Here is a 57671-nt window from a genome sequence, read left to right as displayed (position 1 = left end):
ACTCCACGGCACCATGCCCTCGGGCACCTTGCGGCGCACCAGCTTTCGGCGCTTCTTGGGGTCGTCGGCCACCTTGGCGAACTGCTTGAGGTTCTCCACCTCATGGTCGGGTGCCTGCACGACGACGGTGCCGGCGGTGTCGTAGCCGGCCCGCCCGGCCCGGCCTGCGATCTGATGGAACTCGCGCGCGTTGAGCAACCTGGTGCGCACACCGTCGTACTTCGAGAGCGCGGAGAACACCACCGTGCGGATCGGCACGTTGATGCCGACGCCCAATGTGTCGGTGCCGCAGATCACCTTGAGAAGACCGGCCTGCGCCAACTGTTCGACCAGGCGCCGGTACTTCGGCAGCATCCCGGCGTGGTGCGCGCCGATGCCGTGGCGCACCAACCGCGACAGCGTCGTGCCGAAAGCCGTCGAGAACTGGAACGCGCCGATCATGTCCCGGATCTCGGCCTTCTCCTCCTTGGTGCTGACGTTGACGCTCATCAGCGCCTGCGCGCGCTCCAGCGCCGAGGCCTGGGTGAAGTGCACGACGTAGATCGGGGCCTGTCCGGTCTCGAGCAGATCGCCGATCGTCTCGTGCATCGGGGTGGTCGCATACGAAAAGTACAGCGGCACCGGGCGTTCGGCGTTGGTGACCAACGCTGTCGGCCGGCCGGTGCGTCGGGTGAGGTCCTCGCGCAGGAACGAGACGTCGCCCAGCGTCGCTGACATCAGCAGGAACTGTGCCTTCGGCAGCTCGAGCAGCGGAACCTGCCACGCCCAGCCGCGGTCCGGGTCGCCGTAGAAATGGAACTCGTCCATCACCACCAGCTCGATGTCCGCGTCCGAGCCCTCCGCGCAGCGCGATGTTGGCCAGCACCTCGGCCGTGCAGGTGATGATCGGCGCTTCGCCGTTGACCGCGGCGTCGCCGGTCAGCATGCCGACGTTGGCCGCGCCGAAAACCTCGCAGAGGGCGAAGAACTTTTCGCTGACCAGTGCCTTGATCGGGGCGGTGTAAAAGCTGCGGCCAGGTTTCGGGGAGGATCGAGCCAGCGCTGCGAACAGCGCGCCCGTGGCCACCAGCGACTTGCCCGAACCGGTCGGCGTCGCCAGGATGACGTTGGCGCCGCTGACCAACTCGATCAGCGCCTCCTCCTGCGCCGGATACAGCACGGTGCCGTTCTCCTCGGCCCAGGCGGCGAACGACGCGAACAGCTCGTCGGGGTCGGCGCCGAGCCGTTTGGCGATGTCGGTGAGCGAACCCTCAGGCACCTCGATGCACCGGGCCCAGCCGGTCGGCGATCTGCTCGGCGGCCAGCTCGACTTCGGCGAGCCTGCTCCGCAAGCGTTCGGGCGCCCAAGCGAGCGCGATACGCGCTGGGGGCCAATTGGTTTCGTCGATCGGGACCAGCTTGAACTCCGGCGGGGAGAACATCTTGCCGATGAACGAGTCGGGTGCGTAGCTCACCAGCGCGACGAGATGCCGGTTGAACACCTGAGTGGCCATCTCGAGTTCACCACCGCGCTGGTTCGTCGTGCGCACGATGCGGTGGATGCCGCGGCTGTTGAGTTGTCGGGTCAACCCGGCCAGCACCACGGGATTGGGCCGGGCGAAGTCGATCACGACCTCCCGGTCACGCAACTCGTCGATCGTCACAAGGTCTTTGGCGGCCAGGGGGTCGTCGAACCGCACCGCGACCGCACCCTGGTAGCTGGCCACCACCTTGTGGCGCAGGCGCTTGTCACCGGCCGGCAGGTGGATCAAACCCAGCTCGGCCTGTCCGGCGATCAGCTTGGCCGCGACCTCGGTGCCCGAACCCGGAACGCGGAACTCCGTCGGCCCGGGCAGGCCGGCCAACACCGTCTCCAGTTGGGCCAGCAGGTCGGACGGCGCATAGGCGGTGGCGCTCAGCCGAAGCGGCGCCGAACCCTGCACACTCTGCTTGGCAGTGGCTTTGAACTCCTCGATCTGTCGCAGGATTTCGCGGGCGGGGCCGATCAGCCGTTCACCGAGCGGGCTCAGCCGCACGTCGTGGTAGCCGCGTTCGAACAACGCTCCGCCGAGCTCCTTCTCGAGGAGTTTGATCTGCTTGCTCAGCGGGGGCGGCGTGATCATCAACTTGTCGGCGGCCCGCTTGAAGTGCAGTTCGTCGGCGACGGCGACGAAATACCTGAGCCTGGTGAAGTCGATGTCCATTCCTGCGGTGTCTCGAACGGGTGGCCGTGCACCCCGCATGCTACGAGATCACCGGTGCGCCCCGGTCAGATGTGCACGTCGCCGGTGGTGGTCTCGAGCACTCCGCGCCGGTGCAGCGCCTCGATCTCCGTGGGGCTCAGACCGAGAAGTTCCGTGGCGATCTCGACGGTCTGCTCCCCGATGAGGGGGGCTTGGCGCAGCGGGGGATCGGCGACGTGGTCGCAGTGGATCTGCACGTTCTCCATCGTGAATGGGACGTCTGCGTGCGGATGAAGCTCCTCGCGGAACGACCGCCGTTGCTCGTAGTACCCCCAGGACGGGAGCTCGTCGGCGTGCATGACGGCGCCCGCGGGCACACCCGCGGCCTGCAGCCGTTCCATCGCCTCGGTGCGCGAATGACGGGAGGTCCAGGCGCGCACCGCGTCGAGGTCGAGCGCACCGTCGCCGGGCACGCCGATGACCCAGCGCAGTGCCTGCAACTCGGCGGCGTCCCGCACGGTGATCGCGATCCACTTGTGCTCACCCGCGGCCGGGAACAGTCCCCACGGCGCCCCGCGTTCCGCGTCGGAGCGGGGGTGTCCGGCACGCTCGAGCGCATCGGCGGCGATGTCGGCGGCGACGTGGCTCAGCATCACCTCGGCCTGCGCGATGCTCGCCGACCCGCCCTCGCCGGTGCGTTCCCGGCGCAGCAGCAATGCGATCGCGGATAGCGTCCCAATCCTGGCCGCCACGTGGTCGGGGTAGACGGTCACGGTGTCGCAGAAGGTCTCGGGTTCGCCCGGGTACACCCACTGGCTCGTGAACCCGACCGCGGCGCGCACCAGCGGCCCGTAGCCCAGGCGTTTGGCCCACGGGCCGTCGGGACCGAAGGCGGAACTGTCCACCACCACGATGCCCGGGTTGATGCGTCGCAGCGCCGCGTAGTCCATGCCCAGCGCTTCTGCGACGCCGGGCTTGAAGTTCGTCAGCACCACATCGGCGTCCCGCACCAGGCGGTGGGCGAGCCCGAGGCCCTCCTGCGTGCGCAGGTCGAGCCCGATCGAGCGCTTGTTGCGGTGTCCCGCGGCGAACGGCTGGGTCATCGTGGTGAGCTTGCCGACGCGCAGCCCGTCGGGATGGGCGGAGTGTTCGATCTTGACGACGTCGGCGCCCAGATCGCCGAAGAGCCGGCCGGTGTCGGCGCCGACGACGATGACCCCGAGATCGAGGACGCGTATCCCTTCCAGCGGCCGCCCCTCGCCTCTGCGTTGCCGGCCTGCCAACAGTGGAGCGGCGGTGAGGCGTTCGGACTCCGCGGAGTTCGAGTCGAGTGCGCTGGCGCGGTGTCCGTCGATCTGACTGACGCCGACCGGGATCGGGGCCACCACGCCGGGCGCAAGCTCCACGTCGCGGAAAAAGCCACGCGCGCTGAAGTGTTCGGCGGTCAACGCCTCCGACAGGGTCAGCACCGCCGCGGTGGGGACGCCGTGGGCCTGGCCCTGGGACTCCAGCTCGGCACGGGTCTTGTCGGCGCAGAAGCGGACGATGGCGTCGAGCAGATGCGGTGAGCGGAAACGCTTTCCGAGTTTGTCGTAGGACGGGTCGGCGAACTCCTCGGGGCTGCCCATCCACGTGAACATTCCGCGCCACTGCCGTTTGGCCAGGATACAGATGCGGACATGGCCGTCCTTGCACGGGATGATCGGATAGCGCTGGCGTTCGGCATCCCAGTCGCGTTGCTGCATCTTGACCGCGACGCCCGCCGACGCGCTGCCCGCCGAGCCGAACGGCGGGTCGAGCGTCTGCATGGCCCCGTCGAGGATCGAGAAGTCGATCAGGTCGCCCTCGCCGGTGCGCAGGCGGTCCAGGTATACGGCAATGGTCATCACCGCGGCCTGCGCGGCGGCCACGTGATAGGGCAGTTCGGCAGGCGGTACCAACGGCTCGCGGCCCGGTATGCCGGAGCGCGACAGCTCGCTGGACAATGCGTGGAACACCGGGCCGGTGCCCTGCCAGGTGCGGTAGTCGTTGTCGCGGCCGAAGTCGCTGAGCGACAGGATCACCAGCTGCGGGTGCTGCCTACGGATCTCACGCACCGCCAGCGTCGCCTCGGCGAGCGACCCGGGCCGGGTGTTCTCGATCAGAATGTCGGTCCCGGCAAGCACTCTCGCGAACTCGTCGCGGCCCGCTGCGGTTGAAGGATCCAGCTCGACCGTCTCCATGCCGTGCCGGTCGATGGCGGTCTGCACCGGCACCCCTGCGACGCGCGGACCCACCACGTCGCCGTCGGTCACACCCAGCAGACGCAGCACGGTCACGCGCGCCCCGAGGTCGGCGAGCAGTCGGCCGACGGCGCTCATCGGGCCCGAGCTCAGGTCGAGGATCCGCGTCCCGGACAACGGCGGATCGTATGCGGCGGCGCGGGACACAGATCAGCTCCTGCGGGCCTGACGGAAGGGGATGTCGCGATCGGCCTCGGGCTCCTTGGGCAGCCCGAGCACGCGCTCGCCGATGATGTTGCGCTGAATCTGGTCGGTCCCGCCGCCGATCGAGGTGAAGAACGCGTTGAGCGTCAGGAAGTTGACGTCGTCGGCCACCGGGTTCTCGGGACCCGCCAACAGTGCCTGCGCGCCGATGATCTGCGTCTTCATCGCCGCCTCGGTGTGCAGGATCTTCGACATCGCGAGCTTGCCCAGCGACATGATCGAACTCGACGTGCCCTGTGTCGTCGCGGCTTTCGCGCGTGCGTTGTTGAGCCGGTTCAGCTCCCGCATCGCCAGCACCTTCGCCAGCGGGTAGCGCACCGCGGGGTCGTCGAGCACGCCGTGCTCGCGGGCGAGTTCGACCAGGCTGTCCGCCTCGCGGTTACGCGAGCCGCGACCACTGTCGCCCATGATGGAGCGTTCGTAGGCCAGCGCGGTTTGCAGCGCCCGCCATCCGTTGCCCTCGCCGCCAAGTAGATAGTTGTCGGAGACGGTCGCATCGTTGATGAACACCTCGTTGAAGTGCGATTCGCCGGTTATCTGCACCAGCGGGCGCACCTCGACGCCCGGCTGCTTCATCGGCATGATGAACAGGCTCAGACCCTTGTGCTTGGGCACATCCCAGTCGGTGCGGGCCAGAAGCAGGGCGTAATCCGCGGTGAGCGCCCCCGACGTCCACACCTTCTGACCGTTGACCACCCACTGGTCACCGTCGCGGACCGCGGTGGTGCGCACGCTGGCCAGGTCGGAACCGGCGCCCGGTTCGCTGTAGAGCAGGCAGGTGCGGGACCGCTCGACCAGGAAGTCGCGCAGCAGGTCCTGTTTGATTCTTTCGGTGCCGAGCTTGAGCGTGGTGTTGGCCGGGATGTTGTACTTGTCCTGCCGCGACCCCGGCGCCTTGATAGCCGAGAACTCCTGGCCGATGACGGCCGCGAGGTCACTCGGATATGCGCGGCCGAACCACTCGGTGGGATAGGTGGGCACGGCGTAACCGGCGTCGAGCACCTTCTCCAGCCAGGCGATCCGCTCGGGTGACGACGCCCACGGGTCGTCGGATTTGGGAAGTGGAGTCCAGTTGTCGCGCAACCACCCCCGGACCTCGGCGCGCAGCTCGTCGGCGGTGGGCAGGGGGCTGGTCATGTCAGGCACCTTTCGAGACGAGGTAGCGCTCGCGATGCAGGCGCGGGCCGCCGAACAACTGCAGGCCGGTGCGCGCCCTGCGCAGGAACAGGTGGGCGGGGTGCTCCCAGGTGAAACCGATGCCTCCGTGCATCTGGATCGCGTTCATGGCGACGGTCTCGTAGGCCTCGGCGCAGGCGAAACCGGCCAATGCGACTGCACCGTCGGAGGTTTCACTTAGCGCGGCCTTCTCGGCGGCGGCGTGCTGGGCGGCCGACGTCGCGTTCTCGACCTCGATGAGGAGGTCGGCGGCCATGTGCTTGAGCGCCTGGAAGCTGCCGATCTGGCGGCCGAACTGGACGCGCGTCTTGAGGTAGTCGACGGTGATGTCGAAGAGTCGGCGGGAGCCGCCCACCTGCTCACCGGCCGACGCGATCACGGCGTAATCCAGGGCCTCCTGTACGGCGTCCCATCCCGCGGTACCGAGCCGCCGCGCGGGTGTAGCCGCGAAGGTGAACGTCGACAGCCGCACGGTTGGGTCGAAAACCGTCACCGCGGTGCGGGTGAAACCGGTGGCGTCAGGGGCCACCTCGAAGATGCCGACGCCGTCGCTGGTGCGCGCGACCACGAGCAGGACATCGGCCGCCTGACCCCAGGTGACGTAGTGCGCGGCGCCGGTGAGGGTGCCGTCGGCGCCGGCTTCGACGTCGACGCCCTCGGCCGTCCAAGTGCCGGACTGCCCGGTGACCGCGACCGTGCCGATCGCCGCGCCGGCGGCGAGTCCGGGCAGGAGTCGGCGCTTGTCCTCGTCAGAGCCTGCGGCCGAGATGAGCGCGACCGTCAACACCGCGCTGGAGATGAACGGTGCGGGCAGAAGTGCGGCGCCCGTCTCCTCGGCGACGGCCTCGAGCTCGAGTGCGCCGAAGCCCAGACCGCCGAGTTCGTCATCGACGAGCATGCCGAGCAAGCCCTGCTCGGCGAGCTGGCGCCACAGGTCGCGGTCGAAGCCGTCGTCAGAGGCCATCACCCCGCGCACGTGGTCCTCGGTGCACCTGTCACCCAGCAGCTCGCGGACCGCCGAACGCAGTTCCGCGCGCTCGGCCACACTGATCGTCATCCCAACCGCCTCTCGTGGCTAGCTGGGTCCATGGTTGGGCCCGAAAGGCCCGGTGTAAATCACGAATCGCGACACCGGCGGGTTTCCCGTTGGGACATGCGAGGGCGGTCGCCACACTCCCGGTCAGCTACTGCATACGAGCCTGGCCCCGACCGTCGATCAGGCTGTCGAGGCCGCGCTGCCACCTGGCGGAGCGGGCGCGGTTGCACACCGCGCGGGTGATCAGGAGAACGGCTGCGGACGTTCCGAGGACCGCGAGCAGGACGAGTGCGCCGGCCGTGACCGCTTCCATCGCGGCATGGGGAGCCGCGCGCTTGGAGTCGAACAGCGCGGTTCCGACGGCGCCGGCGATCGGCACGGCGAGAACGGACAGGGCGACGACCAAGGTCATGATCAGCGCCTCGATCCGATCCACGGAGCGGACCAGCGGATTGTCGCCCCTCAACCGCGCCAGCGTCGACCACCGGGGCATGCGGAGGGTGAAGGTGGCCCACTCTTGGTCGTCACCCAACCGGACAGCCGGCCGGGGGTGATCGTCGCCATGCGGGCTGCGCACCGTCACCTCCTCTCACTATGGGGGGCTGCGTCCTACCCCCATCGTGCACCCCATCTGACCTGCGAGCTTTGCCGAGAAACGACAATACTGGCGTGCTCCGTTGTGGCCGGCCGACAACGATGCGCCGAGGCCCGGGTAATCCGCGGAGGCTTCGGGGCGGCGGGGGACGGGTACCCCTGACCGTCATCGAATCGGGAAGGACCCGCACATGGGTGAGAGTGAGACGCAGCGACGGCAGGTGGGCGATTCGGACAGTCCGATCGAGGACGAGTTGGAGGGCGCCTTTCAGCGGATGGTCGACGAGGGCACCCAGCGCCTGCACCGGGCATGGCGCGAAGTGCTGGTCACCGGCTTCTTCGGCGGCACCGAGGTTGCGGTCGGCGTCCTCGCATACCTGTCGGTGTTGGCCGCCACCCGCAACCACCTGCTCGCCGGCATCGCGTTCTCGATCGGATTCCTCGCCCTGCTGCTCGGCCGCAGCGAGCTGTTCACCGAGGGGTTCCTGGTGCCCGTTACCACGGTCGTGGCCAAACGCGCCAGCGTCGGGCAGCTGCTGAAATTGTGGATCGGAACGCTGATCGCCAATCTCGTTGGCGGCTGGGCGATCATGTGGCTGATCATGACGGGCTTCCCGAAACTTCATGCGCAGACGATCGAGTCGGGCACCCACTTCGCCACCGCCCCGATCTCAGCGGAGACGGTCGCACTGTCACTGCTGGGCGGCATGGTCATCACGCTGATGACGCGCATGCAGCACGGCACCGAGTCGACGTTCGGCAAGATCGCCGCGGCGGTCGCGGGCGGCTTCCTGTTGGCCGGGCTGCAGATGTTCCATTCGATCCTGGACTCGTTGCTGATCTTCGGTGCGCTCATCGCCGGCGCCCCGTTCGGCTACGGCGACTGGGCGACGTGGTTCGCCTACACGGTCGTCGGCAACGTGGTGGGCGGTCTGCTGCTCGTGACGCTGCTTCGTCTGCTGCGCAGCAAGGATCGTCTGCAGGATGAGCGACAGGAGGCGGAGTCAGAACCCACGACGGCGTGACCGGAAAGCCCGTCAGCGACCGCGCCAACGCGGTGGGCGCTTCTCCCGCCACGCCTTGATGCCCTCGTGCACATCCTCGGTTGCCGCGGCCACCTTGCGCATCGTCTCGCCGAACCGGACCGACTCGATCCAGCCCATGTTGGCCGTGCGCCAGGCCACCTCCTTGGTGGCGCGCTGCGCCAGCGGCGCCGCCTCGGTGAGCGTGCGCGCCCACGACCGCGCCTCGGCCCGCAGGTCGCCGGGTTCGACCAGTCGCCACACCAGGCCGGTCTCCTTGGCACGCTCGGCGTCGATCGGCTTACCGGTCAACAACAACTCCATGGCGTCGGCCCACCGGACGCGTTCGGGCAGCCGGATCGCGCCGACGATCGTCGGCACCCCGAGGGACACCTCAGGGAACGCGAAAGTCGCTGTGGTGGAGGCGATCACGAAGTCACAGAACAGGACGCCGGTCAGACCGTAGCCGATGCACGGGCCGTTGACCGCCGCGATCGTCGGCTTGAACAGTTCCATGCCGCTCTCGAACGAGTTGATCGTCGGCTTCTCCCAGAACGTGCCCCCGAAGGTGCCGACCGAACCCTCGCCGTCCTTGAGGTCACCGCCGGCACAGAACACGTCGCCGTTCGCGGTGAGGATCCCGACCCACGCGTCCTCGTCGTCGCGGAACCGCTCCCAGGCCGCGTTCAGGTCGCGCCGCATCTCGCCGTTGATCGCGTTGCGCGCTTCGGGACGGTTGAAGGTGATGGTGGCGATGTGATCGTCCAACTCGTAGGTCACGAGGCTCATGGCTGCACGATAGCCAGGTGACGTAGTGCGGATGGATGACGATGTCGAGAAATGCCCGACGGATCCGTCCCACAGGTGAGCGACCAACTAGGGTCGCGACCCGAAGAACGGAGGACGAAGTCATGGCCAAGTATCTGCTGCTCAAGCACTACCGGGGCGCGCCGGCCAGCGTCAACGACCTGCCTATGGACCGGTGGACGCCCGAGGAGATCGAGGCGCACATTCGGTATATGAACGACTTCGCGGCACGCCTGGAGGACACCGGCGAGTTCGTCACCCATGCGGCCCTGGCCCCGGAGGGGGCATGGGTGCGCTCCGACGGTGAGGGCAAACCGCCCGTGGTCGACGGCCCGTTCGCCGAAACCAAGGATCTGGTCGCCGGATGGATGGTCATCGACGTCGACTCCTACGAACGCGCCGTCGAACTGGCCGGAGAACTGTCGGCGGCGCCGGGCGCGGGCGGTCGCCCGATCCACGAATGGCTGGAGGTCCGGCCTTTTCTGACCGCACCGCCGACGGTCACCGAGTGATGCCCGACGCGGTGGACGAGGCCCAGCTGCGGGACCTGATCCCCGCGGTGCTGGCAACACTCGTCCGCCGTGGGGCGGATTTCGCGACCGCCGAGGACGCCGTTCAGGAGGCGCTTCTGCGCGCGCTCGACACCTGGCCGGGCCGGCGCCCGGACGACCCGAAGGGGTGGCTGATCACCACCGCTTGGCGCCGGTTCGTCGACCTCACCCGATCCGACGTCGCCAGGCACCGCCGCGAGCGGCAGGTCGCCGGCGAACCGGCGCCGGGTCCGGCCGCGCCGGTCGACGACACGCTGCAGCTGTATTTCCTGTGCGCGCATCCCAGCCTCACCACCGCGTCGGCCGTCGCGCTGACTCTGAGGGCTGTGGGTGGCCTCACGACCCGCCAGATCGCCAGGGCCTACCTCGTGCCGGAATCGACCATGGCACAACGGATCAGCAGGGCCAAACGCGCCGTCAGCGACGTCCGCCTCGACCGCCCCGGCGACCTCCACACCGTTCTGCGCGTGCTGTACCTGGTGTTCAACGAGGGCTACACCGGTGAAGTCGACCTCGCCGCCGAGTCGATCCGCCTCGCCCGCCAACTCGCTTCCGCCACCGACGATCCCGAGGTCGCGGGCCTGCTCGCGCTGTTCCTGCTGCACCATGCGCGGCGCCCGGCCCGCACGCGCGCCGACGGCGGCCTCGTGCCGCTCGCCGAACAGGACCGGCGGCTGTGGCGGCGCGACCTGATCACCGAGGGCGTGGGCCTGCTGCAGGCCGCGTTGGTCAGGGACCGCCTGGGGGAGTACCAGGCGCAGGCCGCGATCGCCGCACTGCACGCCGACGCGCAGACCGCCGAGGAAACCGACTGGGTGCAGATCGTCGAGTGGTACGACGAGTTGGTAGGCCTCACGGACAGCCCGGTGGTGCGACTCAATCGTGCCGTCGCGGTCGGCGAGGCCGGCGGAGCACAAGCGGGGCTTGCGGCGCTGTCCGAGCTCGATCCGGCGCTTCCGCGCTACACCGCCTCGGCCGCATACCTCCACGAGCGGGCCGGGGAATTTGCCACGGCTGCAGAGCTTTACGCGGAGGCCGCGGCAAAAGCACAGAATCTCGCGGAGCGCAACCACCTCATCATGCAAGCGGCGAAGCTGCGCCAACCGCGCTCGGGCCGCTAGATCGGGGCCGCACGATCGGACCAGGGCATCGCCTGCTCCAGCTGGGCGGCCAACCGGATCAGCAGCGACTCACCCGCCAGCGGTGCGACGAACTGGACCCCCAGCGGCAGCCCGTTCGCCGTCCAGTGCAGCGGTAGCGAAATCGCCGGGCGCCCCGTCAGATTCGCGAGCTGGGTGTAGGGCACCCAGCCGAGATTCTTGTCCACCATGTCATCGACGATCTTGGTGAAGCGCAACACCTTTGCCGTGCGCGTCCTGATCAGCACGTCGGCGGCGCGCTGCAGCACGACCGGCAGGTCGAACTCGCCGATGGTCGGCGGCGGGGTCGCCAGCCCGGGCGTCAACAACAGGTCGTACGACTCGAAGAACGTGGTGAGCCTGCGCGTGTGTTCGTGACGCCGCTGCACGGCGTCCACGTAGTCGACGCCGCTCGTGGTCCTGCCGAGCGCGGCGAGGATGAGGGTGTCGCGTTCGAACGAATCGTCGCCGGCACCCGAAATGCGTTTGGCCTCATCGAGTTCCCACGCCGTGTAGACGAACCACGTGAGCAGGAAGTCGCGCGCCAAGGCTGCGTCGTCGAAGGGGGCGCTCGGAAGTTCCTCGACGTGATGGCCGAGCTCGGTCAGCGCCCGTATGGTCGCCTCGACGGCGGCGGCGGCTTCCGGATGCGGGGACGGGTTGATTGCCGACGGGACCCGCACGCCGATACGAAGGGTGCCGGGATCAGCTCCCACACAGGACGCGAATGTCGAGGACGGAACACCGGGCACGTACGGGCCCCACGGTTCGCCCCCCCGAATGACGTCGAGCATCGCCGCCGTGTCCCGCACGGTCCGCGACACCACGCCCTGTACGGCCGCGCCGTGCATGGACTCACCCGTCGCGGGTCCCGACGGCGTCAGCCCGCGGCCCGGTTTGAGGCCGACCAGTCCACAGCACGCCGCGGGTATCCGAATGGAACCGCCGCCGTCGTTCGCCCCGGCGCACGGCACGATCCCTGCCGCGACCGCGGCAGCCGAGCCGCCCGACGAGCCGCCCGGTGTCCGGGTCAGGTCCCACGGATTGCGCGCAGGGCCCCACGCGTCCGGTTCGGTGATCCCCTTCGCCCCGAACTCGGGGGTGTTGGTCTTACCGAAGATGACCAATCCGGCGTCCTGCCACCGCCGCACGATCTCTGAGTGCTCGGCCACCGGTTTCGACATCAGGGCGCGCGATCCCCGCGACGTCGGCAGCCCGGCGTAGTCCTGGGCGAGGTCCTTGATCAGGAACGGAACTCCCGAGAACGGGCCTGACGACGCATCCGCAGGCGAGGCCGGGACGTCACGCACGATCGCGTTGATCCGCGGGTTCACCGCGGCCGCACGGTTCCTGGCCAGGTCCAGCAACTCCGCGGCGGTCACCTCTTTGTCGGCGACGAGCCTGGCCAACCCGGTGGCGTCGTGACGGCGGTATTCCTCGAAGTTCACGGTCTGACCGTATGTCGCACGGCGCCGATACGGTGAACCACCCCGTGTCAGAGCCAGGGCGGGGGGTCGGGTGCGTCACCGTCGAGTCCGACCGCGCCACGTCCGGCCGCCCACCGGACCACCGACGCCAGCGGGCCGCTGATCGTGTGCCGAGGCAGACCATCGCCGATGACGACGGGCACACTGCCGGTCACCTCGAGCACCAGACCGCCGCCGAGATTCTTCTTCCGCCACATCGCCACGATGTCGGACAACAACGATTCCAGCACGACATCGGGCAGGTCGCCGAAACGCCCACCGTTGTCCATGTCGACGGCGTGGATCCAGACCTCGCGCGTGCGCATCCAGGCGGTTTCGGACACCGGGACGGTGCGGCCCTGTGCGGTTCGGACCTGGGCCAACCACGCGGCGGACGGCAGCGTCCGCCATTGCTTGTCGAGCCGGGCGACGGTGTGATCGAACAGGTTTCGCAGTGCCGCGGCGCTGAGTGTGGCGCCTTCCTTGATTTCCCGGCTGCGCTGCTCGCTGGATTCGTACATCGGAGTCTCGATGCCCGTGACCGCCCAATCCAGCAGACGACACAGTGCGGCGGCGTTGTAGCCGACGTGTGCCACCAGGTGACGGCGGGTCCAGCCGTCCAACAGGGTGTCGCCGTCGAGCGCTGCGTCGCTCAGATCAGCGAGATGCCGAGCGAAGTACGATGTCCCACGCCGCGCGATCAGCAGTCGATCCGGCAACGCGAGGTCGTGAAAGCTCATGTGTCACTTCACGATCGTCTTGTTCTTGACCGAACCGATGCCCTCGATGTTGATCTCGACGGTTTGCCCGTCGCCGACGTAGCGGGCCGGCTTGCGTGCGTGCCCGACACCGCCGGTGGTTCCGGTGATCACGACGTCACCGGGCTGCAGGGTGACGATGTGGCTGATGTAGTCGACGAGTGCCTCGGGTGTGAACACCAGGTCGTCGGTGCTGGCGTGCTGCACGACTTCGCCGTCGAGGCGGGCCTCGATGGTGGTGCCGAGCGTGTAGTCGGTCACCAGGTGCGGTCCGAATCCACTGGTCTTCTCGAAGTTCTTGCCTTGGTCCCACTGCAGTGTGCGGTACTGGAAGTCGCGCATGGTGTAGTCGTTGATCACCGAGTAACCGGCGATGTAGTCGGCTGCCTGCGCTTCGGGCACCTGGTAGGCCGGCTTGCCGATGACGAATGCGAGCTCGGCTTCCCAATCCAACTGTCTTGCGGCATATTCGGGAACGATCACGTCGTCGTAGGGTCCGGTGAGCGCGTCGGCGAACTTTGCGAACAGCGTCGGATGCTGCGGCAGTTCGCGGCCCATCTCCTTGATGTGAGTGGCGTAGTTCAGTCCGACACAGACGATTTTGCCGGGCCGCGGAACCACCGGTGCATAGTCGGCGCCCGCCAGGTCGACCTCGTCACCGGCTGCGCGCTCGGCGATGAGCCGCCAGTCGGTGTCGGCGAGTAGTGCGGAAAGGTCGGTGTAGCCGGGGATCACGGTGGCGGTGTCGACGCTGTCGACGCGGACGGCGGCGGTGCCGCCGGCCATGCGCAGGGTGGCGAGTCTCATGTCAGGCTCCTTGGTGAGTGAGGGTGCGGTTGAATCCGAGCCGCTCCATGATCGGAGCGTCGGAGAAGCTGAACAGGTCGAGTTGGGTCTCGGCGCACACCGACCAGTCGACCCATGAGGGCACGACGATCAGATCGCCCTTGGCGACGGGGTGAACGGAGTCGCCGAGCCGGAACTTCCCTTCCCCGTCGAACACCTGGTACACCGTCGACCTGACCTCACGTCGCGTCCGGGTCAGCGCGTCGGCACGTAGTCGGTGGAACTCGGCGCGGATCGTGGGCAGCACATCGCCGCCGGTGGTGGGGTTCGTGTAGCGCACCGCGGCGTGGCCGGGTTCGACTGTGGCGGCGAAACCTTCGTCTTCGAGCGCCAGCTGCTCGCACAACGCGGCGTCGGTGTGCTCCCACCGATACGCGGCGATTGGCGAGCTGGTCCGCGCGTCGAGCCCGACCAGCGGTCGCAGCCCCGGGTGGGCCCACAGCCGTTCGGAACGGGAGATATCGGGGGTGGATTCGTCGGTGACCCCGTCGGCGCCGAATTCGAAGAACCCGGTGTCGGTGTAGTGCACGAATGGGATGTCCAAGCCGTCGATCCACGCCATCGGCTCGTCGGTTTCGTTGTGGTGGCCGTGGAACGCCCAGCCCGGGGTGAGCAGGAAGTCACCGCGCCGCATCGCCACGGGGTCGCCGTTGACGACGGTCCACACGCCTTCGCCCTCGATCACGAACCGGAATGCATTCTGGCTGTGCCTGTGCTCGGGAGCGGTTTCTCTCGCGCCGAGATACTGGATCGCCGCCCACAGCGTCGGGGTCGCGTAGGGCACGCCGCCCAGGCCGGGGTTGGCCAGTGCGATGGCGCGCCGCTCGCCGCCGCGGCCCACCGGGATCAGCTGACCGGCGCGCTGGGCCAGGGGATACAGCGTCGACCATCTCCAGACGAACGGAACGGCGCGCGAGGTGGGCGCAACCGGCATCAGCGAGTCCAGTTGGGTCCACAGCGGGTTGAGGTTGGCTCGATCGAATTCCGTGTACAGCCGGGCCAACTCATCGACTTCACGGAGGGGTGTGATGGTGGTCATGCTGCGACGCTAAGGCGGTCCACGACACAACCGACACCTAATTCTGTTGTGCAGAATCCCGGGCCGGCTTGCGCGTCAGGCGTCGACCCCGTCGAAACGGTCGCCGAGGTCCACTTCGATCTCATGAACGGCTCGGCGCAACTGCTTCACCAGGCCTCCGTGGGTGTGCCGCTTGTAGCGGATGATGGGCACCGCGACGCTGATCGCGCCGATGGCCCGGCCCGACCGGTTGTGCACCGCGGCGCCGAAGGCGGCGACGCCCTCTTCGGTCTGCTCGACGTTGAGTGCGAAGCCCGCCGCGCGGATACCTGCCAGCTCGGTCGCGAACTTCGCGAGTTCGTCGGGCGCGAGGCCGGTGTAGAGGCGGGCGATGAGCGCATCGTCGAGTTCGGCGAGCAGCGCCCGTCCACCCGCCGTGCGTTCGGCCGGCAGCACCTGGCCCTTGCGGTCGCCGACACGCAGCATCGCCGTGGATTCCGCCGACGTCAGGAACCGGACCTGCGTGCCAACCCGGATCACCAGGTTGACCGTCTCGCCGCAGACCAGCGACAGCGTCTCCAGGTGCGGCGTGCAGACATCGGTGAACTCGCGGGTCCAGCCGCGCTGCGCAGGCCCGGCGCCCATGGCCGGCCCCGGGTGGTACAACCGACGTTCGTCCTGAACCGCGAAGCCGCGGTAGACCAGCATCGCCAGCAGTCGATGGGCGGTTGACGGCGCGATCGCCAATTCCTGTGCGGCCTCCTTCAGCCGGATCGCCCCCACGTCGCGCAACATCTGCACTAGGCGCAGAGCGTTGTCCACCGACTCGAGTAGGTAGCTCGGCGGTTCGAGCGCCGGACGCGGCTTTTTCTGCACAGAAGAACTATATTGCTGGGCGGCTGTGGCCGCCATCACTGTTGACGCATGGCTGTTATCGGCACCGCACCGACACCGGTGGTTCGGCTGAACCGCACCTCGGTCATCGCAGTCGCGGTGTGCTGGCTGTTCGTCGTGTTCGACGGCTACGACCTGATCGTCTACGGCAACGTGATCCCCAGCCTGCAGGCCGACTGGGGTATCAGCGCCGCGGCGGCGGGCACGCTCGGCAGCTTGGCGTTCCTCGGCATGATGATCGGCGCTGTGCTGGCCGGTCGGGTCTCCGACGCAATCGGCCACAAGCGCGCCGTAATCGGTTGCGCGGTGGTGCTTTCAGTCTTCACCGCGCTGTGCGCGCTGGCTCCCGGGCCGGTGACCTTCGGGGTCCTGCGCCTGATCGCGGGCCTCGGCCTCGGAGGTCTGGTCCCCACGGCCAACGCCCTCGCAGCCGACCTGACGGCGCCGAAATGGCGCGCCGCGATCGCCACGATGATGATGTCGGGCGTTCCGATCGGCGGGTCGGTCGCCGCGGTGGTCGGGATACCCGTGATTCCCAACTGGGGCTGGGAGCCGATGTTCGCCTTCGCGCTGCTGCCCCTTGTCGTGCTGGTGCCGGTCGCGGCCAAGACGCTGCCCGACCGCCCGCTCGGGCATCCGGCACACAACCGAGGGCAGGGTTTCGGCGCGGTGCTCGGCCCACAGTTCCGCACGATCAGCGTGCTGTTCGCCTTGGCCACCGTCGCCACACTGTTGGCGTGGTACGGGTTGGGCACCTGGCTGCCGAAGCTGATGGCCAGCGGAGGCACGCAACTGGGCGGCGCGCTGACGTTCGCGCTCGCCCTTAATCTCGGCGCGGTCGCGGGATCGTTCATCACCGCCTGGGGCGGTGTGCGGTTCGGCACGATGCCCACGAGTATCGCGGCGGCCCTCTTGGCGGGTGTGGCGTTGCTGGGGCTTCTCGCCGGGCCGCCCCTGCCCGCGATGTATGCGATCTTCGTGCTGGCCGGGGTCGGAACTCACGGCACACAGTGCCTGATCATCGCCGCCGTCGCCTCCCACTACCCGGATCAACTACGCGGCACCGCGCTCGGTTGGACGTTGGGCGTCGGTCGGGTCGGCGCCGTCGCCGCGCCGCAGCTCGGGGGTTGGCTGCTGGCCGCCGGGCTGGGTGCGGGTTCGAACTTCATCCTGTTCGGCGCGAGCGCGCTGGTCGCGGCGCTGCTGTTGATCGCCACTCGAAACCACACGAGGAGTTGAGGAGAACCCATGTCCAAGCTCGACGGAACCCATGTCGTCATCGCCGGCGGTGGAATCGGCGGTGCCGCAACCGCGCTCGCGCTCGCGCGGCAAGGCGCGCAGGTCACGCTGTTCGAGCGGGCCCGCGAATTCGGCGAGGTGGGCGCCGGCCTGCAGGTCGGGCCGCACGGTGCGAGGATCCTGGCATCGTGGGGTCTTCTCGACGAGGTGCTGGCCGACGGTGTGTTGCCGCGCAACATCGTGTTCCGCGATGCGGTCACCGCCGAGGAGCTCACGCGGCTCGAGCTCGGCGACGAATTCCGGGCCCGGTATGGCGGCCCGTATTTCGTCACCCATCGAAGCGATCTGCACGCCAGCCTGATTCGCGCGGCGACGGCCGCCGGTGCCGACCTGCACACCGGGATCACAGTGACCGACGTGGTGACCGAGGTCGACCGGGCGTACGTCATGACCGACGACGGTCGCACGCATGAGGCCGATGTCGCGCTGGCGCTCGACGGCATCAAGTCCCGGCTGCGCCGCAAGATCGTCGACGACGAGCCGGTGTCGTCCGGATACGCGGCATACCGGGGCGCGATCCCGTACGAGGATGCCGGACTCGACGAGGACATCGAGGACGTCATCGGATACATCGGACCGGACTGCCACTTCATCCAATACCCACTTCGTCGAGGCACGATGCTCAACCAAGTGGCCGTCTTCAAGTCGCCGGGCTTTTTCAAAGGCGTCGAGAACTGGGGTGGCCCAGTCGAACTCGTCCCCGCCTATGCGCACTGCCACGAGAAGGTGCGCAGCCGACTCGAATACATGTGGACCGACCGGTGGTGGCCGATGTACGACCGCGATCCGATCGAGAACTGGGTAAACGGCCGGATGATGTTGCTCGGCGATGCCGCGCATCCACCGCTGCAGTACCTCGCGTCTGGTGCGGTGATGGCGATCGAGGACGCCAAGTGCATCGCGGACTTCGCCGCCGCCGACTTCGCATCGGGCGGGGGAAATGCGGCTTGGCCACAGATCCTCAAAAGCGTCAACACCGAACGGGTACCGCGCTGCAACAGGATCGTCGAGACGTGCCGGATGTGGGGTGAGCTGTGGCATCTCGACGGGGTCGGCCGCATCGTCCGCAACGAGTTGTTTCGGACCCGCGACGCATCGGATCACAAGTACACCGACTGGTTGTGGGGGTACGCGTCTCCGCAGCGGAGCGGCTGAGCCCGACGGGTCAGTGCACGGCCGAGCGCGGCCTGGCGCAACCGACGGAGACGGGCGCCAGGTTGGGGACTTTCGGTTGCTGCTTGCGCTCCTCGCGCGCGATCCGCCTGAGCAGCGCTCGCTCGTCGCGCTTCGTCAGCGCGCGCCTGCGGTGAACCAGGAGGTCGAGTTGCTGCCAGCTGAGCCCGTCGAGCTCGCCGTCCTCGTCATGGGTGGCCACGACGACGCCCCCCCGCAGCAGGGGAACGGTCTTTGCGGTGAACGTGCTGGTCGCCAGCAGCAGCTCGGTCGCTTTCCGGTTGGGGCGCCGCTGGCAGCGCTGCGTCGAAGGGCTGAACCAGAAGTCGAACTGCCGGTCGGCGCTGGTCAGGGATTGCAGCCCCTGATCCTCTACGAGCTGGTCGATATCCGCGGTGGTGTACGCGCGGGTCTCATAAACGGTGCCGCTGGTGCTGAAGTACAGGACGGTGTTCATGGTGGATTCCCATTCGTCTCTTTCTTCGGTGTGATCGCCGGCCATGTGACCGGTCTGTTATCAAAGTTACCCGAGTGACGAAAGTGACAAACCTCGGTAACAATCAAATCACATCGAAAATGCGCTGAACCACACGTCAGAGGCCGTTTTCGACGTCAAGAGATTGTTCGGCAGCGCGAGATCGCGGTCAGCCGAACTCGAGCAAGGTGTACGCGCCACGGAAGTTACGGGTCGGCTTGAACCGCCAGAAGGCCGGAAACGCCTTCTCGAAGAACCAGCCCCGCCCCGACGGCATCGGCAGATCGTGCACGGCGCGGATCCCCGGGATGGTGTCCGGGAGCGCGGCCAACTGCGCCGCCGACAGGCTGAAGGGCATCGGCGGAACGCGGTACCGGCGCGATGACCGCATCCCCTTCGGGGCGAGCTTCTTCACCAGGACCGGCGGAAGGTCGAAGACCATCTGGCCGCCCGGGAAGCGGGCCGCACACGCGGCGATCAGCCCCATGGCCTCGTCGGGTTGCAGGTACATCAGCAACCCCTCCGCGGTGATGAAGACGCCGTTGCTGTCGTCGACCTTGTCCATCCACGAGTAGTCGAGCGCCGACTGCGCCAGCGTGGTGATCCGCGGCGATGCGGGTAGCAGGTGCTCGCGCAAGTCGATGACCGGTGGTAAATCGACTGTCAGCCAACGAAATTCGGCGTGCGGCAGGAGGGTGTTCAGACGCCAGAAGCTGGTCTGCAGGCCCTCGGCCAGCGCGACGACGGTGGCGCGCGGATGCTCCGAGAGGTAGTGGCTCGCCGCCCGGTCGAACGCCAGCGAGCGCAGGCCCATCTCCTGGCCTTTGCGGCCGAACTTGTCGAAGTCGAAGTCGATCGCGTCGACGAGGCGGATCGCCATCGGATCGTCGATGATCGCGTTCGGATGACGGGCCTGGTGCGCCCTTCCGTTCAGCGTCAGCAGCGCGGTCTCCGAGACCCCGGTGAGGGCGATGTCGTCGGCTTTCTGGTCCTCTGCGTCATCCACCACAACGAACGTACCCGGTGCGCAAAGGCTCCAAGTCAGATGAGGTAGATCACGAACACCGTCACCAGAAGCAGGCCCAGCCAGGCGTCGGTGGACCGTTTGAGCCAGCGCGGTCCGGTCTTGACCTCCATGAAGTTGCGAATGATCAACCGTGCCTTGACGAAGGTGAGTGCCAGGACCAGCGCGGTGATCGAGGTGCTGGCGTACACGGTGTCGGTGAAGTGGGCCGGCGCCAGCCACCATGCGCCGACCGTGATCGCGGTGAGGACCACCCAGGTCCACGCCATGGTGCTGGTGGCGGTGTGGTGGCGTCGAGTCTTCGATGTGCTGGTCACCGTCACCTCATCACGTAGAGCAGTCCGAAGATGATCACCCAGAGCAGGTCGACCATGTGCCAGTAGACGGCGCCCGACTCGACCATCGACGTCCTGCGCCTGCCGGGGTTGTTCAGTTCGCGCACGATGACCCCGAGCACGATCAGGCCGATCAGCACATGCACCAGGTGCACACCGGTCAGCACGTAGTAAAAGGAATAGAACATCTCGGAGTTGGTGTGGCCCGCCGCGATCTTGCTGGCCCATTCGTAGCCCTTGAAACCGATGAACAGCAGACCGCAGAAGCCGCCCGCGTAGACCAACCTGATCGCCCGGCGGTGGGAACCGCCTCGGGCGGCCAGCACGCTTCGGGCGATGAACCACGAACTGGTCAACAGGATCACGGTGTTGAGCACCCCGATGTTGATGTCGAGGTGCTGCTGGGCGGCGAGAAACTCGTCGGGGTTCATGGCTCGGTAGACCATGAAGATGACGAAGTATCCCGCGAAGATGACCAGGTCGCCGAGCACCATCACCCACATGTGAATGTCTCCGGACAGATGGCCGGCTGACGGGGGCGCGGTGGTCGTCGGCGCGTCGCCGGCCGGAGTTGTCAGCTCCCTCGAATCAGACTGTGTCACAGTGCAATCCTCAATCCAGGGCAGGAGCGTCGACCGGCTCGCGGTTGGTGGCCCGCTTGAGCAGGACGATCAGCGCCCCCAGCCAGAGACTGAAGACGACGACCGACCACCAGAACGCTAGTGAACCGTTCCAGGCGAACGGACCCGAGTAGGCCACGAACATCTGGGTGGCGATGACCTCGGTGACGATCTGCCAGATGGTCACGTAGGCAAACCATTTCGGGAAGATGTCGTGCTTGTCGTAGAGGATCGCCAGCGCGAACACCAGGTAGGCCGCAGAGAAACACCCCAGCGAGCCGTTGTAGGACAACATGCCCAGGTCGTAGAGCATGCTGACGAGCTCCGGGTCGCGGTCGACTCGGAAGGTGGCGGTGAGAAAGCACACCGCGACGAGAAGAAACCCCGGTAGTGCCCCGACACCCATGCCGCCGATGTAGCCGTACGCGAACACGGAGCCGACGGACATGCGCAGGATGAAGTACGCCACCAGGCCGTTGGTGACGGCCGCCCCGCCGAGCAGGATCAGCAGTACGCAGAAGCCGACCCGGATTGTCAGACCGTTCTCGGCGAAGAACGCGACCTTGTCGGCGGCGGTGACGTCGGGACGCGGCGGCGGCGTCACCCTGGCCAGTACGCAGATGATGACGCCGAAGACCGCATACCAGGCCGGGAAGAACCAACAGACCAGCCGCACATCGGGTTTCCCGCCGGGAGGTCCATCGGATTCCTGGGTGAACCGGCGCGTGAGCAGCGTGCTCACCGCGCGACACCTTCGTCGTGCGCTTGTCTGAGCACTGCACGACGCAGTACGAAGAACATCACGACGACGAACAACGCGAAGGCCCCGTTGCGAACCCAGAAGGACAGCAGCCCGTCCCAGGCCAGTGGGCCGGTGTGGAACACGGCCGCACCGGCCGCGGGCACCATCGCTACGCCGGTCGCCAATGAGTAATGCCCGACCCAGCGTGGAAAGACGGGGTCGGGCCCGTCGTCGAAGTAGACGGCTACGGCCAGCAGCACGAACTGCGTGACGACCATGCCGACCGGGGCGATGAACACAATCCATGCGAGATCGTTGAGCACCAGTACGACATCGGGGTTGCGGTCGGGGCGGAACGCCGCGACCAGGAAGAAAATGTTCGACAAGGCGAAAATCGTTGCGCCGCTGACGACCGCGGTGAGATAGCAGTAGGCGAAGACGTGGCTCTGCGTCTTCATCCGTTTCATCTGCACGACGATCACCATGAAGAACGGCAGGATCATGATCCCGCACAGGTTGAACGTGACCTGGCTGAAGCGGATCCACGCGGTGTTGTCGGCGTAGAACGTCGCCACCTGGTCGGCGGACAGCAGCGGTGACAGTGGTGGCCAGAAACCGGGAAACGCCAGCAGCGCCAGCATCAGTACGGCCCCGACCGCCGGCCCGGTCCACAGGCTCACCCACTGAGCTCTGATATTGCCCGCCTTCGGCAGGTCCTGCACCTCTTCGAGGATCTGCACCGCACCCTCCACGTGACTCGAGTCAACTTTTTGCAGCTCGGATGAGGCGGGGTACACCACTGCCCGTCGCGAGTTGCCAGCCAAAAGCGTTGTTCTTCAGCCGTTGTTCTTGCAGGACCGTATCGGTTCCCGATCCGGATTGGAACCCTGAAATCTGATTTGAGTCAGCTTACTTCCGGCGGCGCTTGTAGAGTCTTCACAAGCGGAGCCCAAGGGAACGGAACGGATGTCAGTGCTCAAACCGGAGAAGACCGAGCGCGGCAGGAAGGGGCTCCAGACGCGTGAGCGGCTGCTCGGTGCAGCGATCGCCGAGTTCAAGCGCGGGGGTATCGCGGCTGCTGACATCGGTGCCATCGTCTCGGCGGCCGGCGTCGCTCACGGCACCTTTTTCTTCCACTTCCCGACCAAGGAACACGTCCTCCTCGAGTTGGAACGACGCGAACAGGAGCGCATGGCCGCGGAGCTGGCGCGGTACTACCGACGGCCTCACGATGTGCGGGCGACCCTGGCGAAAGCGGTCACCGTGCTCGAGGCGCTCGAACGCAGGTTAGGCGCACGCTTGTTCAAAGACTTTCTGGCCCTGCACTTCTCCACCACTCGAGCCCCGTCCGAGGAATGGACCGTACATCCGGTCATCGTCGCCGTCGTCGAGGAACTGCGCCGCGCACAAGACCGCGGTGAGATTCCCGGCGACGTCGATGTGATGCTGAACGGAATCTCGTTCCTGGTCGGCCTCTACGCATTGCTCATCACGATGCCCGAGGCTCAGAAGATCCGTCGTCCAGTCATCGACGAGTACCTCACCACGTACCTGTACGGGTTGCGGGCGGTGTGAGGGGCACGTCAGCCGGCGAGCACGAACGACAGGAAGAACCCGCCGGCGGTTGCAAACGCGTTGAGCGGGCGGCCGTGTTCGAACGCCTCCGGCATGAGGGTGTCGGCGAGTGACGCCAGGACCGCGCCGCCTGCGAAGGACAACGCGACCGCCAGCAGGGTGTCGTCCAATCCCGACGCGACCGTACGACCCAGCACCACGGCGACGGCCAGCAACAACGCGCACAGCGACCACGTCAGAACGACGGCGCGGGCGCTGGTTCCCGACTCGCGCATCGCGACCGCGCCGACGAGGGACTCCGGCAGGTTCGAGAAGAAGATCGCCACCAGCAGCGACAGCGACACACCGCCCACGAGCGAGACACCGAGCGCGAGGTTCTCCGGCACACCGTCCAACGTCACCGCGGCCAACAACGCGAACCCGACCCCGCCGCGCGCTCCCGAGGTGGCGACTTCCCGGGTGTCGGGCCCGGATTTCCCGCTGATGTATCTGTCCAACGCGGTGTCGACGGCGACGAACGTGGCCGCACCTGCGAGCAGGCCGAGGCCCGAACGCACCGCACCGCCCATGTGGTAGGCCTCTTCGAACAGTTCGAACGCCAATGCCGAGATCAGCGCCCCGCTCGCGAAGGCGAGCAGCACACCCGTCACCCGTTTCGGCGGGCTCCATCTCGCTCCCACCAGCGAGCCGATGACGAGGGAGCTGGATGCGGCCAGGCCGTACCACACTGCGGTCAGCACGGCGGGTTGATGCCCCGACCTGCCGATCCTCAAACCGGGTCGCCCCACCGTGGCGATTGCCGCGGGCACGCGATGGGTATCTGAGCTCAGCGTCGAAGGGGAGACACGTGACATCGCCACCAGAGCTGGGCTGTCCCAAACGGATGGAGTTCGGTCCGTGTGGTGGTGTGCGCCCCGACGGCCAGTGCGAGATGCGCCCGGGTCCGTGCACATTCGCCGACGTGGTGCCGTGGTCAGGGCCGCGACGCGAACCCCGGCCGGTCAGAGCACCCCTGGTGCTCACCGACTTCAGCAACGCCGCATTCGATGCGCGGGACGTCGCGGCAACCGCCGGCCTTCTCGCACCGTCGTGTGACGCCGTTCTGGTCGGTGAGCATCAGAACAAACCGGACTTCCCGCCCACACTGATGGGCAGCTTGCTACTCGACGCCGGCGTGACGCCGTGGATCACGCTGTCGTGCCGCGACCGCAACCGGGTGGTCCTCGAGCAGGAACTGCGGGGGTTGCTCAGTATCGGCGTCGACACCGCGCTGTGCGTGACGGGCGACGGGCGGGGTTACGACGTCCGCCCCGACGTGACGCAGACCTTCGACCTGGACGGGCCACGCCTGGTCGAGCTCGCGGCGTCGATCGGCATGGTCGCGGCGGTACCCGAGACGCCGACGGCGCCCCCGATACCTGGTCGGCCCACCCGTCTCGTGGAAAAGCAGCGCGCCGGAGCCAGTTTGGCGGTGCTCAACCACGTGCCGTTCCCGGCCATGATCGCCGACTTCATGCAGTCCGCCCGCGCCGCGGGCCTGTCCATCCCGGTGATCGCGGCGGTCGCGGTGTTCACCGACAGCGTGTCCGCGGCCGTCCTGCAGGGGCTGCCCGGGCTCGAGCTCGACCCGTCGGTGACCGAATACGTCCTGGGCGCCGCAGACCCGGTGGCGGCGGGAATCGAGGCGGCGGTCGCCGAGGCGGAAGCGTTGTTGTCGATCGACGGCGTCGAAGGCGTGAACGTCTCCGGGCTGGCGTCGGCATCCGGTGCCCGCGTCGGCGCCGAGATCAAGGCCGAGGTGGGACGCCGCATCCAGGAGGTGGCAGCGTGAGTGAGGCGATGGAGGCCGAGTTCGACACGGTCGCCGAGTGGACGGCGCAGGTGGCCGCGGATCTGGGACCGGATTACCACATCCCCGCGGCGTGCCGGGGAAGCGGAAGCCCGGCCGCACTGGATTGGCTGATCGAGCGGATGGGGCTGGCGGCGGGCGACACGCTGCTGGACTGCGGCGCGGGTGTCGGCGGCCCGGCCGCGTACGCGGCGCAGGCGCGCTCGGTGCGACCGGTGCTCGTCGAGCCCGAAACCGGGGCATGCCGGGCGGCGAGCAGGTTGTTTGACCACCCGGTGCTCTGTGGGCTCGGCTCTGCGCTGCCGATCGCCGACTCGCGATTCGACGCGGCGTGGTCGCTGGGCGTCCTGTGCACCACACCGGATCAGCTCACGCTTCTCAACGAGTTACGCCGCACGGTGCGACCCGGCGGGAGCGTCGGGCTGCTGGCGTTCGTGGCGCATCGCGCAATCCCTGGCGATCGACTTCCGGACAATCACTTCCCCACACCGGAGCGTCTCGACGAGCTCATCGGCCAAGCGTCCTTCGTCGTGGAGGAACGGCTGTGCACCGCCGATCTGCCCGACATTCCAGCGGTGTGGACCGAACGCGCCGAGAAGGTGGAGACCACGCTGTCCGAAAGGCACGGCCGCAAGCGGGCGTGGCAGCTGGCCGAAGAGCAGAGCGGCGACATCGGGCGGCTACTCGAAAACGGAACGCTGACCGGCGAACTCCTGATCCTGCGTCACGCGCGGTGACGGGCGGGTTTCGGTCCGTGGCTGTCCGGAAACCCTGACCCCATGGGCCGCACCGTACGTGGTCTCGCCGCCGCGGCCGCCTCGACGTTGGGCGCCGTGGCCGTGCGTGATCTGTTTCAGCGCAGGCACGCACTCCTGCGAAACTTTCCCGTCGTCGGGCATGCGAGGTACTTACTCGAAGCCATCGGCCCGGAGTTGCGGCAGTACATCGTCGCGGCCAACGACGAGGAACGGCCCTTCACCCGGGACCAGCGACGGTGGGTGTACGCGTCGGCCAAGAAACAGAACAACTACTTCGGCTTCGGCACCGACAACGACCTGGAGTACACGTCCGGCTATCCGGTGATCAAACATCGCACGTTCGCCAAGACCGTCCCACCGTCGTCACCGGGCACCAGCCGCGAGATACAGGTGCCGTGCGCCAAGGTGATCGGGGCGGCCCGCGGCCGACCCGGCGCGTTCCGGCCGAACTCGGTCGTCAACATCTCCGCGATGAGCTTCGGATCACTGTCGGCCAATGCCGTCGAGGCGCTCAACAAGGGGGCCGCACTGGCCGACTGTCTCCACAACACCGGCGAGGGCGGGATCTCGCGCTACCACCGCCACGGCGGGGAACTGATCTTCCAGATCGGCACCGCCTACTTCGGGTGCCGGGACGCCGACGGTCGCTTCGATCTGGCCAAGCTCAAAGACGTGGTGGCGCGTGCGCCGGTACGGGCACTGGAGATCAAGCTCAGCCAAGGGGCCAAGCCGACTCTGGGAGGGTTGCTGCCCGCACCGAAGGTCTCCGCCGAGATCGCCGCCGCTCGTGGAATCCCCGAGGGTCGCGACTGCGTGAGCCCATCGCGGCACGCAGAATTCTCCGACGTCGACAGCCTTCTGGACTGGGTGGAGCTGCTCGCGGCCGAGACGGGCCTGCCGGTGGGAATCAAGTCGGCCGTCGGTGACCTCGAATTCTGGTGCGATCTGGCCGATCTCATGCGAGACACCGGCCGCGGCGTCGACTTCATATCCATCGATGGCGGCGAGGGTGGCACCGGCGCGGCACCGCTGATCTTCACCGACACCGTGTCGCTGCCCTTCCAACTCGGCTTCGCGCGGACGTACCGGATCTTCGCCGAGCGGGGCCTGCACGAGGATGTCGTCTTCATCGGCGCGGGCAAGCTCGGCCTGCCGGACAACGCCGTCGTCGGCTTCGCGCTCGGCTGTGATCTGGTCTACGTCGCGCGCGAGGCGATGCTCGCGATCGGGTGCATCCAGGCGCTGAAATGCCACACCGACACATGTCCGACCGGAGTCGCCACCCAGAACGCATGGTTGGCCCGTGGCCTGGTGCCCGACGTCAAGGCCGAGCGGGTCGCAAACTACGTAAGGACGCTGCGCCGCGACCTGGTCAAGGTGGCCGAGGCGTGCGGCGTCGAACATCCCGGATTGATCAGCACCGAAGACGTCGACATCCTCGACACCCGCACCGATTCCACGCCGCTGCACGAGGTGTACGGCTACACACCGGACATGGGTATGCCGTCGGAAGCCGACCGCAAAGAGATCGTCCGGTTGATGACGCACATCGAGCCCGAAGGACATTCCGCGCCACCCTCGTCGTCCGCCGTCGGATGACCTCGCGCGTTACGACCGGGAGTGGAAAGCTGAAGTAGCGCCCCCCACGACGGTCCGCGGCCGCACCACACGTTTGTGCAACGACCGCGTGGGGGATGTACACACAAGGCTTGAGCAATCTCGAGCATCGAAGCCGGAGGCCGCATGCAACCGATATCGCCCACGGACCTGATCTTTCTGCTCGGCGAATCCCGGGAACACCCAATGCATGTCGGCGGTCTGACGCTGTACGTGCCACCGGACGGGGCCGGCCCCGACTTCCTGCGCGAGCTTTACGACACCCTGGTGGAGCAGACCGACGTGCAGCCGACCTTCCGCAAACATCCGGCGTTCTTCGGCGGGCTCACCAACCTGGTGTGGTCCGCCGACAAGGACATCGATCTCGAATACCATCTGCGCCGCTCGGCGCTCCCGGCGCCGGGCCGGGTGCGTGAGCTACTCGAGCTGGTCTCGAGATTTCACGGCACGCTGCTCGACCGCCACCGCCCGTTGTGGGAGGCGCACCTGATCGAGGGGCTGGCCGACGGACGCTTCGCGGTTTACACGAAATTCCACCACTCGCTGATCGACGGCGTATCGGCGATGAAGCTGGTGCAGCGGACGCTTTCCACCGATCCGGGTGACACGTCGATGCAGGCACCGTGGAGCTTGCCGCCACGGCGCAGGTCGGGCTCGAAATCCGGTCCGTCACTGCTGCAGACGGTGAGCGAGGCCGCGAGCTCGGTCGCCGGTCTCGCACCGACCACGTTGTCGTTGGCGCGTGCCGCCCTCATCGAGCAGGAACTCACCCTTCCGTTCCGCGCGCCGAAGACCATGCTCAACGTGCGCATCGGCGGGGCGCGGCGGGTCGCGGCCCAGTCGTGGGCGTTGGAGCGCATCCAGAAGGTCAAAGGCGCTGCGGGCGTGACCGTCAACGACGTCGTGCTGGCCATGTGCGCGGGGGCGTTGCGGGAGTACCTCGCCGACGAGAACGCGCTGCCGGACACCCCGCTGGTCGCGATGGTCCCGGTGAATCTGCGCACCGAGAAGGACGCCGATGGCGGCGGGAATTTGGTGGGCGCGGTCCTGTGCAATCTCGCCACTGATCTCGAGGATCCCGTGCAGCGACTCGAAGCGATCGCCACGTCGATGCGCGACAACAAGAAGGTCTTCTCGGAGCTGCCGCGGGTTCAGCAGTTGGCGGTGTCGGCGTTGTTGGTGGGCGGGCTGGCGCTCGGATTGCTGCCGGGCTTCGTCTCCACCTCGCCACCGCCGTTCAACATCGTGATCTCCAACGTGCCCGGCGCCAGGCAGCCGATGTACTGGAACGGCGCCCGACTCGACGGCAACTACCCGTTCTCGATTCCGCTCGACGGGCAGGCGCTCAACATCACGTTGGCCAACAACGCCGACAACCTCGACTTCGGGTTGGTCGGCGACCGGCGGAGCGTGCCGTCGCTTCAGCGGCTGCTCGGCCACCTCGAGACGTCGCTGAAGGATCTGGAGCGCGCGGTCGGCGTCTAACGGACGCGCCCACCCGTCGGGTATCCCGTCGCGCTTTCGGTATAGCGTTCCCGCTATGAGTCGAGTGTCGATCATCACCGGTGGCGCCGGGGGCATGGGTCAGGCGACGGCCCGCATCCTGGGGCAAGACCACGCCCTTGTCCTGTGCGACGTCAGGAAGGACCGGCTCGACACCGCGGCCGCGGAGTTGGCCGACGCGGGCATCACCGTCACTGCCGTGCACTGTGATGTCACCGAGCGGGCGGCGGTCGATCGGCTCTTTGAGACGGCGACCGGCGTGGGAACGATCGCCTCGGTGGTCCACACCGCGGGCGTGAGCCCCAGCATGGGTGACGCCGAATATGTGATGCGCACCAACGCGATTGGCACGGTCAACGTCAACGAGGTGTTCTTCGAGGCGGCCTCCGAGGGCGCCGCGATCGTGAACGTCGCATCCATGGCCGCGCACATGCTGCCCGAGGAGATGATCCCCAAAGACAAGTTCCCGCAGGCGATGGCCGATCAGGCCGCGTTCATGGCCGACATGCTGGCCGCATGCGACATCGCCGGGCCGGAAGGGCGTTCGGGCATCGCCTACGCGATCAGCAAGAGTTTCGTCCGCTGGTACAGCTCGTCACAGGCCGAACGGTTCAACGGCAAGGGCCTGCGCATCGTCTCGGTCTCCCCGGGATCCGTCGACACCGAGATGGGCAGGCTGGAGGAGCAGGCAGGCGCAGGCGCGATGGTCACCGACGCCGCCGTCCCGCGGTGGGGCACACCGCAGGAGATGGCCGAGCTGTTCGCGTTCTGCGTCAGTCCCAAGGCGGGCTACCTCACCGGCACCGACATCCTCAACGACGGTGGAGTGGTCGCCTCCATGACGGAACGGGCGCGCAAGGCCGCCGAAAGCGCCTGAAGCGCAACGCTAAACGTGTGACGGCAGCGGGCCGGCCAGTTTGGCCGGGCGGCACCACAGGGCGGCCGTCGCGCAGAACACCATCGCCACCGCGAAGGCCGCCTGCACGTTGAACACGTCGGCCGCGCCGCCGAGCACGGCCGCGGCGATGGGACGCGAACCGAGGAAGCCGACCAGCCAGAGCGCCATGATGCGCCCCCGCAACGGTTCGGGTGCCCGCTCCTGCACGACGGTGCTCAGCCCGGTCATCGCCCAACCGAAACCCAGTCCGGCAAGGACGAACCCCGCGATGGCCACCGCGGTCACCGGCGCGGCTGCGAGCACCGCACACCCCAACCCGAGCCCTGCCAGCCCGATCGCCGACACGTTCTGCGACGCGATTCGGCCGCGCAGCAACGCCAAGGTCGCCATGCCGACCGCCGCGCCGACGCCGAACACCGCGGACAGCGTTCCGACCAGGCTGGCGCCGCCGCCCAGTTCGTCGGCCAACGAAGGGGTCAGCGTGATCGACGAGTCGGACGCCAGCCCGACGGTGGTCACCGCGAGCAGCGCCAGAAACAGCGGGCGATCCCGCCACACGTATCGCAGCGCCACGCGCACGCGGTAATCGGTGTCGGCGAGCCGCATCGGCGGTGCGGGGAACCGCACGGCGAGCAGGAAGAACGCGAACACGAGATGCAGAACCGCGCTGACCGCGAACGCGGCACCGGCCCCTAGATGCGCGGCGATGTACGCGCCCGCCGCGGGGCCGACGATGCGCCCGATGGTCATGGGGAAGCTGTTGAGCGCCATGGCCGTCGACAGTTCACCGTCGCGGATGAGGTTCGGCACGATCGACTGCATCGCGGGCCCGCCCACCACGAAGCCGAACCCGACCAGGAGCGTGCCCAGGAGCACGGGAACGGCATCGGAGATGTCGTGTCCTGCGGGGTCGGCGAACAACCACACCGCCGTGAATCCGGAACCGGCCACACACAACACCCGGCCGAGCAGGATCTGCCGCGCGGGGTTGCCGGTGTCGGCCCACTTGCCGCTCATGGGGCTGAGGATCAGCTGGGGCGCGAACTGGACGACGCCGACCAACCCCACCATGAGGGCCGATCGCGTCGCGTCGAACATCACGATCGCGGCGACGATGCCGTGCGTCCAGACCGCCACGACCGAGAAGATCTTTCCCCAGAACAACGCGCCGAACACCGGATCGAACATCAACCCGAGCGCACCGCGTTCCTGCGGTGGGGCCGTGGCTTCGGCGGTCATCGGGCCGACGCCCCTTCGAACCGTTCGGCCAACCGGTCGAGAAGATCGACCAGGGTGTCGACGCTGGCGTCGGGCCAGTCCTCGATCATCTCGGCGACCAGTTCGCGCCTGCGGTCGGTCACCGTCTGCGAGGCCTCGTGCCCGGCTTCGGTCAGCACGAGCATGCAGCGGCGCTGATCGTCGGCGGCGAACGTCTTGGCGACCAGGCCTGCGGCGACGACGGCGGCCACCGACCGGCTCGCGGTGGAGTGGTCGACGGCAAGGAAATCGGCGATGTCGCGGATGGAGGCGCCGCCGGAAAGCTGCTGGCACTGATCGACCGCGCGCAGCACCCGCAGGGTCGACGCGGTGGTCACGGGGCCTGCGCCGTCGAGAAGACGGTCCCGCCAACCCGGCCGCTGCCGCGCGACCGCGATGCGGGTCAGCAGGTCGTCGAGTTGGTCGTATCGTGACGGCGCCACTAAGTATGCATAGCACATACATGTATTCGTGACGAAATCGAGGCCGCCGCACCCGACCGCCCGATGGAAGGATGAGCGCGTGACCGTCGGGACACTTCACGACCTCCATCGGCGAGGCTTCGCCAGCGACAACAACGCCGGCGTGCATCCGGAGGTGCTCGCCGCGCTGGCCGCCGCCAACGGCGGCCACCAACCCGCATATGGGCAGGACGCGTATACCGCGCGGTTGCAGGAGGTGATCGGCGAGCACTTCGGCGCGGGCGCCGAGATTTATCCGGTCTTCAACGGCACCGGCGCGAATGTGGTTGCGCTGACCAGTGTTCTGCCGCGCTGGGGCGCCGTCGTCACCGCGTCGACCGCTCACATCCACACCGACGAAGCCGGCGCACCCGAGCGCATGACCGGGATCAAGCTGCTGACGGTGCCCACACCCGACGGCAAGCTGACCCCCGAACTCGTCGCCCGCGAGGCCTGGGGTTGGGGTGACGAGCATCGGGCCCAGCCGCTTGCGGTGAGCATCACCCAGACGACCGAGATGGGGACCGCGTACACGCCGGACGAGGTTCGGGCGGTGGTGGACTTCGCGCACGCCAACGGGATGGCGGTGCACATGGACGGGGCGCGGCTGTGGAATGCGGCAGCGGCGCTCGGTGTGCCGTTTCGGGCGTTCACCACGGACGCGGGGGTCGACGTCCTCAGCTTGGGCGGCACCAAGAACGGCCTGCTCGGCGCCGAGGCGGTGGTCGTGCTCGATACGGCCCGTGCGAGCGGGCTGAAGTATCTGCGGAAGCTGACGATGCAGCTGGCCAGCAAAATGCGCTTCACTTCGGTGCAGCTGCTGACGCTTTTCGAGAACGACCTCGGCCTGCGCAGCGCCGCGCACGCGAACGCCATGACGGCGCGGCTGCGCTCTGCTCTCGAGGCCCACATCGCCGAGGCACCGCTGACCGGGCTCGTATTCACCCAGGAGAGCCCGGCGAACGCGATCTTCGCGTCGCTGTCGACCGATGCGGCCGACCGTATCCGCCAGCGGGTGCGGTTTTACGACTGGGACCGCTCACGCGGCGAGGTGCGCTGGATGACGGCGTGGGACACCACCGAGGCCGACGTCGACGAGTTCGTGGCGGCGATCCTCGCCGAGCTGTGATTTGGGTGCAGTTTGTCGCGCTGAGCGCAACGAACCGCACCGAAATCGCACTGGCATGATGCCGGGGGTGACTTACCGCGCGCCGACCCTCGCCGACATCATCACCACGCTCGAAGTGGACCGACGGGGCGACCGGCACTTCGTCGCGACGCAACTCGACAACCCGGCACACCACATCGTGGGCGGACACATCGCCGGCCAGGCCCTGATGGCGGCCAGCAGGACGGCTCCCGGCCGCACGCCGCACAGCGCGCACGTCTACTACGTGCGCGCAGGCGATGCCCGCTATCCGGTCGACCTGCACGTTGACGTGGCACGCGACGGCGGAACGCTGTCGACGCGTCAGGTGACCGCGGTCCAGGACGACCAGATTCTGCTCGAGGCGCTGGTGTCGCTGAGCGCGCCCGTCGATTCACTCGACTATCACCAGCCGATTCCCGATGTGCCGGAACCGGATTCGCTTGTGCCGGTTCAGCAGCAACTGGCGGCCTTCGCCGACGAGCACAACGGCTTCTGGGTGCGTCCGCAGCCGTTCGACCTGCGCTACGTCGACCCGCCACCACGCTTGGCGCTCGAGCTCGGCGAACCGTCGCCGCGGACGCGGATGTGGTGGCGGCCCGGCGAGCCGGTGGCCGACGACGAGGTGCTGCACAGCTGCCTGCTGGCCTACCTGTCGGGCACGACGATGGTCGAGACGGCGCTCGCCATGCGCGGCGCCACCCCGATCGGGACGTTCAACGCGCTGATCGACCACGCGCTGTGGTTCCACCGGCCGGTCGACATGTCGGATTGGGTGCTGTCCGACCAGTTCTCGCCCAGCGGCGTCGCCGGTCGCGGGCTGACCACATCGACGATGTACAACCGGGCGGGCCAGCTGGTCTGCCTGGCGACTCAGGAACTGTATTTCGGCCGGGCCGCCGCCTGAACCTCACCGCCCGGTCGCACCGTCGATTTGTTCGCGCAGGATGTCCATATGGCCCGCGTGCCGACCGGTCTCTTCGATCATGTGGACCAGCGCCCACCGCATCGAGGGCCCCGAGCCGCCCTTAGTCGGCCGTGGCGCGCGCGACGCCAGGTCCTCACACGCTGCGATGACCGCGTTGGCCCGCGTGATCGCATCCCGGTAGGCGTCGACCAGACCTTCGATGGTTTCGGCAGGCCCCGCCTGAAGGGTCGCCGGCCAGTCGTCGACGTGTTCGCCGAGAAACGTGTAGCGCTCCACGTGCGCAAGGTGTTTGAGCAACCCGAGCACGTTCGTGCCCGACGGCACACCCGCGATGCGCACCGCGGGTTCGGGTGCGCCTTGCACCTTGTCGACGACGCAGGTCCGCAGGTAGTCGAGAAACCCGACCAGTACCTCCTTCTCCGTCGAACCGGTGGACGGTGGCCGGTGGTCTCGGCGTCGTTGCGGCACCGTCGAACTATCCCATCCCGTCCAGCGGCGGACTAGACCTCGTGGGGTCCCATGGAGCCGAGCGTGAATACGCGTACCTGACCTTCCACCCGAGCATGGCATTGCGACAGAAGGGGTTCGGACAACTCCTCGTGCAGGATCACCTCGATGGGACCGGCCTCACCGTCGAGCAAAACCTGAATGAGGTGCTCACCGCGTTCGACGTGCAACGGGTGCAGCGCGTCGATACGGTCGTCGCCGTAGCGCTCGCGGGCGAAGTACTGGGCCGCCTGCACGGCGTGCGGAAGCGATGTGCGTCCGCGCAGGAACCGGCTGTCCAACCGGCCCTCGAGGTACAGGCGCACCAGCCCAGCGGCGTCGGCGGAGTCCACCCTGCCGTAGCACAGCCCTTCCGGCAGGATGAGCATGGTCGCGGCGAACCGGTCACCGCCGAGATGAGAACACTCCCAGGTGAATTCCGGGTACTCCGCAGCGATCGCGCGGCATGCGCTGCGGCCGCGCACCGCACAGCATTGGTCGTGCTTGCCGTGCGAGCAGATCGCGACCAGCGGATCGGTCGTCACGCTCCCGTCGCTGCCGTCCAGCGCGAGCTCGAGAAGGTCACGAGGGTCGTCGACCTCTCCGTGGTGCAGTGCCTCCTCGCCGACGCCGCAGTGCGCCACAAACCAACGCCACCGCGGTGTGTCGGGTCGACGGCCGTGCTTGCGGATCGCGGCGATGCGCATACCCGCCTTCTCGGCCCGACGCACGATCGCGCGGCCGAGTTGCGGGTCAATGCAGGCCGGTGACTGCAGGAACGCCGATGGGCCCCAGGCGCCGCTCAACTCGAGCAGCAGCCACGACGAGCCCGCCGATGCAGTGCCGTACATCGGGTCGTCGCGGGCCAGCGATTGATCGCTGCACGGGATCCTCTTGGCGACCGTCATCCGGCGTCTGCCGGCGAGTTCCGTTGCACGGGAACGGCGCTGCTCATGGGAACGAGGACACCCTCCCGCAGCAACCGCCGGATCAGGACCGCCGCGTCGGCGGCGTCCAGGCCGGGCGTACTCGCCGCGTCGACGACGGTTCCCTCGTGCAGGGCACGAACGGCGGCGCCACAGATCTGCGGGAACGTGATGGTCCGGTCCGGCAGGCGCAGCACGATCCGGTCGCCGGACTGGCCGACGGTTGCGCTCAGCCCATGTCGCCACCGGACGGCCGTCTGCGCGGCTCGCTCGGATGCCGCAAGGGCGGCCAGCGGCCGCACGGCCACGGGACGGGTCCGGTCGGCGTGACGCCTTGCCAAGTGCGCGGCAGCGCCCGCGCTTAGGGTCGCCGCATCGTCTCGCAGCGACCCGACCATTTCCGCCATGACCTTCGACACCGTCGCCATCGTCTCATCCGCATCGGCGGCACCCATGGGCAGAGACCCACGGAAGGCCGCGTCGGCGGCCAACTGGTCGACGACGGCGCGCGCCACGTCGGCCGCCGTCACCGGGGAGATCCCGATGGTGAGGTGGATCGACGTCATCTGCAACGCCTGCGCCGAATGCACCCACCCGCGCGGCAGATAGAGGGCGTCGCCCTCCTCGAGCACCGTGTCGATGACCGGCGCGTCTCGCGCCACCCGTTTATCGATCGCCGCGCGATGCCCCGTCCACGGCTGCGACGGCAGCGGGTGCTCGTACACCGGCTCGTGCACAATCCAGCGCTTCTGCCCCGACACCTGCAGAACGAAGACGTCGTGTACGTCGTAGTGCGGATCAAAGCCCCGGTTCACCGGCGGGGTGATGTAGGCGTTGGCCTGCACCGGATGGCCGAACTCGTCGACCGTCTGCCGGACGAAGTCGATGAGCGGAGGCCACAGCCGGTGCAGGCCCTGCAGCACTATCGTTGCGCCCGAGGCGAACTGGCTCAGCAGCTTGGCCGAGTCGATCTGGTCGGCAATCTCCGCGCCGAAGCCGGCAGGCCCCAGATAGCAGTCCTTGGGCAGGACGTCGCCCTCTTTGGCCAGCCGGATGAACGGCGCGCGAACCCCGCGCTCGGCGATCAGTTCGTCGACCGTCTCGGGCGAGAGCAGATCGCTGAAGTCGCGGGGCAACGCGTCGGCCCGGGTGAGCAACGGTTGACGGCCCCAGTACTCGTCGGCGAACCGTCCGGCGTCAACCGCAGCGCAGCGCCGAAGCATCATCGGTCAGGGGTCACGCGGTTCCGTCGGCGCCGCCGTCGTGTCCTTCGGGATTGGAGCCGCCGTCGGCGACACCCTCGCCACCGGCTGTGCCGTCGGCGCCGCCGTCGTGTCCTTCGGGGTTGGAGCCGCCGTCGGCGACACCCTCGCCACCCGCTGTGCCGTCGGCGCCGCCGTCGTGTCCTTCAGGGTTGGAACCGCCGTCAGCGGTCCCCTCGCCGCCTGCGCCCGAGGTGGTCATGTCGTCATCGTCGAGTGCCATGTCGATCCCTTCCGTATGGGCTGTGGTCTGGAGGGAGTTGCCCCGGACGGTGCCGACGAAACCCCGCGAAACTATGGTCGAGCGGTGACGATCACCTACGACGAGTCGCTGCGCGAGCGGATCGAAGCGAACCTGTCGGGACACGACCGTCGCGCCGTGAGCGATCCGACGAAACGCCACGCCGCGGTCGCCGTCGTGCTCGTCGACTCCGAGGTCGGCGAGGACAGGGTGGACCCTGTCGACGTCGAAGGCTGGAACGACGGGCGAGGCATGCCCGACGCTCGGCTCGACGGCCGGATCGTCGACGTCTCCGGTGGCGCCGCTTTCTTCCTGTGCCGCAGGGCATCCAGGTTGACGTCGCACGCCGCGCAGTGGGCGTTGCCGGGCGGCCGGCTGGACCCGGGCGAGACCGTGGTCGACGCGGCGTTGCGTGAGCTCGACGAGGAGGTCGGTGTCAGGCTGCCGGATTCGACGGTGTTGGGTCTGCTCGACGACTACCCGACGCGGTCGGGATACGTCATCACCCCGGTGGTGATCTGGGGCGGGGGACGGCTCGACCCGCGGCCTGCGCCAGAGGAGGTCGTCGCGGTGTACCGGGTGGGCCTGCATCAGCTGCAGCGCCCCGACTCCCCGCGGTTCATCGAGATTCCGGAGAGCCCACGACCCGTCGTGCAGGTCCCGCTGGGCAACGACCTGATCCACGCGCCGACCGGCGCCGTGCTCCTGCAGTTGCGTTGGCTGTGCCTGGAGGGCCGTCACGATCCGGTCGACGAACTCGAGCAACCGGTCTTCGCATGGAAGTAGGACGAGCACAATGCGGATGGAGCCACATGGATGGGCAAGCCGGGCCGAAGGCGGGTACCCGGCCGGCAACCGCACGAGAGGAACGGGGTAGACCGTGAAGTTGGCGTTGAGTGACGAGGACGCGGCATTCCGCGAGGAGCTGCGACGGTTCTACACCTCCGAGATTCCCGAGGACATCCGCGAGCGGGGCAAAACCGGGCACTCGAAGTTCCCCGAGGACATGGTCACCAGCCAGCGGATCCTGCACGCCAACGGCCTGGCCGTACCGAACTGGCCGGTCGAGTGGGGCGGCAAGGACTGGACGCCGCTGCAGCGACAGATCTGGCTCGACGAGATGCAGCTGGCCGGCGTCCCCGAACCGCTGGCGTTCAACACCAAGATGGTGGGCCCGGTGATCGCCCAGTTCGGCTCGCAGGCCATGAAGGAACGGTTCCTGCCGCCTACGGCCAACATCGACATCTGGTGGTGTCAGGGCTTCTCCGAACCGGAGGCCGGCTCCGACCTCGCGTCGCTGCGGACCACGGCCGTGCGCGACGGGGACACCTACGTCGTCAACGGCCAGAAGACGTGGACGACGCTCGGTCAGTACGCCGACTGGATCTTCCTGCTGGCGCGCACCAACCCGGATGCGCCCAAGCGGCAGGCCGGCATCTCGTTCCTGTTGGCCGAGATGTCGACGCCGGGCATCACGCTGCGCCCGATCGAGCTGATCGACGGCAGCTACGAGGTCAACGAGGTCTTCTTCGAGGACGTGCGAATCCCGGCCGATCAGCTCGTCGGCGAGGAGAACCAGGGCTGGACCTACGCCAAGTTCCTGCTCGGCAACGAGCGCACCGGCATCGCCCGCATCGGGCTGACCAAACTGTGGATGGCACAGGTGAAGGAACACGCCGCCAAGCTCGAGGTCAACGGCACACCGCTGCTCGAGGACCCGCTGTTCGCGGCGCGGGTGGCCGAGATCGAAACCGGGCTGCTCGCGCTGGAGCTCACGCAGATGCGGGTCAGCGGATCCGAGGCCGACGGTAAGCCCAACCCCGCGTCGTCGATCCTCAAGCTGCGCGGCAGCCAGCTGCAGCAGGCCGCCACCGAGCTGTTCGTCGAGGTGGCCGGGCCGGAGGCACTGCCGTTCGACGCCGGTGATATCGACGTGCCGACCTGGGCGCAGGACGCCGCGCCCCGCTACTTGAACTATCGGAAGACGTCGATCTACGGCGGTACCAACGAGGTTCAACGCAACATCATCGCTTCGACCATCCTGGGATTGTGAGCCTGCCGTGGATTTCGACCTGACCGAGGAACAGCAACTACTGCGCGACGTCACCCGCGACGTGCTGGCGGGCCGCGAAAGCGTCCGGCCCGAAGGCGAACCCGGCTGGAGCCGTCAGGTGTGGGGCCAACTGGCCGAGGTGGGCATCCTCGGGCTCGGTTTCGACCCGACGGAGGCCGGCCAGATCGAGGTGATGGTGGTGCTGACCGAGATCGGCAGGCGGCTCGCGCCCGAACCGGTCGCGCAGGCCGCGATGGTCCCCGGCGCCCTGATCGCCGAGGTGGGCAGCGACCAGCAGAAGGGGATTCTCGAAGCCGTGGCGACCGGCGAGACGTTGCTGGCCTTCGCGCATGCGGAGCCCGGCGCGCGGCTGCCGTCGGCCGAACCCGCCACGCGCGCCGAACAGAGCGGCGATACCTGGACGCTCACCGGGCGCAAGAATCCGGTGCTGGCCGGCGACACCGCCGACACGATCGTCGTGACCGCGGCGCTGCCCGGCGGCGGCGTGGGGCTGTTCGTCGTCGATGGCGCGTCGGTGAATCGGACGCCGTATCGGACGTTCGACGGCCGCGGTGGTGCACAGCTCGAGTTCGACTCCACACCCGCCGAACCTCTTGGCGGGGGCGGGGATGCGATCGAACACGTCGCGCGAACGGTCATCCGCTATCAGTCGGCACTGTGCTCGGAGGCGGTCGGAGCGATGGAGGAGGCGCTGCGGCTCACCACCGAGTACCTCACCAGCCGAAAGCAATTCGGCGTTCCGCTGAGCAAGTTCCAGACGCTGACGCAACGTGCGGCCGACATGTACGTCTCGCTCGAACTCGCGCGCAGCATGAACTACTACGCCGCGATGACGATCGCCGACGGCAGGTTCGACCCGGTGATCGCCGCACGGGCCAAGTTCCAGATCGGGCGCTCGGGCCGGCATATCGCGCAGGAGGCGATCCAGCTGCACGGCGGTATCGGGATGACCGCGGAGTATCCCGTCGGCCACTACGCGGCGCGGCTCACGGCCATCGACAACACGTTCGGTACCACCGACGACCAGCTCCGCACGCTGATCGAGCACGTCGGCGACTACGGAACGGTCTCGCTGTAACACCTGCGATTTCGGTGCGCTACCAGTCGCCAATCGATCGGTAGCGCACCGAAACCACTGAAAGGCGCCATGTTCATCGTCATCCTGGGCACGGTGCTCGCGCTGATGCACGCCTATTTGTGGAAGCGCCTGATCAAGGACACCACCCGGCCGGGCAGGGTCCGCTGGATACTGAGCGTCGGCTTCGCCGGGTTGGCGGGGCTGCTTCTCGCGGCGCTGTTCCTGCCCCGGCTGACCGGTCCGGTCGACGCGGGGTGGTACGCCTGGCCTGGCTATGTGTGGTTCGGGCTGGCCGCATACCTGCTGCTGATGTTGCTGGTGCTCGAACCCGTACGGCTGGTGCTGCGAGGGTGGGTCCGCGAGGCGCCGGCGGCGACACCCGAGGATCCGAACGGGTTGAGCCGCCGGTTGTTCCTGGCCCGCGCGAGCGCCTTGGCCGCGGGTGCCGCGTCGGTGGGCCTGGTCGGCGTCGGCACGGCCACCGCGGTGGGGCCGCCCGACGTGCTGCGGGTGCCGGTGCGGCTGCGCAACCTGGACCCGGCGTTTCGCGGGTTTCGCGTTGCGGTGGTGTCCGACATCCACCTCGGACCCCTGGCAGGCAGGGCACACACCGCGCGGATCGTCGAGATGATCAACGAGACCGCCCCCGACCTCGTCGCGATCGTCGGTGACGTCGTCGACGGCTCCGTCGCCGAACTCGGCCCGGCCGCAGCGCCATTGGGCGATCTGACCGCCCGCGAGGGTTCTTTCTTCGTCACCGGGAACCACGAGTACTTCGTCGGCGACACACTGGAATGGCTACGCGAGATGGAGCGGTTGGGCATTCAACCGCTGCGCAACGAAAACACCCCGATCCGCCGTGGCGGTGCGGTCCTCAACCTGGCGGGGGTCAACGACCTTGCCGGTGAGAGAGTTTCGGACGGACCGGATTTCGACCGCGCCCTCGCGGGGGTTTCGTCCGCCGGGCCGACGGTGCTGCTTGCGCACCAGCCGGTGCTCGTCGAGGAGGCCGCCGCGCGCGGGGTCGACCTGCAGCTGTCCGGGCACACCCACGGCGGGCAGATGTGGCCGTTCCACTACGTCGTGCGCGCCGTGCAACCCGCGCTCGCGGGCCTGTCGACCGTCGAGGACACCCAGTTGTACGTGACCCGCGGCGCCGGCTACTGGGGTCCGCCGGTGCGTATCGGAGCCCCGCCGGACATCACAGTGCTGACGTTGGAGCAGTAACCCCTCTGGTACAGCCGTACCAGGAGTCAGCGCAGCCGGTACCTAGACTGCTCCCATGACGTCCCGTCCCGTACCGCACGACGGGTTGCTGCGGATCGAGGACTGCCTGGACGCCGACGGCCAGATCGCGGTGCCCGCCGGGGTGAACCTGATCTCGCTGATCGACCGCAACATCGCCAATGTCGGCGACGCGCCTGCTTACCGCTACCTCGACCACACCGGAGACGGGCGGGTCGTCGAGCTCACCTGGAAACAACTCGGCGTCCGCCTGCGAGCGGTCGCCGCGAGCCTGCAACGCGTGACCCGGAGGGGTGACCGCGTCGCGATACTTGCGCCGCAGGGACTCGACTACGTCGTCGCCTTCTTCGGTGCGATCAAAGCGGGCGCGATCGCGGTCCCGCTGTTCGCGCCCGAGCTACAGGGCCACGCACAACGACTGGAGACCGCACTGCGCGACTGCGAACCGTCGGTCGTGGTGACTACAGCGGTCGCGGCCGCGAACGTGCGCAGCTTCCTGTCCGGCCTCGACGGCGTCCCGACTCCGCGCGTCGTCGTTCTCGACGAAATCAGCGCGACAGGCGAATTCGAGCCGGTGGAGCTGCCGCTCGACGCCGTATCCCATCTGCAGTACACCTCGGGTGCGACGCGACCTCCGGCCGGCGTCGAGATCACGCACCGCGCGGTCGGCACGAACCTGATCCAGATGATCCTGTCCATCGACCTCCTCGACCGAAAAGTACACGGTGTCAGCTGGTTACCGCTGTTCCACGACATGGGCCTTTCGATGATCGGGTTTCCCGCCGTGTACGGCGGACATTCGACGCTGATGTCGCCCACCGCGTTCATCCGTCGCCCGCAACGCTGGCTCAGGGCGCTGTCGGACGGGTCGCGCGAAGGCCGCGTGGTCACGGCCGCACCGAATTTCGCTTACGAATACGCCGCACAACGCGGCCGACCCGCAGAAGGTGACGCCCTGGACCTGAGCAAGGCGGTGCTCATCATCGGCTCGGAGCCCGTCAGCATCGACGCGATCACCGCCTTCAACGACGCGTTCACGCCATACGGCTTGCCGCCGAACGCATTCCGGCCGTCCTACGGAATCGCCGAGGCCACACTGTTCGTCGCGACCATCGAACCCGACGCCCGCGCCACCGCGGTGCACCTCGACCGGGCGCAGCTCAGGGCGGGCCGTGCGGTGCCCGTCGCCGGCGATTCGCCCCATGCGGTGGCCCACGTGTCCTGCGGAAAGGTGGCGCGCAGCCAGTGGGCCGTCATCGTCGATCCCGACACCGGCGCCGAACTCCCCGACGGAAGTGTCGGTGAGATCTGGCTGCACGGCGACAACCTCGGGCGCGGCTACTGGGGTCGACCCGACGAGTCGCGCCGCGCCTTCGGCGCCCGGCTCGGGTCCCGGATCACGCCCACCAGCCACGCGGAAGGCGTTGCCGAGGAAGCGAACTGGTTGCGTACCGGCGATCTCGGCGTCTACCTCGACGGTGAGTTGTTCGTCACCGGACGGCGCGCCGATCTAATCGTCATCGACGGCAGACACCACTATCCGCAGGACATCGAATCGACCGCCGAAGGCGCCTCGGCGATGGCACGAGCCGGACACGTCACCGCGTTCACCGTGCCCGCGCCCCACGGTGCAGGCCTCGTGATCGTCGCCGAACGCGCGACAGGAACCGCTCGCAACGACCCCGCACCGGGGATCGACGCGATCCGCGCCGATGTGCTTGCGCGGCACGGGATCCCGGTCGCCGACATCCGGTTCGTCGCTGCCGGCGTCATTCCGCGCACGACCAGCGGCAAGCTGGCCCGCGGTGCCTGCCGCAGCGAGTACCTCGACGGGAAGCTGAAAGGTTAGCGGGCGCCGAGCTTCTCACGCACCGTGTCCGCCAGGGAGCGAGCCGCGGACACCGGACGGAAAGCGCGGGCGGCGGCGGTGAGCGCCTCCTGCGCATCGGTGCTGAGCTCGATGTCGGCGGCTGCCACGTTGAACTCGAGTTGTTCGACGCTGGACGCGCCGGGGATCGCAACGACGTTGGGCAGGTGGATCAGCCACGCCAGCGCCACCTGCGCGGGTTTCGCGCCGACATCGGCGGCGACGTCGCGCAGCGTCTGCAGCAGCGGTTCGGCCCGCCGCAGGTTCTCGGTACCGAACAGCGGGTTCGTCGCGCGCACGCCGCCGGGCCGGTTGTCGGGGCCGTACTTGCCGCCGAGCAGGCCCTGGGCCAGCGGACTGTAAGCGATCACGATGCGGTTCTCCCGCTCGGCGAACGGCACCAGACGTTCGAGCGCCTGGGGATGGGCCAGCGAGAAATGCACCTGATTGCTGATCACCGGTCGTCCGAGCGCGGTGTCGGCCCGCTGCCAGCGCGACAGCGAGTAGTTCGACACGCCCGCCGCGCCGATCACGCCGTCGTCGATCAGGTCGCGCATCCCCGGCATGATCACCGAATCGGGTACCACCGGGTTGGACTGGTGGATCTGATACAGCGGGATCTTCTGCAGCCCCAGCCGCCGCGCGCTGGCGTGCGCGCGCTGCTTGACCACCGCCGGGAACGGGGCGACCGGGAAGACCTTGCTGGCCACCGCCACGTCGGCGCGCTGGTCGCCCAGCGCCTCGCCGAGGATCCGTTCGCTCTTGCCGAAACCATAGATCTCGGCCGTGTCGAACAACGTGACGCCCAGCGCCAGCGAACGCTGCACGATTTCTCGCGCCGGACCGGCGGCGTAACTGTCGCCGTAGCCCCACTCCCGAGACCCGAACTGCCAGGTCCCAAGCCCAATGCGGCTTACCCGGCCCACTCCCTCGACCTCCAAGTACTTCACGGAGGCCACAGTACTGACGCATCAGATCGATAACGGCGGGTTTTGGCCCCCCAAGGCCGGGGTATGTGAGGCGCGCTGCAGAAAGTCGGCATGACACAAGTCTCGAAAGGCGTAACGCATGCTCGAGTTCATCTGCCCCACATGCGGGCATTTCAGCCTCGAAGAGGCCGTTTGCGAGCCCTGCAGCGGCCGGGCGGGCGAGCCCGACCTGGCGATGGCCGGCTGACCATGTCTCTTTACCGCTCGCTGCATCCGTTCGATCTCGTCATGGCCTCGACGCGGATGTACGCGTCGCTGCCCGTGGTCGGCAAGCACCTCGAGCCGTTTGCCGGCCTGACCGCGATGATGATGTACGGCCACCACTACGCACCGGCAGCGCTCCGCGGCATGGCCTCGCGCCGACTGAGCCCCGACGCCGCAGAGGCCGCGCCCGCCGATGTGCCCGGTGAGGCCATCACGCCTTCGCGCGGGAAGCGCACGCCGCCCTATCTGCGTTTCCGCGCTCAGCGCCAGCGGTGCCTTTATCGCAGCTCGGTGCGCTACGGCGACCATCCCGCGCAGCTGCTTGACGTGTGGCGGCTGCCCGACCTGCCGCCCGATGCGCCGGTGCTGCTGTTCGTCCCCGGCGGCGCGTGGGTGCATGGCTCCCGCGTCATGCAGGGCCACACGATGTTGCACCACCTGGTCAAGCAGGGCTGGGTCTGTCTGACCATGGACTACCGGGTGTCCCCGGTGCACCGCTGGCCCCGTCATATCGCCGACGTCAACGCCGCGATCGCGTGGGCCCGGGCCAACGTCGACAAGTACGGCGGCGACCGAAACTTCGTCGCGGTCGCGGGCTGCTCCGCGGGCGGACACCTGGCCTCCCTGGCGGCCCTCACCCCCGGCGACCCGAGGTTCCGCGGCGAGCTCACCGACGACGCCGACACCACCGTCGACGCGGTGGTCGGGATCTACGGGCGCTACGACTGGCAGGACCGGTCGACCCCCACCCGTAAGAACTTCCAGAACTTCCTGGAACGAGTTGTCGTAGGCCGCTCGCAGTCCAAGCACCCCGACGTGTTCGAGGCCGCCTCACCGCTGGCCCGCATCCACGCGGACGCGCCGCCGTTCTTCCTCATCCACGGGGAGCAGGACACCATCATCCCGGTCGGTGAGGCCCGCGTATTCGCCGACAAGCTGAGGGCGGTGTCACGAAACCGGGTGGAGTACAGCGAGATTCGGCGTGCCGGCCACGCATTCGACCTCGTTGACTCGTCTCATGCGCGACGGCTGGCGGTCGAGGTCGGCAGGTTCCTCAACGACGTCCGCGCTCGCCAACTCGAGGGTGAGACCGCCGCGGCCGTATAGCCCGTGTTGATAGGGCGCGTTGCGGGAAGTCTTTCGGCATGCGCATCGTCATCACCGGAGCCTCCGGCAACGTCGGGACCGCGCTGCTGCGGCGGCTGACAGAGAGCGACACCGGACACGACATCGTCGGCGTGGTGCGAAGGCCGCCCGAGCCGACCGGCGTCTACGGGCGCATTCGCTGGCTCAATCTCGACCTCGCCGACCCGGATGCGGCGACCCAGTTGCGCGGGGTCTTCGACGGCGCCGACGCCGTCATCCACCTCGCGTGGGGTTTTCAGCCGACCCGCAACACCGAATACCTGAACCGCGTCGGCGTCGGCGGCACCACGGCCGTCCTCGAGGCCGCCCATGACGCGCGGGTCGGCCGGCTTGTGCACCAGTCGTCGGTGGGCGCGTACGCGCCGGGCCGCTACGGCCAGTACGTCGACGAGTCATGGCCGACCACCGGCATCCGGACTTCGCCCTACAGCCGCGACAAGTCGGACGCGGAAGCGCTGCTCGACGACTACGAACGCCAGAACGGCGAGGCGGGCGTCCCGATCGCGCGGATGCGCCCCGGCTTCATCGTGCAGCGCGCCGCGGCCAGCGGCCTGATGCGGTACGCGCTGCCCGGCTACGTGCCGATGCTCGCGGTTCCGCTGCTTCCCGTGCTGCCGCTCGACCGCCGCTTGTGCATCCCGTTGGTCCACGCAGACGATGTCGCCGACGCGTTGGCCAGGGTGGTCGAACGTGGTGCCAGCGGACCGTTCAACCTGGCGGCCGAACCCCCGGTGGGCCGCGAGCAGGTCGCCGAGGTGCTGAACGCCAAACCGGTCCACGTGCCGTCGGGGGTGCTCGGGGCTCTGGTCGATGTCAGCTGGCGGGCGCGGCTGCAGCCCATCGACCGGGGCTGGATCGACATGGCGTTCAGCGTTCCGCTGCTGGACCGCGGGCGCGCCCAGGCCGAACTGGAGTGGGCGCCACGGTGGAATGCGGTCGACGCGCTCGCCGACGTCATCGGCGGAGTGGCTCAGGAGGCGCACGCCGAGAGCCCGCCCCTGCGGCGCCGGTCGCTGATCGAACAGTTCCAACGCGACCTCACCAAGGGCTTGCTGACCACAAGACACCTGCCCTAGATGGCCGAGCACGACGAGTCCGTCGTCATCGTCGGCGCGGGTCCCTGCGGGCTGGCGATCGCACGTCAGCTCCGCCACGAGTGCGATGTCGATGCGCTCGTGGTGGATCGCGCCGACGCCGTCGCATCGGCGTGGCGCAACCGCTACGACGGGTTCCGGCTCAACACCTGCGGGTGGTGGTCGCATCTGCCCGGGCAGCGGATCCCTCTGCGCTACGGGCGCTGGCCGACCCGAGACGACATGGTCGACTACTTCGACGATTACGTACGCCGACAGCGCATTCGATTGGCTCTGGGCCGCACCGTGTTTCGGGTCGACCGCGAGCCGCACGGTTGGCGGCTGGATACCGACGGTGCGCCGATCACCGCGGCCGCCGTCGTCATCGCGACCGGCAACTACCACACCCCCGCGCTGCCCGAGTGGCCGGGAATCGACGGGTTCGCCGGTGAGGTGCTGCACTCCGAGCACTACCGCAACGCCACGCCGTACACCGGCCGCGACGTCCTGGTGGCGGGCGCGGGGAACTCGGCGACCGACATCGCGTTGCAGCTCAGCGACGGGATGGCCCGCCGCGTGTGGATGGCGGTTCGCACGCCCCCGCATCTCGTCCCGCGGTCGGCCGCAGGAATTCCGGTCGACGCGTTCAGCGCCGCGTTCGAGCGCCTGCCGGTGCCGGTGCTGGATCAGGCGGCCGCATTGATGCGCAGGGCGTGGTTCGGAGACCTTCGCCGTCAGGGCCTGCCCGCACCCCGCAGCGGCATCTACACGGTGCTGTTGACCGACGAGCAGATTCCGACGATCGGCGACCAGCTCGTCCCGTATGTCAAAGCCGGGCGCATCGAGATCGTCGCAGCAGTGGACTCGTTCGATGGCGACAGCGTGGTGCTCTCGGACGGCAGCACACTGTCTGCCGACGTGGTGATCGCCGCGACCGGTTATCGGCGAGGACTGGAACCGCTGGTCGGCCACCACGGCGTGCTGGACGAGGCGGGGTCGGCCGAAGGTCAACGGGCTTCCGTGTGCCGCGCCGGGGCTGTGGTTCGCTGGATACGACGAGCCGCTGATCGGGCCGCTGCGGTCCTTCCGGATGCAGGCCTCGCCGATTGCGCGCGACATCGCGGGCCATCTCTCGGGAGGTGAGGAACATCATTGCCCGTCAACAAGATCAACTGCATCGGAGTGTGTCCGTCGTTCGTTGAACGAACCATGACCTCGACGGTGAACTCCAACGTCGTGCAGCGACGCACACCGGCCGCCCTCGCCGACCGGCTGCTCGACATCAAGCGGATCTACCACGAGCCCGACATCGAACGGTTCCCCCGCGCGCGTCAGGTGCTCGAGCGCTACCCCGACGCCGAGCGCATCGAGGTGCTGTCACATCAGGCGATACCGGGTCTGTACGGAAACGAGGGCAACGTAGAGGACTGGGTCCGCAACAAGCGGGAAGTCCTGGTGCTGGGCGAGAAGAAGAGCCTGAGTGCGCGCCGCAACGAGCGGTCCAGCGACTGGATCGCACCGTCCACCGCGAACGGCTGCGCGATGGCGTGCTCGTACTGCTACGTCCCGCGCCGTAAGGGCTACGCCAACCCGATCACGGTGTTCACCAACATCGAGAAAATCACCCGATACCTCGAACGTCACGTCGCGCGGCAAGGTGTGAAGCCGCAACCGAACCAATGCGATCCCGTCGACTGGGTCTACGACATCGGCGAGAACAGCGACTGTTCGGTGGACGCGATGGTCTCCGACAACGTGCGCGATCTCGTCGAATTGTTCGCGCGAATTCCCAACGCCAAAGCCAGCTTCGCGACCAAACTCGTCAACCGCGATCTGCTCGACTACGACCCGCGCGGCGGAACCCGCGTGCGGTTCAGCTTGATGCCGGCCGAGACGTCGCGGGTGCTCGACGTGCGCACGTCGAAGATCGCCGAGCGGATCGCCGCGATCGACGATTTCGTCGACGCCGGCTACGAAGTCCACTTGAACTTCAGTCCCGTTGTCGTCCACGAGAATTGGCTCGCAGACTGGGCGGAGTTACTCGAACAGGTCGCCGACGGCACGTCGGATCGCACCAAGCGGCAGTTGGCCGCCGAGATCATCTTCCTGACCCACAACGAGGGTCTGCACGACGTCAACCTCGGCTGGCATCCCAAAGGGGAGGACCTGCTGTGGCGTCCAGATCTTCAACAGGTCAAGCGCAGCCAGAGCGGGCAGTGGAACGTGCGGTACAAGTCGCCGTGGAAGGGCCGCTGGGTCACCGAGCTGACCGACCTGATCGCCGCCAAGCTGCCGGCGTGCCGGGTGCGCTACGCGTTCTGACGGGCCCCTCAACCGCCCTGACGGGCCCCTCAACTGCCCTGACGGGTCCCTCAACTGCCGCGAGCGACCGCGCAATGCCGGATGTGCGCGGCGTGCTGCGTACAGACGCGGTCGCTCGCGGGGCGGGTTTCGGGGACAGGGGATGAGTTCGCGAGCCGTCATCCGTTCTGGCGGACAGGAAGCTGTCGAACAAACGGAAGGCTCATCATGAAGATCGTCGTCATCGGCGGAACCGGCCTCATCGGTTCGAAACTGGTGCAGATACTGGACCGGCAGGGCCACGACACGGTGGCCGCGGCGCCGTCGACCGGCGTCAACACGTTCACCGGCGAGGGCCTGCGCGATGTGCTCGAAGGCGCCGACGTGGTTGTCGACGTGTCGAACTCGCCGCAGCTCGACGACTCGGCCCAAGAGTTCTTCCGGACCGCGACGACGAACCTGCTCGAGGCCGAAGAAGCCGCAGACGTCGGCCACCACGTCGCGTTGTCGGTGGTGGGCACCGAGCAGATGGCCCCGCAGAGCGGCTACTTCCAGGCCAAACTCGACCAGGAACGGCTGATCAGCGACGGGCCGATCCCGTTCACCATCGTGCACGCCACGCAGTTCTTCGAGTTTCTGCAGACGCTCGCCGACTCGGCGACCGAGGGCGACACGGTGCGGATGCCGCCGGTGTACTTCCAGCCGATGGCCGCCGCCGACGTCGCCGAAGGGCTCGCCATCGCCGCGGTGAACGAGCCGGTGAACCGCATCGTCGAGATCGGTGGACCGGTGGAGTTCCTGCTGCCCGATCTGATCCGGACCGCGCTGACCGCCCGCGGCGACACCCGTCAGGTCGTCGCCGACCCCTCGGCGAAATACTGGGGTATCGACCTGGCCGAACGCACCCTGGTGCCCGGTGAGCGCGCGACGTTGTTCGGCACGCGCTTCGAGGACTGGATTCTTGCGGCCGCCGCCAGGGCCTGACCCCCACCCCGGCGGCGGTTTGTGCACGTACGGGAGCGCTGACCGCTCCCGGATGTGCACAAACCGCGGTGTGGACCCCTCGGGGCGCGCCTCGTACGATCCAAGATCAGATCGGGTAAGCCGGCGACCGTCGCGGGTCCACCCAGAGCGCGGTGGTGTCTATGTCTGGCCAGGGTGGAGCACAAGCCCTCCGTGGCCGTACCCACGAATGCGAGACGCTGAAGAACCTCGTCGCGACCGTGCGATCGGGCAGCTGCCAGGTGCTTGTCCTGCGCGGCGAGGCGGGTGTCGGTAAGACGGCCCTGCTCGACTACGTCTGCCAAACCGCATCGGAATTCCAGATCGTGCACGTCGCCGGCGTGGAGTCCGATATGGAACTCGCGTTCGCCGGCCTGCAGCAGCTGTGCGCTCCGCTGATGACGCATCTCGACGCCATTCCCGAACCGCAGCGCGAAGCCCTCAACGTCGCGTTCGGCCGCGGCATCGGGGAGACACCGGACCGGTTCCTCGTCGGGCTCGCCGTGTTGAGCGTGCTGGCCGCCGCGGCCGACGAACAGCCCGTGCTCTGCGTCGTCGACGATGCGCAATGGCTGGACCAGGTTTCGGTGCAGACGCTCGGCTTCATCGCGCGCCGGCTGCTCGCCGAACCCGTCGCGTTGGTGTTCGCGGTGCGGGACCAGCCTGACCTGCTGGCCGGCCTGCCCGAGCTGCCGATCCGCGGGCTGTCCGACACCGATGCGCGAGAACTGTTGGAGTCGGTCATGTTCGGCGGTATCGACCCACGAGTACGCGACCGCATCGTCGCGGAGACCCGCGGCATTCCGCTGGCCATCCTCGAGGTGCCGCGCAGCGTGTCGGCGACCGAACTGTCCGGCGGCTTCTGGATCTCGGGTAAACGCTCGTCGGCGGCAGCGGTCGAACAGGGCTTCATCCACCGCATCGAGTCGCTGCCGCCGCCTACCCGGCAGCTATTGCTCATCGCCGCCGCCGAACCGATCGGCGATGCCGCGTTGTTTCTCGGCGCCGCAGCGCAATTGGGTATCCCGGTCGACGATCTCGCACCCGCGGAGGCCGACGGTCTCATCGAGTTCGGCCCGCGGATGCGGTTCCACCACCCGTTGATCCGCTCGGCCGCCTACCGTGCCGCCGAGCTGGCGGACCGCCGCGCCGTCCACCGCGCGCTCGCCGACGTCACCGACCCTTCGGTCGATCCGGACCGCCGGGCGTGGCATGCGGCCAACGCCGCGGCCGGCCCCGACGAGGCGATTGCCGCTGAGTTGGAGGACTCCGCTGCCCGCGCGCAGAGCAGGGGCGGAATGGCAGCGGCGGCAACGTTTCTGGAGCGGGCCACCGCGTTGACCTCCGACCCGCTGCTGCGCGGGGCCAGAGCGCTGGCGGCCGCTTACGCCAAACGGGATGCCGCGGCGTCGGGAGCGGCGCACGAACTCCTGGCGATCGCCGAACTCGGCCCGCTGACCGACCTGCAGCGGGCTCAGGTAGCGCGGCTGCGGGCGCAGATGGACTTCGTCCGAAGCCGCGCCGGTGAAGCCGGTGCACCGCGACTCTCGGAAACCGCGCCACCACTTCTCGATGCTGCCCGCCGCCTCCATGGTGTCGACGGCTACTCGTCTCGAGAGAGCTATCTCGAAGGGATCGCGGCGTTGATGTACGCGGGCCGCCTCGGTGAGCCCGGTGCGCTGGTACGAGCCGCCGAGGATGCACGAGTTGCGCTGCAGGACGTCTCGGAGCTGCCGCGCGCGATCGACCATCTGCTCAAGGGGGTGGCCGAACGGATCACCGGTGGGGTCGGACAGGGCTGGGCCGCGTTGCGGGAGGGGTTGGACGCGATGTGCGATCAAGCAGAGTCAGACGAGGCCGCGGTAGGGCGCTGGCTGAAGGTTCCCGGATTCCCGATCCTGCAGGAGTCTTCGGCCCACGAACTGTGGGACGAACAGATCCTGCGCAAGTTGTCGGCCACTGCGGTGCGCTACGCGCGTTCGTCCGGGGCGCTCGCCGGGTTGCCGCGAGCCCTCATCTACCGGGCCGGAGTTCATACCCTGGCCGGTGAATTGGGCACGGCCGAACAGCTTCTCGAGGAGGCAGAGTCGATCACCGCGGCGACCGACCACAATTCCGCGGTGCGGTATCACTGGCTGTTGCTGATGGCATGGCGCGGTGACGTCGAGCAGGCGGTCCCGCTGCTCGAAGGCGCCGCGGCCGAGGGGATCGCCAGGGGCGAAGGCCGTGTGCTCGGGTTGACCGGCTATGCGACCGCGTTGTTGTACAACGGCCTTGGCCGCTACGAGGAGGCGCTCGCAGCGGCGCAGGAGGCATGTGACTACGACGACTTCGGAATCCACGGGTGGTGTCTATTCGAACTCGTCGAGGCGGCGACGCGCGCCGGGGCCGACGACGCGGCCAGGTGGGCGCTTGGCCGGCTCGAGGAGCGGGGGGGCGCCAGCGGCACCGACTGGGGACTGGGCGCGGTGGCCAACGCGCAGGCCCTTTTGGCCGACGACGACGAAGCGGACCGGCTGTTCGCCGAGGCCATCGAACGTCTGGACCGCGCAGGCATCGTCGTACACGTCGCGCGGGCCCGGCTGCTCTACGGCGAATGGCTGCGCCGGGCCAACCGGCGGACCGACGCGCGCCGCGAACTCACCGAAGCCCACGAGACATTCACGCGGATCGGTGCGCGGGCCTTCGCCGAACGTGCGCGCCGTGAATTGGTGGCCACCGGGGAGAAGGTGCGCAAACAGCAGTCGAGTCCTGGCGGCGCTGAGCTGACCGCTCAGGAGGCCCAGATCGCCCGGCTCGCCGCCGACGGTCTGACGAATCAGGAGATCGGCGCCCAGCTGTTCATCAGCACGCACACCGTCGAGTGGCATCTGCGAAAGGTGTTCGTCAAGCTCGGTATCACTTCGCGCAGGCAGCTTCGCACCGTGTCGTGGGCGAGCTGATCACTCGACCAGCTTGCCGTCCGCCGACACCGCGCGCATTCTGCTGGCGATCTCGGCGGGTATGCCTGCGATCGCTTCGTGTTCGATCTGTCCGGGACCGGACCACACGAGGTTGACGGTGAGTCGATCGTCCAAATCCGGGTAGTCGCTGCGGTTGTGGCAGCCGCGGGTCTCGCGGCGTTCCAGTGCGGTCTCGAGCGTGGCGCGCGCGGCGATGACGCTCGCCTTGAGGTCGAAGGCGTGGGTGAGGTCTTGGAATCCCGCGATGTCGGGGTGTACGCCGACGTCGGATAGCCGTCGCTCGATGTCGTCGAGTTCGGTCAGACCTGTGCGCAGCCCGGGTTCGTCTCGCACCACGCCGGCATGCTCGGTCATCGCGTTGCGCAGGGCGCGCTGCAGGGACCGGACGTTCTCCCTGCCGTTGCGGTATAGCACCTCGTCGACCTCGTCACGAGCCGCGGAATTCGCTGCCTTGGAGCGGATCTGGGCGTCCAGCCCCAAAGAGTAGGCGGCGGCGGCCCGTCCGACGATCCGGCCGTAGACCAGAAGTTCGATCAGCGAGTTGCCGCCGAGGCGGTTGGCTCCGTGCAGGCCGCTCGAGGCCTCACCGATGGCGTACAACCCCGCGACGTCGGTGCTGTGGTCTTCGGGGCGAACCCACACTCCGCCCATCGAATAGTGTGCCGTCGGGGCGATTCCGATGGGTGTGGTGGTGATGTCGAGCAACTGCAGATCCATCAGAGTCTGGTAGACCCGCGGGAGTCGCTCCATGATCTGTGTCCGCGGCAGATGTGAGACATCCAGCCACACCCCGCCGCGGGGCGTACCGCGTCCCTGCTTGATCTCGGTGTAGGCGGCGAGAGCGACCCGGTCGCGCGTGGACAGCTCCATGCGGTCCGGGTCGTAGCGCTTCATAAAGCGCTCACCGAGGTCGTTGCGCAGAATTCCGCCCTCTCCGCGGGCGGCCTCCGACACCAGTGTTCCAGCCGAGTCCTCGGGTTCGATCAGACCGGACGGATGGAACTGAACGAGTTCGGGGTCGCGGATCCGCCCACCGGCTTCGAGCGCTAACCGGAAAGAGTCCCCCGTGTTCTCGTCCCGCCGCGATGAGGTGCGGCGCCAGATCCGGGTGTGACCGCCTGCGGCGAGGATGACCGCGTCACAGTGGATGGTGTAGCGGGTGCCGTCTCGAAGGTCGAAGCCGTATGCACCGAAGACCGTGTTGTCCCGGACGAGGAGGCGGGTGATGTAGGCGGAGTCGAGGATCGGAATCGCAAGCTGCGTCGACCTTTTGACGAGTGTGCGTTGCAGTTCCAGCCCGGTGTAATCACCGGCGAACGCGGTGCGGCGGAACGTGTGTGCACCGAAGAACCGCTGGGAGATCCGGCCGTCCTGCTCGCGGGCGAACGTCATGCCGAAACGCTCGAGGTCCCGAATCGACTCGGCGGCACCCTCGGTGACGATCTGCACGGTGGCCGGATCGGCGAGCAGATAGCTCTCGGTCAGGGTGTCTGCCGCGTGCTGCTGCCAGCTGTCCTCGGGGTCCATGGTGCCCAACGCCGCGTTGATGCCTCCGGCGGCCAACGTGGTGTGGGCGTCGCCCACGGGGCGCTTGCCGACGAGGAGAACGTCTCGACCTTGCTCCGCCAACTCGATTGCGGCACGCAGACCCGCACCACCGGTTCCGATCACCAGGACTGAGGTCGCGATCTGCCGCCCTGCAACGGTCATATCAACAGGAACGGATGGCCGACGACTATTCATCCGCGGACTTCGTAGACCCCGGCGACCACGGGCGTTCAAGGGTTCGCCGGACGGCGGGTCGGACGAGGCTGAAAGCACAGCCGAAAGGCGTGATCACGAAAGCCGTGGTCTCCAAAAGCGGAGGAGATATGGACGTCTACGACGCAGTCAAGAGCAGACGGGCAGTGCGGGGGTTCACCGACGAACCCGTCCCCGTGGAGGTGCTCCAGCGGGTGCTCGACGCCGCCAGGTGGGCGCCGTCGGGGTCCAATCTGCAGCCGTGGCGGATCTACGTCGTGACCGGCGAACCGCTCGAGCGGCTGAAGAAGCTCGCCACCGAGCGGGTGGCCGCGGGAGACCCATGGGATGAGCGGGAGTACCAGCTGTATCCGCGCGAGCTGAAATCGCCGTACGTCGAGCGCCGATCGGAGTTCGGCAGGGAGCGCTACAGCGCGCTGGGCATCGAACGTGAGGACTGGGAGGCTCGGCAGCGGGCCGCGATCGCGAACTGGGATTGTTTCGGCGCCCCCGCGGCCCTGTTCTGCTACATCGACCGGGACCTCGGTCGCCCGCAATGGGCGGATGTGGGGATGTACCTGCAGACCGTGATGCTGCTGCTGCGGGCCGAGGGTCTGCACAGCTGCCCGCAGATGGCCTGGTCCCAGGTCCGCGAGACCGTCGCGGACGTCGTGCAACCGCCCGACGAGCTCATGCTGTTCTGCGGTATGTCGATCGGCTACCAGGATCCCGGCGAGAGCTACATCCGCACCGGGCGGGCCCCGCTCGAGGAGACGGTCAGCTTCGTCAGCGACTGACCGGCACCGGTCGCCGCTACGCACTACGCACTACGGACGAGGACTACGGGTTATCAAGGGTCCCCTTTAGCTGGGCAGCGACGAACGTGAGTCGTGACACCCGCGACTCGAGGAGATCGGAACATGACCATCACGTCCCCTCCCACCGCGCCGGACCCAGAGCTCGCCGCGCGGTTCGCCCGCGACGTCCAACCCCTGTTCGAGGTGCTGGGGCGGGGAGCGCGCCGGCTGGCCCGCAACGACGCGGACGCCGAGGATCTGCTGCAGGACGCGCTCCTGCACGCGTACAGCGGGTTCGAGTCCTTCCGGGAGGGCAGCAACCTCAAGGCGTGGCTGTTCCGCATCCTCTACAACCGCTGGGTCAGCGCTCACCGCTGCAAACAACGTCGCGTGACCGAAGTTCCGGCCGACAACATGACCGAAGGCGAGTTGTTCGATTGCGCCGCACACCAACCCGGCGGCCTGCGCTCGGCCGAGGTCGAGGTGCTCGACGCCCTGCCCCACGGCGACGTCAAAGCCGCGATGGCCGCGATGCCGGAGGGCTTCCGCGAGGTCCTGTACTACGCCGACGTCGAGGGATACACCTACGCGGAGACGGCGAAGATTCTCGACATCCCGATGGGCACCGTGATGTCGCGGATCTCGCGTGCCAGGCAGCGGATGCGCATCGCGCTGGCCCACCTCGCGCACGACCGTGCGGAAACCCCCGAAGCCTGCATCGCCTGATCGGAGAACAGCAATGGAACTGGCTTACAAGAACGCGTTGATCACCGGCGGCACGGCCGGGATCGGGCTCGCGTGTGCGCGGCTGTTCGCGCGCGAGGGAGCCGCGGTGATCGTCACCGGCAGAGACCGTGAACGGGGGAAGCGGGCCGCATCGGGCATCGAGGGCAACGTGCGCTTCGTCCAGGCCGACCTCGCGGATATGGATTCGGTCACGTCGCTGCTCGAGCAGGCCGGCGACGTCGACATCCTGGTCAACAACGCCGCCGCTTTCCCGGCCGCGGCGACCGTCGACCAGCAGCTCGGCGCGTTCGAGCGGACGTTCGACACCAACGTGCGCGGTTCGTACTTCCTGGCGGCGGGCCTGGTGCCCGGGATGCTGCAGCGCGGACACGGTTCGATCGTCAATGTCACGACGATGGTCGCGTCCAAAGGTGTGCCGGGAGCGGGTGTGTACAGCGCGTCCAAGGCGGCAGTCGAGTCGCTGACCCGTACGTGGGCCGCCGAATTCGGGCCCGGCGGCGTCCGTGTCAACAGCGTCGCCCCCGGCCCTACGAAAACGGAAGGCGTCGAGGCCGAATGGGGTGAGACCAACGAGGAGCTCGGCCGCGCGCTACCGCTGGGGCGCACGGCGAAGCCGCGGGAGATCGCCGAGGCGGTGCTGTTTTTGGCCTCACCACGCGCGAGCTTCATCACCGGCTCGGTATTGCACGTCGACGGTGGCGGCTCGTCCACCTGAACTAAACGACTGGAGGAGAACGACAATGACCGAGAAGCAGGACAACTCGTGGGAGAGCGCTCTGACCGTTGTGCAGGAGGCGCAACCGCCGTTCATCCCCGCGGACGCGCACGCGATGACCGTCGTCGTCGACTACCCACCTGGAAGCCCCGGCGCCCCACCACATCGCCACCCTGGAGGTCCCGCGTTCGGGTACATGCTCGAAGGCGAGATGCTGTTCGAGCTGGAAGGCCAACCGCCGCGGGTGATCCGGGCCGGTGAGGCGTTCTGGGAACCCGGCGGCGACGTCATCCACTACTCGGATGCCAACAACCGCGACGACATGCGCTGTCGCTTCACCGTGACGATGCTCTGCGTTCCCGATCAGCCGATGCTGGTGCTGGTCGACGAAGCAGAACTCGCAGCGCGCAGGCACCTGCGGGTGCCCGCCGATTCCACTGTGAAGGAGTGACTTTCGATGTCCAGAATTTTGTTGCAGACGACGATCTGCGCTCACCCGCAGGACTGGGACATCTCCAGGTTCTCGATGCTGGCCGACGAACTGCGCGCCGCAGGCCACGAGGTGGTCGCACGCAACCGGGTCGACGGCGACGACGATCCGGTGCTCAGCCATCTCGACCAGCTCGGCTATGACCAACTGTGGTTGATGGCCGTCGACGTCGGAAACGGGCTGACCGCAGCCGATGCCGCGGCGATCACGCGATTCCGTTCTGCGGGCGGTGGTGTGCTCACCGCCCGTGTCTCGGCGGACGGCGTGCCGAACGCCACCGTGCTCGCGCAGGGGAAAAGTGCGACGACGGGCAGGGTGTTCAACCTCGCGGTTCTGCTCGACGGTGAGCGCGCTCCGGACGGTAGTCCGATGGGAAGGGCCGTCGCCCAGTCGACATTCCACCATTTCGCCGACTACAACTGGGATATCGGCTGCGGGGCAACGTCATTCGTGGCCGAGCCCCCCGGCTCGCAGATCAAGGCGGATCCTTCGCGGCTGGAAGCATTCAAGGACTACGTCCGCAACGTCGCCGAGTGGTTGCATCCCGCCGCCCGCTTGGCGGTAGCGGTCTGAGGGCTTGCGGGCGCCGCGAGCGACCGCCGAATGTCAACTGTGCGCGGCGTGTTGCGGGGCAGACACCTTCGTAAGTGGTGTTTGTCAATGGTGGTTGGGGTGGCCTGCGCCGGTCCTGGTCTCAACGTAGTGCGTC

At 68.0% G+C, this 57671-nt stretch carries 55 protein-coding genes and 1 pseudogene (1 of these 56 running past the window's edge); 29 read left to right on the top strand and 27 right to left on the bottom strand.

The window, feature by feature from the left end; genetic code table 11:
* From AU192_RS11635 to AU192_RS11610, 6 genes and pseudogenes are all read right to left on the bottom strand, one after another.
* Positions 1–1258, bottom strand: a pseudogene (locus AU192_RS11635) (DEAD/DEAH box helicase) (it extends 1275 nt beyond the left edge of the window).
* Positions 1251–2183, bottom strand: a complete 933-nt coding sequence (locus AU192_RS11630) for a LysR family transcriptional regulator (protein ID WP_064396208.1) — start codon at positions 2181–2183, stop codon at positions 1251–1253. The pseudogene AU192_RS11635 and the gene AU192_RS11630 overlap by 8 nt, the downstream one beginning before the upstream one ends.
* Positions 2184–2248: 65 nt before the next feature.
* On the bottom strand, positions 2249–4591 hold the full coding sequence (locus AU192_RS11625) for a CaiB/BaiF CoA-transferase family protein (RefSeq protein WP_064396207.1): 2343 nt from the start codon (positions 4589–4591) through the stop codon (positions 2249–2251).
* Positions 4592–4594: 3 nt separating this feature from the next.
* Entirely contained in the window at positions 4595–5785 is a 1191-nt protein-coding gene (locus tag AU192_RS11620) for an acyl-CoA dehydrogenase family protein (protein ID WP_064396206.1), read from the bottom strand.
* 1 nt (position 5786) lies between these two features.
* Positions 5787–6881 (bottom strand): acyl-CoA dehydrogenase family protein, encoded by a 1095-nt coding sequence (locus AU192_RS11615; protein ID WP_064396204.1) that lies wholly within the window; start codon positions 6879–6881, stop codon positions 5787–5789.
* A gap of 127 nt (positions 6882–7008) precedes the next feature.
* Complete coding sequence (locus tag AU192_RS11610) at positions 7009–7437, bottom strand: hypothetical protein (protein ID WP_242656943.1); 429 nt, start codon at positions 7435–7437, stop codon at positions 7009–7011.
* A 208-nt stretch (positions 7438–7645) separates the two neighbouring features.
* On the opposite strand from AU192_RS11610, the gene AU192_RS11605 reads away from it, so the two are divergent.
* Entirely contained in the window at positions 7646–8479 is an 834-nt protein-coding gene (locus AU192_RS11605; RefSeq protein WP_064396199.1) for a formate/nitrite transporter family protein, read from the top strand.
* A 12-nt stretch (positions 8480–8491) separates the two neighbouring features.
* Here AU192_RS11605 and AU192_RS11600 read toward each other — a convergent pair whose 3' ends face one another.
* Positions 8492–9265, bottom strand: a complete 774-nt coding sequence (locus tag AU192_RS11600) for an enoyl-CoA hydratase/isomerase family protein (protein ID WP_064396198.1) — start codon at positions 9263–9265, stop codon at positions 8492–8494.
* Positions 9266–9387: 122 nt separating this feature from the next.
* On the opposite strand from AU192_RS11600, the gene AU192_RS11595 reads away from it, so the two are divergent.
* Positions 9388–9795 carry a YciI family protein gene (locus AU192_RS11595; protein ID WP_064396196.1) on the top strand — a complete coding sequence of 136 codons (408 nt, stop codon included), beginning with the start codon at positions 9388–9390 and terminating at the stop codon, positions 9793–9795.
* On the top strand, positions 9795–10955 hold the full coding sequence (locus AU192_RS11590; RefSeq protein WP_064396195.1) for an RNA polymerase sigma factor: 1161 nt from the start codon (positions 9795–9797) through the stop codon (positions 10953–10955). The genes AU192_RS11595 and AU192_RS11590 overlap by 1 nt, the downstream gene beginning before the upstream one ends.
* On the opposite strand, the gene AU192_RS11585 is transcribed toward AU192_RS11590, so the two are convergent.
* From AU192_RS11585 to AU192_RS11565, 5 genes are all read right to left on the bottom strand, one after another.
* Complete coding sequence (locus AU192_RS11585) at positions 10952–12421, bottom strand: amidase (protein WP_064396193.1); 1470 nt, start codon at positions 12419–12421, stop codon at positions 10952–10954. The genes AU192_RS11590 and AU192_RS11585 overlap by 4 nt on opposite strands.
* A gap of 47 nt (positions 12422–12468) precedes the next feature.
* The gene (locus tag AU192_RS11580) at positions 12469–13179 is read right to left on the bottom strand and encodes a maleylpyruvate isomerase family mycothiol-dependent enzyme (RefSeq protein WP_064396192.1); all 711 of its coding nucleotides are present in this window, start codon (positions 13177–13179) and stop codon (positions 12469–12471) included.
* Between the two features lie 3 nt (positions 13180–13182).
* Positions 13183–14004 (bottom strand): fumarylacetoacetate hydrolase family protein, encoded by an 822-nt coding sequence (locus AU192_RS11575; protein ID WP_064396190.1) that lies wholly within the window; start codon positions 14002–14004, stop codon positions 13183–13185.
* Position 14005: 1 nt separating this feature from the next.
* The gene (locus AU192_RS11570; RefSeq protein WP_064396187.1) at positions 14006–15082 is read right to left on the bottom strand and encodes a cupin domain-containing protein; all 1077 of its coding nucleotides are present in this window, start codon (positions 15080–15082) and stop codon (positions 14006–14008) included.
* Between the two features lie 75 nt (positions 15083–15157).
* A complete protein-coding gene (locus AU192_RS11565) occupies positions 15158–15937 on the bottom strand; it encodes an IclR family transcriptional regulator (RefSeq protein ID WP_064396184.1) in 780 nt (259 codons plus the stop codon).
* 48 nt (positions 15938–15985) lie between these two features.
* Between AU192_RS11565 and AU192_RS11560 the strand changes: the two genes are divergently transcribed.
* Together AU192_RS11560 and AU192_RS11555 are read left to right on the top strand one after the other, a co-directional pair.
* Positions 15986–17194 (top strand): MFS transporter, encoded by a 1209-nt coding sequence (locus AU192_RS11560; protein ID WP_064396182.1) that lies wholly within the window; start codon positions 15986–15988, stop codon positions 17192–17194.
* Positions 17195–17203: 9 nt separating this feature from the next.
* The gene (locus AU192_RS11555) at positions 17204–18409 is read left to right on the top strand and encodes an FAD-dependent oxidoreductase (protein WP_064396180.1); all 1206 of its coding nucleotides are present in this window, start codon (positions 17204–17206) and stop codon (positions 18407–18409) included.
* Positions 18410–18419: 10 nt separating this feature from the next.
* On the opposite strand, the gene AU192_RS11550 is transcribed toward AU192_RS11555, so the two are convergent.
* From AU192_RS11550 to AU192_RS11525, 6 genes are all read right to left on the bottom strand, one after another.
* Positions 18420–18884 carry a hypothetical protein gene (locus tag AU192_RS11550; protein WP_064396246.1) on the bottom strand — a complete coding sequence of 155 codons (465 nt, stop codon included), beginning with the start codon at positions 18882–18884 and terminating at the stop codon, positions 18420–18422.
* 187 nt (positions 18885–19071) lie between these two features.
* Complete coding sequence (locus AU192_RS11545; RefSeq protein ID WP_082694205.1) at positions 19072–19911, bottom strand: class I SAM-dependent methyltransferase; 840 nt, start codon at positions 19909–19911, stop codon at positions 19072–19074.
* A 32-nt stretch (positions 19912–19943) separates the two neighbouring features.
* Positions 19944–20195, bottom strand: coding sequence for a cytochrome C oxidase subunit IV family protein (locus tag AU192_RS11540; protein ID WP_064396243.1), 252 nt, complete (start codon positions 20193–20195; stop codon positions 19944–19946).
* A 50-nt stretch (positions 20196–20245) separates the two neighbouring features.
* Positions 20246–20764: a cytochrome c oxidase subunit 3 gene (locus AU192_RS11535; RefSeq protein ID WP_082693633.1), complete on the bottom strand. Its 519-nt coding sequence runs from the start codon at positions 20762–20764 to the stop codon at positions 20246–20248.
* A gap of 109 nt (positions 20765–20873) precedes the next feature.
* Complete coding sequence (locus tag AU192_RS11530; protein WP_064396179.1) at positions 20874–21623, bottom strand: hypothetical protein; 750 nt, start codon at positions 21621–21623, stop codon at positions 20874–20876.
* A complete protein-coding gene (locus AU192_RS11525) occupies positions 21620–22363 on the bottom strand; it encodes a hypothetical protein (protein WP_064396239.1) in 744 nt (247 codons plus the stop codon). The genes AU192_RS11530 and AU192_RS11525 overlap by 4 nt, the downstream gene beginning before the upstream one ends.
* Before the next feature lie 226 nt (positions 22364–22589).
* Between AU192_RS11525 and AU192_RS11520 the strand changes: the two genes are divergently transcribed.
* Complete coding sequence (locus AU192_RS11520) at positions 22590–23198, top strand: TetR/AcrR family transcriptional regulator (RefSeq protein WP_094288275.1); 609 nt, start codon at positions 22590–22592, stop codon at positions 23196–23198.
* Positions 23199–23206: 8 nt separating this feature from the next.
* On the opposite strand, the gene AU192_RS11515 is transcribed toward AU192_RS11520, so the two are convergent.
* On the bottom strand, positions 23207–23938 hold the full coding sequence (locus AU192_RS11515; RefSeq protein ID WP_064396235.1) for a ZIP family metal transporter: 732 nt from the start codon (positions 23936–23938) through the stop codon (positions 23207–23209).
* A 143-nt stretch (positions 23939–24081) separates the two neighbouring features.
* On the opposite strand from AU192_RS11515, the gene AU192_RS11510 reads away from it, so the two are divergent.
* The 5 genes from AU192_RS11510 (at position 24082) to AU192_RS11490 (ending at position 29802) form a co-directional block, all read left to right on the top strand.
* A complete protein-coding gene (locus AU192_RS11510) occupies positions 24082–25029 on the top strand; it encodes a methylenetetrahydrofolate reductase (protein WP_064396176.1) in 948 nt (315 codons plus the stop codon).
* Positions 25026–25784, top strand: coding sequence for a class I SAM-dependent methyltransferase (locus AU192_RS11505; protein WP_242656942.1), 759 nt, complete (start codon positions 25026–25028; stop codon positions 25782–25784). Before AU192_RS11510 ends, AU192_RS11505 begins: the two co-directional genes overlap by 4 nt.
* A 42-nt stretch (positions 25785–25826) precedes the next feature.
* The gene (locus tag AU192_RS11500; RefSeq protein ID WP_064396174.1) at positions 25827–27404 is read left to right on the top strand and encodes an FMN-binding glutamate synthase family protein; all 1578 of its coding nucleotides are present in this window, start codon (positions 25827–25829) and stop codon (positions 27402–27404) included.
* Positions 27405–27548: 144 nt separating this feature from the next.
* Positions 27549–28907, top strand: coding sequence for a WS/DGAT/MGAT family O-acyltransferase (locus AU192_RS11495; RefSeq protein WP_064396172.1), 1359 nt, complete (start codon positions 27549–27551; stop codon positions 28905–28907).
* A gap of 55 nt (positions 28908–28962) precedes the next feature.
* The gene (locus AU192_RS11490) at positions 28963–29802 is read left to right on the top strand and encodes an SDR family oxidoreductase (RefSeq protein WP_064396170.1); all 840 of its coding nucleotides are present in this window, start codon (positions 28963–28965) and stop codon (positions 29800–29802) included.
* Between the two features lie 9 nt (positions 29803–29811).
* Here AU192_RS11490 and AU192_RS11485 read toward each other — a convergent pair whose 3' ends face one another.
* Positions 29812–31062 carry an MFS transporter gene (locus AU192_RS11485; protein ID WP_064396168.1) on the bottom strand — a complete coding sequence of 417 codons (1251 nt, stop codon included), beginning with the start codon at positions 31060–31062 and terminating at the stop codon, positions 29812–29814.
* Entirely contained in the window at positions 31059–31541 is a 483-nt protein-coding gene (locus AU192_RS11480; protein WP_064396167.1) for a MarR family winged helix-turn-helix transcriptional regulator, read from the bottom strand. The genes AU192_RS11485 and AU192_RS11480 overlap by 4 nt, the downstream gene beginning before the upstream one ends.
* Before the next feature lie 61 nt (positions 31542–31602).
* Here AU192_RS11480 and AU192_RS11475 point away from each other — a divergent pair, with 61 nt between their 5' ends.
* Positions 31603–32670 carry a threonine aldolase family protein gene (locus AU192_RS11475; RefSeq protein ID WP_064396165.1) on the top strand — a complete coding sequence of 356 codons (1068 nt, stop codon included), beginning with the start codon at positions 31603–31605 and terminating at the stop codon, positions 32668–32670.
* 58 nt (positions 32671–32728) lie between these two features.
* Positions 32729–33595, top strand: coding sequence for an acyl-CoA thioesterase (locus AU192_RS11470; protein ID WP_242656941.1), 867 nt, complete (start codon positions 32729–32731; stop codon positions 33593–33595).
* A 3-nt stretch (positions 33596–33598) separates the two neighbouring features.
* Here the strand turns inward: AU192_RS11470 and AU192_RS11465 are convergent, their stop codons facing one another.
* The 4 genes from AU192_RS11465 to AU192_RS11450 are packed head-to-tail and all read right to left on the bottom strand — an operon-like array spanning position 33599 to position 36513.
* Positions 33599–34084 (bottom strand): DinB family protein, encoded by a 486-nt coding sequence (locus tag AU192_RS11465; RefSeq protein WP_064396161.1) that lies wholly within the window; start codon positions 34082–34084, stop codon positions 33599–33601.
* A gap of 32 nt (positions 34085–34116) precedes the next feature.
* Positions 34117–35010: a sucrase ferredoxin gene (locus tag AU192_RS11460; protein WP_064396159.1), complete on the bottom strand. Its 894-nt coding sequence runs from the start codon at positions 35008–35010 to the stop codon at positions 34117–34119.
* Entirely contained in the window at positions 35007–36251 is a 1245-nt protein-coding gene (locus tag AU192_RS11455) for a cupin domain-containing protein (protein WP_064396231.1), read from the bottom strand. Before AU192_RS11455 ends, AU192_RS11460 begins: the two co-directional genes overlap by 4 nt.
* Positions 36252–36264: 13 nt before the next feature.
* On the bottom strand, positions 36265–36513 hold the full coding sequence (locus AU192_RS11450) for a hypothetical protein (RefSeq protein WP_064396157.1): 249 nt from the start codon (positions 36511–36513) through the stop codon (positions 36265–36267).
* A gap of 84 nt (positions 36514–36597) precedes the next feature.
* Here AU192_RS11450 and AU192_RS11445 point away from each other — a divergent pair, with 84 nt between their 5' ends.
* The 5 genes from AU192_RS11445 to AU192_RS11425 all read left to right on the top strand — a co-directional run bounded on the left by AU192_RS11445 (position 36598) and on the right by AU192_RS11425 (position 42777).
* On the top strand, positions 36598–37317 hold the full coding sequence (locus AU192_RS11445; RefSeq protein WP_064396154.1) for an NUDIX hydrolase: 720 nt from the start codon (positions 36598–36600) through the stop codon (positions 37315–37317).
* A 94-nt stretch (positions 37318–37411) separates the two neighbouring features.
* Positions 37412–38584 carry an acyl-CoA dehydrogenase family protein gene (locus AU192_RS11440; RefSeq protein WP_064396152.1) on the top strand — a complete coding sequence of 391 codons (1173 nt, stop codon included), beginning with the start codon at positions 37412–37414 and terminating at the stop codon, positions 38582–38584.
* A gap of 7 nt (positions 38585–38591) precedes the next feature.
* The gene (locus AU192_RS11435) at positions 38592–39683 is read left to right on the top strand and encodes an acyl-CoA dehydrogenase family protein (RefSeq protein ID WP_064396150.1); all 1092 of its coding nucleotides are present in this window, start codon (positions 38592–38594) and stop codon (positions 39681–39683) included.
* 69 nt (positions 39684–39752) lie between these two features.
* Positions 39753–40910: a metallophosphoesterase gene (locus tag AU192_RS11430; RefSeq protein WP_064396148.1), complete on the top strand. Its 1158-nt coding sequence runs from the start codon at positions 39753–39755 to the stop codon at positions 40908–40910.
* Positions 40911–40965: 55 nt separating this feature from the next.
* Complete coding sequence (locus AU192_RS11425) at positions 40966–42777, top strand: fatty acyl-AMP ligase (protein ID WP_064396146.1); 1812 nt, start codon at positions 40966–40968, stop codon at positions 42775–42777.
* Here the strand turns inward: AU192_RS11425 and AU192_RS11420 are convergent.
* The gene (locus tag AU192_RS11420) at positions 42774–43745 is read right to left on the bottom strand and encodes an aldo/keto reductase (RefSeq protein ID WP_064396229.1); all 972 of its coding nucleotides are present in this window, start codon (positions 43743–43745) and stop codon (positions 42774–42776) included. The two genes, AU192_RS11425 and AU192_RS11420, sit on opposite strands and share 4 nt — an antisense overlap.
* Before the next feature lie 228 nt (positions 43746–43973).
* Here AU192_RS11420 and AU192_RS11415 point away from each other — a divergent pair, with 228 nt between their 5' ends.
* The 6 genes from AU192_RS11415 to AU192_RS11390 all read left to right on the top strand — a co-directional run bounded on the left by AU192_RS11415 (position 43974) and on the right by AU192_RS11390 (position 52452).
* The gene (locus AU192_RS11415) at positions 43974–45095 is read left to right on the top strand and encodes an alpha/beta hydrolase (protein ID WP_120275593.1); all 1122 of its coding nucleotides are present in this window, start codon (positions 43974–43976) and stop codon (positions 45093–45095) included.
* 38 nt (positions 45096–45133) lie between these two features.
* Positions 45134–46210 (top strand): NAD-dependent epimerase/dehydratase family protein, encoded by a 1077-nt coding sequence (locus AU192_RS11410; RefSeq protein ID WP_064396144.1) that lies wholly within the window; start codon positions 45134–45136, stop codon positions 46208–46210.
* Entirely contained in the window at positions 46211–47350 is a 1140-nt protein-coding gene (locus AU192_RS11405) for a flavin-containing monooxygenase (protein WP_242656940.1), read from the top strand.
* 66 nt (positions 47351–47416) lie between these two features.
* Entirely contained in the window at positions 47417–48529 is a 1113-nt protein-coding gene (locus AU192_RS11400) for a spore photoproduct lyase family protein (RefSeq protein WP_064396142.1), read from the top strand.
* Positions 48530–48736: 207 nt separating this feature from the next.
* A complete protein-coding gene (locus AU192_RS11395) occupies positions 48737–49492 on the top strand; it encodes an SDR family oxidoreductase (protein WP_064396140.1) in 756 nt (251 codons plus the stop codon).
* A 161-nt stretch (positions 49493–49653) separates the two neighbouring features.
* Complete coding sequence (locus AU192_RS11390; RefSeq protein ID WP_064396139.1) at positions 49654–52452, top strand: helix-turn-helix transcriptional regulator; 2799 nt, start codon at positions 49654–49656, stop codon at positions 52450–52452.
* On the opposite strand, the gene AU192_RS11385 is transcribed toward AU192_RS11390, so the two are convergent.
* Positions 52453–54183, bottom strand: a complete 1731-nt coding sequence (locus AU192_RS11385) for an FAD-dependent oxidoreductase (RefSeq protein ID WP_064396137.1) — start codon at positions 54181–54183, stop codon at positions 52453–52455.
* 161 nt (positions 54184–54344) lie between these two features.
* Here AU192_RS11385 and AU192_RS11380 point away from each other — a divergent pair, with 161 nt between their 5' ends.
* The 5 genes from AU192_RS11380 to AU192_RS11360 all read left to right on the top strand — a co-directional run bounded on the left by AU192_RS11380 (position 54345) and on the right by AU192_RS11360 (position 57535).
* Positions 54345–55010, top strand: a complete 666-nt coding sequence (locus AU192_RS11380) for a nitroreductase (protein WP_064396136.1) — start codon at positions 54345–54347, stop codon at positions 55008–55010.
* A gap of 123 nt (positions 55011–55133) precedes the next feature.
* Entirely contained in the window at positions 55134–55736 is a 603-nt protein-coding gene (locus AU192_RS11375; protein WP_064396133.1) for a sigma-70 family RNA polymerase sigma factor, read from the top strand.
* Positions 55737–55749: 13 nt separating this feature from the next.
* Positions 55750–56472, top strand: coding sequence for an SDR family NAD(P)-dependent oxidoreductase (locus AU192_RS11370; protein ID WP_064396131.1), 723 nt, complete (start codon positions 55750–55752; stop codon positions 56470–56472).
* 25 nt (positions 56473–56497) lie between these two features.
* Complete coding sequence (locus AU192_RS11365) at positions 56498–56923, top strand: cupin domain-containing protein (protein WP_064396129.1); 426 nt, start codon at positions 56498–56500, stop codon at positions 56921–56923.
* Positions 56924–56929: 6 nt separating this feature from the next.
* Positions 56930–57535, top strand: a complete 606-nt coding sequence (locus tag AU192_RS11360; RefSeq protein ID WP_064396127.1) for a hypothetical protein — start codon at positions 56930–56932, stop codon at positions 57533–57535.
* Positions 57536–57671: the final 136 nt, after the last annotated feature.

The sequence above is a fragment of the Mycobacterium lehmannii genome, assembly GCF_001499925.1.
Lineage (GTDB): Bacteria > Actinomycetota > Actinomycetes > Mycobacteriales > Mycobacteriaceae > Mycobacterium > Mycobacterium lehmannii.
Note: the sequence above shows the minus strand (reverse complement) of the source record. Positions and strands in the feature narration are given on the sequence as shown.

Bases quoted from the DNA above. Each gene is read 5' to 3' on its own strand.
- AU192_RS11550 (WP_064396246.1), bottom strand. From the start codon at position 18,884: ATGAACACCGTCCTGTACTTCAGCACCAGCGGCACCGTTTATGAGACC.
- AU192_RS11400 (WP_064396142.1), top strand. From the start codon at position 47,417: ATGACCTCGACGGTGAACTCCAACGTCGTGCAGCGACGCACACCGGCC.
- AU192_RS11480 (WP_064396167.1), bottom strand. From the start codon at position 31,541: ATGTGCTATGCATACTTAGTGGCGCCGTCACGATACGACCAACTCGAC.
- AU192_RS11620 (WP_064396206.1), bottom strand. From the start codon at position 5,785: ATGACCAGCCCCCTGCCCACCGCCGACGAGCTGCGCGCCGAGGTCCGG.
- AU192_RS11450 (WP_064396157.1), bottom strand. From the start codon at position 36,513: ATGGCACTCGACGATGACGACATGACCACCTCGGGCGCAGGCGGCGAG.
- AU192_RS11385 (WP_064396137.1), bottom strand. From the start codon at position 54,183: ATGACCGTTGCAGGGCGGCAGATCGCGACCTCAGTCCTGGTGATCGGA.
- AU192_RS11425 (WP_064396146.1), top strand. From the start codon at position 40,966: ATGACGTCCCGTCCCGTACCGCACGACGGGTTGCTGCGGATCGAGGAC.
- AU192_RS11555 (WP_064396180.1), top strand. From the start codon at position 17,204: ATGTCCAAGCTCGACGGAACCCATGTCGTCATCGCCGGCGGTGGAATC.
- AU192_RS11395 (WP_064396140.1), top strand. From the start codon at position 48,737: ATGAAGATCGTCGTCATCGGCGGAACCGGCCTCATCGGTTCGAAACTG.
- AU192_RS11570 (WP_064396187.1), bottom strand. From the start codon at position 15,082: ATGACCACCATCACACCCCTCCGTGAAGTCGATGAGTTGGCCCGGCTG.
- AU192_RS11510 (WP_064396176.1), top strand. From the start codon at position 24,082: ATGGAGTTCGGTCCGTGTGGTGGTGTGCGCCCCGACGGCCAGTGCGAG.
- AU192_RS11595 (WP_064396196.1), top strand. From the start codon at position 9,388: ATGGCCAAGTATCTGCTGCTCAAGCACTACCGGGGCGCGCCGGCCAGC.
- AU192_RS11520 (WP_094288275.1), top strand. From the start codon at position 22,590: ATGTCAGTGCTCAAACCGGAGAAGACCGAGCGCGGCAGGAAGGGGCTC.
- AU192_RS11375 (WP_064396133.1), top strand. From the start codon at position 55,134: ATGACCATCACGTCCCCTCCCACCGCGCCGGACCCAGAGCTCGCCGCG.
- AU192_RS11380 (WP_064396136.1), top strand. From the start codon at position 54,345: ATGGACGTCTACGACGCAGTCAAGAGCAGACGGGCAGTGCGGGGGTTC.
- AU192_RS11535 (WP_082693633.1), bottom strand. From the start codon at position 20,764: ATGTGGGTGATGGTGCTCGGCGACCTGGTCATCTTCGCGGGATACTTC.
- AU192_RS11580 (WP_064396192.1), bottom strand. From the start codon at position 13,179: ATGAGCTTTCACGACCTCGCGTTGCCGGATCGACTGCTGATCGCGCGG.
- AU192_RS11455 (WP_064396231.1), bottom strand. From the start codon at position 36,251: ATGCTTCGGCGCTGCGCTGCGGTTGACGCCGGACGGTTCGCCGACGAG.
- AU192_RS11495 (WP_064396172.1), top strand. From the start codon at position 27,549: ATGCAACCGATATCGCCCACGGACCTGATCTTTCTGCTCGGCGAATCC.
- AU192_RS11560 (WP_064396182.1), top strand. From the start codon at position 15,986: ATGGCTGTTATCGGCACCGCACCGACACCGGTGGTTCGGCTGAACCGC.
- AU192_RS11365 (WP_064396129.1), top strand. From the start codon at position 56,498: ATGACCGAGAAGCAGGACAACTCGTGGGAGAGCGCTCTGACCGTTGTG.
- AU192_RS11490 (WP_064396170.1), top strand. From the start codon at position 28,963: ATGAGTCGAGTGTCGATCATCACCGGTGGCGCCGGGGGCATGGGTCAG.
- AU192_RS11540 (WP_064396243.1), bottom strand. From the start codon at position 20,195: ATGGCGTGGACCTGGGTGGTCCTCACCGCGATCACGGTCGGCGCATGG.
- AU192_RS11470 (WP_242656941.1), top strand. From the start codon at position 32,729: ATGCCGGGGGTGACTTACCGCGCGCCGACCCTCGCCGACATCATCACC.
- AU192_RS11410 (WP_064396144.1), top strand. From the start codon at position 45,134: ATGCGCATCGTCATCACCGGAGCCTCCGGCAACGTCGGGACCGCGCTG.
- AU192_RS11370 (WP_064396131.1), top strand. From the start codon at position 55,750: ATGGAACTGGCTTACAAGAACGCGTTGATCACCGGCGGCACGGCCGGG.
- AU192_RS11600 (WP_064396198.1), bottom strand. From the start codon at position 9,265: ATGAGCCTCGTGACCTACGAGTTGGACGATCACATCGCCACCATCACC.
- AU192_RS11575 (WP_064396190.1), bottom strand. From the start codon at position 14,004: ATGAGACTCGCCACCCTGCGCATGGCCGGCGGCACCGCCGCCGTCCGC.
- AU192_RS11460 (WP_064396159.1), bottom strand. From the start codon at position 35,010: ATGACGGTCGCCAAGAGGATCCCGTGCAGCGATCAATCGCTGGCCCGC.
- AU192_RS11485 (WP_064396168.1), bottom strand. From the start codon at position 31,062: ATGACCGCCGAAGCCACGGCCCCACCGCAGGAACGCGGTGCGCTCGGG.
- AU192_RS11590 (WP_064396195.1), top strand. From the start codon at position 9,795: ATGCCCGACGCGGTGGACGAGGCCCAGCTGCGGGACCTGATCCCCGCG.
- AU192_RS11405 (WP_242656940.1), top strand. From the start codon at position 46,211: ATGGCCGAGCACGACGAGTCCGTCGTCATCGTCGGCGCGGGTCCCTGC.
- AU192_RS11430 (WP_064396148.1), top strand. From the start codon at position 39,753: ATGTTCATCGTCATCCTGGGCACGGTGCTCGCGCTGATGCACGCCTAT.
- AU192_RS11630 (WP_064396208.1), bottom strand. From the start codon at position 2,183: ATGGACATCGACTTCACCAGGCTCAGGTATTTCGTCGCCGTCGCCGAC.
- AU192_RS11415 (WP_120275593.1), top strand. From the start codon at position 43,974: ATGTCTCTTTACCGCTCGCTGCATCCGTTCGATCTCGTCATGGCCTCG.
- AU192_RS11360 (WP_064396127.1), top strand. From the start codon at position 56,930: ATGTCCAGAATTTTGTTGCAGACGACGATCTGCGCTCACCCGCAGGAC.
- AU192_RS11500 (WP_064396174.1), top strand. From the start codon at position 25,827: ATGGGCCGCACCGTACGTGGTCTCGCCGCCGCGGCCGCCTCGACGTTG.
- AU192_RS11605 (WP_064396199.1), top strand. From the start codon at position 7,646: ATGGGTGAGAGTGAGACGCAGCGACGGCAGGTGGGCGATTCGGACAGT.
- AU192_RS11615 (WP_064396204.1), bottom strand. From the start codon at position 6,881: ATGACGATCAGTGTGGCCGAGCGCGCGGAACTGCGTTCGGCGGTCCGC.
- AU192_RS11390 (WP_064396139.1), top strand. From the start codon at position 49,654: ATGTCTGGCCAGGGTGGAGCACAAGCCCTCCGTGGCCGTACCCACGAA.